The sequence below is a fragment of the Streptomyces sp. NPDC101227 genome, from assembly GCF_044767545.1.
GTDB lineage: Bacteria > Actinomycetota > Actinomycetes > Streptomycetales > Streptomycetaceae > Streptomyces.
Map to the genome: position 1 here is coordinate 1 of NZ_JBIWOD010000014.1, position 56,686 is coordinate 56,686.

General features: G+C 71.7%; 47 protein-coding genes and 1 tRNA gene (1 of these 48 cut by a window edge). 21 read left to right on the top strand and 27 right to left on the bottom strand.

The genetic code is table 11. The annotated features are described in order from the left end of the window. Window positions 1-160: 160 nt before the first annotated feature. The 4 genes from ACIRPT_RS28200 to metH all read right to left on the bottom strand — a co-directional run bounded on the left by ACIRPT_RS28200 (window position 161) and on the right by metH (window position 8,307). Entirely contained in the window at window positions 161-1,759 is a 1,599-nt protein-coding gene (locus ACIRPT_RS28200) for an ABC transporter substrate-binding protein (protein WP_403832035.1), read from the bottom strand. Between the two features lie 160 nt (window positions 1,760-1,919). Then, window positions 1,920-3,524, bottom strand: coding sequence for an ABC transporter substrate-binding protein (locus tag ACIRPT_RS28205; RefSeq protein WP_403504338.1), 1,605 nt, complete (start codon window positions 3,522-3,524; stop codon window positions 1,920-1,922). A gap of 397 nt (window positions 3,525-3,921) precedes the next feature. After that, complete coding sequence (locus ACIRPT_RS28210; protein ID WP_403504336.1) at window positions 3,922-4,623, bottom strand: HAD family hydrolase; 702 nt, start codon at window positions 4,621-4,623, stop codon at window positions 3,922-3,924. A gap of 174 nt (window positions 4,624-4,797) precedes the next feature. Then, window positions 4,798-8,307, bottom strand: coding sequence for a methionine synthase (gene metH / locus ACIRPT_RS28215; protein WP_403832038.1), 3,510 nt, complete (start codon window positions 8,305-8,307; stop codon window positions 4,798-4,800). A gap of 238 nt (window positions 8,308-8,545) precedes the next feature. Here metH and ACIRPT_RS28220 point away from each other — a divergent pair, with 238 nt between their 5' ends. The 6 genes from ACIRPT_RS28220 (at window position 8,546) to ACIRPT_RS28245 (ending at window position 15,666) form a co-directional block, all read left to right on the top strand. Continuing rightward, window positions 8,546-9,310 carry an IclR family transcriptional regulator gene (locus ACIRPT_RS28220; protein WP_403504331.1) on the top strand — a complete coding sequence of 255 codons (765 nt, stop codon included), beginning with the start codon at window positions 8,546-8,548 and terminating at the stop codon, window positions 9,308-9,310. Window positions 9,311-9,535: 225 nt separating this feature from the next. Next, window positions 9,536-10,324 (top strand): MIP/aquaporin family protein, encoded by a 789-nt coding sequence (locus tag ACIRPT_RS28225; RefSeq protein WP_403832041.1) that lies wholly within the window; start codon window positions 9,536-9,538, stop codon window positions 10,322-10,324. A gap of 49 nt (window positions 10,325-10,373) precedes the next feature. Further along, entirely contained in the window at window positions 10,374-11,936 is a 1,563-nt protein-coding gene (glpK, locus tag ACIRPT_RS28230; RefSeq protein ID WP_403832044.1) for a glycerol kinase GlpK, read from the top strand. A gap of 2 nt (window positions 11,937-11,938) precedes the next feature. Beyond that, the gene (locus ACIRPT_RS28235) at window positions 11,939-13,543 is read left to right on the top strand and encodes an FAD-dependent oxidoreductase (protein WP_403832046.1); all 1,605 of its coding nucleotides are present in this window, start codon (window positions 11,939-11,941) and stop codon (window positions 13,541-13,543) included. A 309-nt stretch (window positions 13,544-13,852) separates the two neighbouring features. Beyond that, window positions 13,853-14,893, top strand: a complete 1,041-nt coding sequence (locus ACIRPT_RS28240) for a hypothetical protein (RefSeq protein WP_403832048.1) — start codon at window positions 13,853-13,855, stop codon at window positions 14,891-14,893. A 101-nt stretch (window positions 14,894-14,994) separates the two neighbouring features. Next, window positions 14,995-15,666, top strand: coding sequence for a FadR/GntR family transcriptional regulator (locus tag ACIRPT_RS28245; protein WP_403832050.1), 672 nt, complete (start codon window positions 14,995-14,997; stop codon window positions 15,664-15,666). A 115-nt stretch (window positions 15,667-15,781) separates the two neighbouring features. Here ACIRPT_RS28245 and ACIRPT_RS28250 read toward each other — a convergent pair whose 3' ends face one another. The 8 genes from ACIRPT_RS28250 to ACIRPT_RS28285 form a co-directional block, all read right to left on the bottom strand. Beyond that, a complete protein-coding gene (locus ACIRPT_RS28250; protein ID WP_403832053.1) occupies window positions 15,782-16,570 on the bottom strand; it encodes a 3-oxoacyl-ACP reductase family protein in 789 nt (262 codons plus the stop codon). A gap of 401 nt (window positions 16,571-16,971) precedes the next feature. Then, window positions 16,972-17,853 (bottom strand): amidohydrolase family protein, encoded by an 882-nt coding sequence (locus ACIRPT_RS28255; protein WP_403832055.1) that lies wholly within the window; start codon window positions 17,851-17,853, stop codon window positions 16,972-16,974. 24 nt (window positions 17,854-17,877) lie between these two features. Continuing rightward, window positions 17,878-18,879: an aldo/keto reductase gene (locus ACIRPT_RS28260; protein ID WP_403832057.1), complete on the bottom strand. Its 1,002-nt coding sequence runs from the start codon at window positions 18,877-18,879 to the stop codon at window positions 17,878-17,880. A gap of 11 nt (window positions 18,880-18,890) precedes the next feature. Then, complete coding sequence (locus ACIRPT_RS28265; protein ID WP_403832060.1) at window positions 18,891-19,940, bottom strand: ABC transporter permease; 1,050 nt, start codon at window positions 19,938-19,940, stop codon at window positions 18,891-18,893. Next, window positions 19,937-21,574 carry a sugar ABC transporter ATP-binding protein gene (locus ACIRPT_RS28270; RefSeq protein WP_403832062.1) on the bottom strand — a complete coding sequence of 546 codons (1,638 nt, stop codon included), beginning with the start codon at window positions 21,572-21,574 and terminating at the stop codon, window positions 19,937-19,939. The genes ACIRPT_RS28265 and ACIRPT_RS28270 overlap by 4 nt, the downstream gene beginning before the upstream one ends. A 5-nt stretch (window positions 21,575-21,579) precedes the next feature. Next, window positions 21,580-22,608: a sugar ABC transporter substrate-binding protein gene (locus ACIRPT_RS28275; RefSeq protein WP_403832065.1), complete on the bottom strand. Its 1,029-nt coding sequence runs from the start codon at window positions 22,606-22,608 to the stop codon at window positions 21,580-21,582. Window positions 22,609-22,669: 61 nt separating this feature from the next. Then, window positions 22,670-23,458, bottom strand: coding sequence for an SDR family NAD(P)-dependent oxidoreductase (locus ACIRPT_RS28280; protein WP_403832068.1), 789 nt, complete (start codon window positions 23,456-23,458; stop codon window positions 22,670-22,672). Beyond that, window positions 23,455-24,786 carry an enolase C-terminal domain-like protein gene (locus ACIRPT_RS28285; RefSeq protein ID WP_403832070.1) on the bottom strand — a complete coding sequence of 444 codons (1,332 nt, stop codon included), beginning with the start codon at window positions 24,784-24,786 and terminating at the stop codon, window positions 23,455-23,457. Before ACIRPT_RS28285 ends, ACIRPT_RS28280 begins: the two co-directional genes overlap by 4 nt. Window positions 24,787-25,208: 422 nt before the next feature. Between ACIRPT_RS28285 and ACIRPT_RS28290 the strand changes: the two genes are divergently transcribed. Then, window positions 25,209-26,255: a PAC2 family protein gene (locus tag ACIRPT_RS28290; RefSeq protein WP_403832071.1), complete on the top strand. Its 1,047-nt coding sequence runs from the start codon at window positions 25,209-25,211 to the stop codon at window positions 26,253-26,255. A 98-nt stretch (window positions 26,256-26,353) separates the two neighbouring features. Here ACIRPT_RS28290 and ACIRPT_RS28295 read toward each other — a convergent pair whose 3' ends face one another. The 5 genes from ACIRPT_RS28295 to ACIRPT_RS28315 all read right to left on the bottom strand — a co-directional run bounded on the left by ACIRPT_RS28295 (window position 26,354) and on the right by ACIRPT_RS28315 (window position 31,053). Continuing rightward, on the bottom strand, window positions 26,354-27,121 hold the full coding sequence (locus ACIRPT_RS28295; RefSeq protein WP_403832074.1) for a gamma-glutamylcyclotransferase family protein: 768 nt from the start codon (window positions 27,119-27,121) through the stop codon (window positions 26,354-26,356). 234 nt (window positions 27,122-27,355) lie between these two features. Next, the gene (gene mshC / locus ACIRPT_RS28300) at window positions 27,356-28,585 is read right to left on the bottom strand and encodes a cysteine--1-D-myo-inosityl 2-amino-2-deoxy-alpha-D-glucopyranoside ligase (RefSeq protein ID WP_403832076.1); all 1,230 of its coding nucleotides are present in this window, start codon (window positions 28,583-28,585) and stop codon (window positions 27,356-27,358) included. Window positions 28,586-28,706: 121 nt separating this feature from the next. Further along, a complete protein-coding gene (locus tag ACIRPT_RS28305; RefSeq protein ID WP_403505083.1) occupies window positions 28,707-29,636 on the bottom strand; it encodes an SCO1664 family protein in 930 nt (309 codons plus the stop codon). A 5-nt stretch (window positions 29,637-29,641) separates the two neighbouring features. Then, window positions 29,642-30,232, bottom strand: a complete 591-nt coding sequence (locus tag ACIRPT_RS28310) for a DUF3090 domain-containing protein (protein ID WP_403504283.1) — start codon at window positions 30,230-30,232, stop codon at window positions 29,642-29,644. A 122-nt stretch (window positions 30,233-30,354) separates the two neighbouring features. Then, window positions 30,355-31,053 (bottom strand): histidine phosphatase family protein, encoded by a 699-nt coding sequence (locus tag ACIRPT_RS28315; RefSeq protein WP_403832078.1) that lies wholly within the window; start codon window positions 31,051-31,053, stop codon window positions 30,355-30,357. Window positions 31,054-31,112: 59 nt separating this feature from the next. Here ACIRPT_RS28315 and corA point away from each other — a divergent pair, with 59 nt between their 5' ends. Further along, window positions 31,113-32,105: a magnesium/cobalt transporter CorA gene (corA, locus tag ACIRPT_RS28320; RefSeq protein WP_403504277.1), complete on the top strand. Its 993-nt coding sequence runs from the start codon at window positions 31,113-31,115 to the stop codon at window positions 32,103-32,105. Between the two features lie 37 nt (window positions 32,106-32,142). Here the strand turns inward: corA and ACIRPT_RS28325 are convergent, their stop codons facing one another. After that, the gene (locus ACIRPT_RS28325) at window positions 32,143-32,931 is read right to left on the bottom strand and encodes a ferritin-like domain-containing protein (protein WP_403504274.1); all 789 of its coding nucleotides are present in this window, start codon (window positions 32,929-32,931) and stop codon (window positions 32,143-32,145) included. A gap of 272 nt (window positions 32,932-33,203) precedes the next feature. After that, window positions 33,204-34,259 carry an LLM class F420-dependent oxidoreductase gene (locus ACIRPT_RS28330; RefSeq protein ID WP_403504271.1) on the bottom strand — a complete coding sequence of 352 codons (1,056 nt, stop codon included), beginning with the start codon at window positions 34,257-34,259 and terminating at the stop codon, window positions 33,204-33,206. A 127-nt stretch (window positions 34,260-34,386) separates the two neighbouring features. Here ACIRPT_RS28330 and ACIRPT_RS28335 point away from each other — a divergent pair, with 127 nt between their 5' ends. After that, a complete protein-coding gene (locus ACIRPT_RS28335) occupies window positions 34,387-35,370 on the top strand; it encodes an aldo/keto reductase (protein WP_403832082.1) in 984 nt (327 codons plus the stop codon). Then, the gene (locus ACIRPT_RS28340; protein ID WP_403832085.1) at window positions 35,367-37,787 is read left to right on the top strand and encodes a helix-hairpin-helix domain-containing protein; all 2,421 of its coding nucleotides are present in this window, start codon (window positions 35,367-35,369) and stop codon (window positions 37,785-37,787) included. Before ACIRPT_RS28335 ends, ACIRPT_RS28340 begins: the two co-directional genes overlap by 4 nt. 318 nt (window positions 37,788-38,105) lie before the next feature. Here ACIRPT_RS28340 and ACIRPT_RS28345 read toward each other — a convergent pair whose 3' ends face one another. Then, window positions 38,106-38,786, bottom strand: coding sequence for a hypothetical protein (locus tag ACIRPT_RS28345; RefSeq protein ID WP_403832087.1), 681 nt, complete (start codon window positions 38,784-38,786; stop codon window positions 38,106-38,108). 47 nt (window positions 38,787-38,833) lie between these two features. On the opposite strand from ACIRPT_RS28345, the gene ACIRPT_RS28350 reads away from it, so the two are divergent. Next, window positions 38,834-39,022, top strand: a complete 189-nt coding sequence (locus ACIRPT_RS28350; protein WP_030066661.1) for a DUF5703 family protein — start codon at window positions 38,834-38,836, stop codon at window positions 39,020-39,022. A 99-nt stretch (window positions 39,023-39,121) separates the two neighbouring features. Here the strand turns inward: ACIRPT_RS28350 and ACIRPT_RS28355 are convergent, their stop codons facing one another. The 3 genes from ACIRPT_RS28355 to ACIRPT_RS28365 all read right to left on the bottom strand — a co-directional run bounded on the left by ACIRPT_RS28355 (window position 39,122) and on the right by ACIRPT_RS28365 (window position 41,857). Then, window positions 39,122-39,967: a chaplin gene (locus ACIRPT_RS28355; RefSeq protein ID WP_403832089.1), complete on the bottom strand. Its 846-nt coding sequence runs from the start codon at window positions 39,965-39,967 to the stop codon at window positions 39,122-39,124. A gap of 167 nt (window positions 39,968-40,134) precedes the next feature. Next, window positions 40,135-40,368, bottom strand: a complete 234-nt coding sequence (locus ACIRPT_RS28360; RefSeq protein WP_403504258.1) for a chaplin — start codon at window positions 40,366-40,368, stop codon at window positions 40,135-40,137. A 163-nt stretch (window positions 40,369-40,531) separates the two neighbouring features. Then, window positions 40,532-41,857: a M20/M25/M40 family metallo-hydrolase gene (locus tag ACIRPT_RS28365; RefSeq protein WP_403504256.1), complete on the bottom strand. Its 1,326-nt coding sequence runs from the start codon at window positions 41,855-41,857 to the stop codon at window positions 40,532-40,534. A gap of 307 nt (window positions 41,858-42,164) precedes the next feature. Here ACIRPT_RS28365 and ACIRPT_RS28370 point away from each other — a divergent pair. Next, window positions 42,165-42,249: transfer RNA gene (locus ACIRPT_RS28370), tRNA-Leu, on the top strand. Between the two features lie 318 nt (window positions 42,250-42,567). On the opposite strand, the gene ACIRPT_RS28375 is transcribed toward ACIRPT_RS28370, so the two are convergent. Both ACIRPT_RS28375 and ACIRPT_RS28380 read right to left on the bottom strand, forming a co-directional pair. Then, entirely contained in the window at window positions 42,568-42,834 is a 267-nt protein-coding gene (locus ACIRPT_RS28375; protein WP_403832092.1) for a hypothetical protein, read from the bottom strand. 151 nt (window positions 42,835-42,985) lie between these two features. After that, window positions 42,986-44,182 carry a PucR family transcriptional regulator gene (locus tag ACIRPT_RS28380; RefSeq protein WP_403832094.1) on the bottom strand — a complete coding sequence of 399 codons (1,197 nt, stop codon included), beginning with the start codon at window positions 44,180-44,182 and terminating at the stop codon, window positions 42,986-42,988. 217 nt (window positions 44,183-44,399) lie between these two features. Between ACIRPT_RS28380 and ACIRPT_RS28385 the strand changes: the two genes are divergently transcribed. The 6 genes from ACIRPT_RS28385 (at window position 44,400) to ACIRPT_RS28410 (ending at window position 50,941) form a co-directional block, all read left to right on the top strand. Next, a complete protein-coding gene (locus ACIRPT_RS28385; protein WP_403832096.1) occupies window positions 44,400-45,293 on the top strand; it encodes an SGNH/GDSL hydrolase family protein in 894 nt (297 codons plus the stop codon). Between the two features lie 283 nt (window positions 45,294-45,576). Next, window positions 45,577-47,010 carry an FAD-dependent oxidoreductase gene (locus ACIRPT_RS28390; protein WP_403832099.1) on the top strand — a complete coding sequence of 478 codons (1,434 nt, stop codon included), beginning with the start codon at window positions 45,577-45,579 and terminating at the stop codon, window positions 47,008-47,010. A gap of 224 nt (window positions 47,011-47,234) precedes the next feature. After that, window positions 47,235-48,239 (top strand): DUF1259 domain-containing protein, encoded by a 1,005-nt coding sequence (locus ACIRPT_RS28395; protein ID WP_403832102.1) that lies wholly within the window; start codon window positions 47,235-47,237, stop codon window positions 48,237-48,239. A gap of 71 nt (window positions 48,240-48,310) precedes the next feature. Beyond that, a complete protein-coding gene (locus tag ACIRPT_RS28400) occupies window positions 48,311-49,348 on the top strand; it encodes a pseudouridine synthase (RefSeq protein WP_403832104.1) in 1,038 nt (345 codons plus the stop codon). Between the two features lie 85 nt (window positions 49,349-49,433). Further along, a complete protein-coding gene (locus ACIRPT_RS28405; protein ID WP_403832106.1) occupies window positions 49,434-50,108 on the top strand; it encodes an HAD family hydrolase in 675 nt (224 codons plus the stop codon). Between the two features lie 14 nt (window positions 50,109-50,122). Then, window positions 50,123-50,941: a PIG-L deacetylase family protein gene (locus tag ACIRPT_RS28410; protein ID WP_403832109.1), complete on the top strand. Its 819-nt coding sequence runs from the start codon at window positions 50,123-50,125 to the stop codon at window positions 50,939-50,941. Here ACIRPT_RS28410 and ACIRPT_RS28415 read toward each other — a convergent pair. Then, window positions 50,886-52,514, bottom strand: coding sequence for an ABC-F family ATP-binding cassette domain-containing protein (locus ACIRPT_RS28415; protein WP_403832112.1), 1,629 nt, complete (start codon window positions 52,512-52,514; stop codon window positions 50,886-50,888). The genes ACIRPT_RS28410 and ACIRPT_RS28415 overlap by 56 nt on opposite strands. 302 nt (window positions 52,515-52,816) lie before the next feature. Further along, a complete protein-coding gene (locus ACIRPT_RS28420) occupies window positions 52,817-54,199 on the bottom strand; it encodes a cytochrome P450 (protein ID WP_403832114.1) in 1,383 nt (460 codons plus the stop codon). A 52-nt stretch (window positions 54,200-54,251) separates the two neighbouring features. Between ACIRPT_RS28420 and ACIRPT_RS28425 the strand changes: the two genes are divergently transcribed. The 3 genes from ACIRPT_RS28425 to ACIRPT_RS28435 form a co-directional block, all read left to right on the top strand. After that, window positions 54,252-54,653 (top strand): (2Fe-2S) ferredoxin domain-containing protein, encoded by a 402-nt coding sequence (locus ACIRPT_RS28425; protein WP_403504214.1) that lies wholly within the window; start codon window positions 54,252-54,254, stop codon window positions 54,651-54,653. Window positions 54,654-54,767: 114 nt separating this feature from the next. Next, window positions 54,768-55,532 (top strand): response regulator transcription factor, encoded by a 765-nt coding sequence (locus ACIRPT_RS28430; RefSeq protein WP_403832116.1) that lies wholly within the window; start codon window positions 54,768-54,770, stop codon window positions 55,530-55,532. Beyond that, window positions 55,529-56,686 carry the 5' portion of a sensor histidine kinase gene (locus ACIRPT_RS28435; RefSeq protein WP_403832118.1) on the top strand. The gene runs 18 nt beyond the window's last position, so only the first 1,158 of its 1,176 coding nucleotides appear in the window; its start codon is at window positions 55,529-55,531; its stop codon lies off the right edge, out of view. The genes ACIRPT_RS28430 and ACIRPT_RS28435 overlap by 4 nt, the downstream gene beginning before the upstream one ends.

Here is a 56,686-nt window from a genome sequence, read left to right on the forward strand (position 1 = left end):
CTGGGGGGGGGGGGGGGGGGGGCGGGTGTGGGGGTGGTGTCCCGGGGGGGCGGGCGGGGGGGGGGGGGGGGGGCGGGGGGGGGGGGGGGGGCGGTGGGGGGGGGGGGGGGGGGGGGGGGGGGGCCCCCGGCCCCCCCCCCACCGTCGTCATGGGTGCCGATCAGGCGTCGGCCGCCTTGCTGATCTCCCAGAACCGGAAGACGGTGGAGGAGTCCAGGGTCCATTCGAGGCCGGAGATGCCGTCGCGGGCGACGGCGTACTGCTTGCCCTGCCAGATCGGGATGACCGGCAGGTCGCGGGCGACGATGTCCTGGAGCTCGCGGAAGGTGTCCTTGGTGGCGCCGCGGTCGGGCTGGTCGGCGGTCTTGGGCAGCAGCCGGCCGGTGATCTGCGGCGAGTTGTAGTGGTTGGACAGCACGCTGTTCTTGCCGAAGAACGGCTGGGTGAAGTTGTCCGGGTCCGGGTAGTCGGGGATCCAGCCCTTGACGTAGACGCCGAAGCGGCCGTCGGCCACGCCCTGCTCGTACTCCTTGATGGGCACGCTGCGCACCTTGGCGTCGAACAGGCCGCTGGCGTTGAGCTGTTGGGCGATCTCCTTGAAGGCGGGGACGGTGCCGGGGCCGAAGCGGTCCGGGGTGGCCCACAGGGTGAGCTTGACCTTGCCGGTGATGCCCGCGCCGCGCAGGGCGGCGGTGGCCTTGTCGGGCTGCGGCCGGTCGCCGTAGGTGTTGAAGAAGGCCGTGTTGTGGCCGGTGATGCCCGCGGGAACGACGGAGTACAGCGGTTCGGCGGTGTGCTTGTAGACGTCGCGGACGAGGGTGGAGCGGTCCAGGAGGTAGGCGATCGCCTTGCGGACGCCGAGCTTGCCGGCGACCGGGTCCTTGAGGTTGAAGACCAGGTGCATGACCTCGGCGCTGCCGCCCTCGACCACCTGGGTGCCGTGCTGCTGGTTCAGCGAGGCATTGGAGAGCGCGGCGATGTCCTGCATGGCCAGTCCGCGGTAGGCGATGTCGACGCCGCCGCTGCGGACGGCCTTCTTCAGCGCCTCGCGGTCGTGGAAGAACTTCAGGGTCATCCCGGAGTTCTTGACCTTGGCGGGGCCCTTGTAGGAGGGGTTGACGCCGAAGACGGCCTGCTTGGCGCCGTACTCCTTGAGGGTGTAGACGCCGGAGCCGACGGCCTTGCCGTCGGTGCGCAGCCGGTCGGCCGGGTAGGCGGTGTGGTCGACGATGGAGCCGGCGCCCGAGGCGATCTTCATGGGGAAGGTGGCGTCGGGCGTCTTGAGGTGGAAGACCACGGTCTTGGCGTCCGGTGTCTCGACCTTGTCGAGGGCGGAGAACATCACGGCGGGGCCGTTCTCGTCCTTGATGCGCCGGGTGCGGTCGAAGGAGAACTTGACGTCCTTCGAGGTCAGCTTGTCACCGTTGCTGAAGGTGAGGCCGTCCTTGAGGGTGCAGCGGTAGACCTGGCTGCGGGTGTCGGTGAAGGTGCAGCTCTTGGCGGCCTCCGGCTCCGGCGTGGTGCCGCCCTTGGGGAAGCTCAGCAGGGACTGGTAGACGTTGTTGAACAGCAGCCAGGACCCCGGTTCGTAGCCGGCGGCCGGGTCGGTGGTGACGACCTTGTCCGTCATTCCCATGACGACGGGCTCGCCCTGTCCGGCGGCCCCTGAGTCGTCGGCGCTGCACCCTGCGAGCGCGAGTAGGGCTGTTGCCAGCCCCGCTCCGATCGGGGCGGCCAGCCATTGGTCACGCTGCCTCACTACGTGGTTCCTCACGTTCGGTGTCGCTGTGTTGCCTGGTGCGGTGTCGCGGTGGTGCACGGTGCCGTGTCGCGCTGCTGCATGGTGCGCAGGCGCACGGTGCGGCCGTGGCGGGAGCGCCGGGGCCGCGCGGGTGTGGAGGTGGGTACGGGTGCCGGGGTCAGTCGGCGACGCCGTGCCCCAGCTCCCAGATCTGCAGCGCCGAGGAGGAGTTGAGGGCCCACTCCACGCCGGTGACGTCGTCACGGGCGGCGACGTACTGCTTGCCCTGCCACAGCGGGAGGATCGGTACGTCGTCGGCGAGGATGTTCTGCGCCTGCTTGAAGCCGGCCGCCGCGGCGTTGCGGTCGGTCTGCTGGCGGGTGGTGGGGATTACCTGCGACTCGATGCCGGCGTTGCGGTAGGGGGTGTTGAGGAAGTTGCCCTTGCCGATGAACGGCGCGATGTAGTTGTCCGCGTCCGGGATGTCGGCGAACCAGCCCATCCCGTAGGCGGTGTACTTCCCGGCCCGGGAGTTGGTGCGGAACTGCTGCCAGCTGTCGACGCCCTTGATGCTGACGTCGAAGAGCTTGCTGGCGTTGAGCTGCGTCTGCAGCGTACGGAACTCCTTGGCGGTGCTGGAGCCGTAGTGGTTCGTGGTGTACGCGAGGGTGAATTTCACCGGGGTCGTGATGTTCGCCTGCTGCAGGGTCCTGCGGGCGGCGGCGACGCTGGGGTTCCCGTACTTGTTGAAGAACGAGTTGATGTGGCCCGTCAGACCGGTGGGGACCAGCGAGAAGAGCGGGTCGCCGGTGTAGGAGTAGACGTCGCGCACCAGCTGCGAGCGGTCGATGACCTGCGCGATCGCCTGCCGGACGGCCTTGTTGGAGACCTTGGGGTCCTTGGTGTCGAAGGCGAGGTAGCGGATCTCCTGGCCGGGCATCTCCTGGAGCGCGATGTGCTGGTCGCGGGAGTTCTGGAGACCCTTGATCTGGTCCGGGGTCATCCCGCGGTTCATCACATCGATATCGCCCTTGCGCAGCGCCTTCTCCATGGCGTCGGAGCCGCTGAAGAAGCGCATCTCGACCTTGTCGTTCTTGACCTCGATCCCGCCCTTGTACTGGGGGTTCTTGGTGAAGACGGCCTTGGTGATGTGGCCGGAGGCGTGCTCGGCCTTGACGGTGTACGGGCCGGAGCCGATCAGGTCGAAGCCGCTGTAGAGGCGGTCCTTCGGGTAGACCTCGGAGTCGACGATGGCGGCGGCCGGTGTGGCGAGCTTCTGCGGGAAGGTGGCGTCCGGCTTCTTGAGGTGGAAGACGACCTCGCCGTCGTTGGGCGTTTCGACCTTGTCGATGCCGTAGAGCAGCGACACCGGGCCGCTGGTGTTGTCGATCTTCAGCATCCGGTCGATGGAGAACTTGACGTCCTTCGCCGTCAGGGCGTGCCCGTTGGAGAAGCGCAGCCCCTTGCGCAGGGTGCAGCGGTACTGCTCGTTCTGCGTGTCCCGGAACCCGCAGGACTCGGCCGCCTCGGGCACCGGCGCGGTGCCCGTGCGGGGCAGCCGCATCAGCGTCTGGAGGGTGCCGCGCAGCATGTTCCAGGCGTCGACGTCGTAGGCCTGCGCCGGGTCGAGGGGCGCGGGTGCCGCCTCGGTGGCTTCGATCTGGGAGGCAACACCGACGACGATGGGGTCGCCGCCTTCGCCCGCGCCGTCCGTGCCGCAGGCAGCGAGTACGGGCGCGAGCAGACCGGCCAGGACCGGCAGCACCAAGGTCTTGCGGTTCATCGTCGGCAGGTTCCTTATCAGCGCAGAGGTGTTGCTCGCGTCGACATTAGTAGGAACGGTCAGCCGGTCCGGGACACAACGGAGTTGAATCAATATAGCCATGGGATAACGACGGCGGCATGACCGATATCCGGACGGTGGAACGATTCGCGCGTTGCCCCACCAATCCGGACACTTACCCCCGTAGAAGCCCCCAAGTGCACCCCTTGGAACATCTGTCGCCTCCGCTGTCGACGGCGCTACACGTGAGAAACGTCACGCATTCCGGAAGTCCCGGCGCCGGGGGAATTCCACCGGCGCCCGCGTTACGGAAAATGAGCGCACCGCTCCCCTGAGTTCGCCTCGCGTTAACGGCATTTTCCCGAGGAGCGCGACGAGAACACGCTCAGTGCACGATTCAGCGGCTTTCCGTGATGAGCGCGCGGAGAAAAGCGAGATCGACTTCCTCCAGCGAGCCCACGACCGTACGGCCGTCCGTGGGCGGGATCGGCACCACCGACGGCACGGCGACGACCCGGCAGCCCGCGGCCTCCCCCGCCGTCACTCCGGTCAGGGTGTCCTCGATGACGGCACAGCGCGCCGGGTCCACGCCCAGCCGGGCGGCGGCCGTCAGATACGGGTCCGGGTGCGGCTTGGTGCGCTCGAGTTCGTCGCCGGCGAGGGTCAGGTCGAAGTTCTCCCGGCCCAGCCAGTGCAGCATCAGATCGATGATGGCGCGGTGCGAGGCGGTGACCAGGGCGGTCGGCACCGCATGGGCCCTCAGCTCGGCCAGCAGCCGCCGCGCACCGGGCATCAGCGGCACCCCGCGGCCGATCCGGGCGGCGAAGCGGGCGTTGAGCAGCCCGCTGAGCTCGGCGAGGCCGATCTCGGCGCCGGTCGCCTGGATCAGATAGCCGGCGCTGCGGGTCATCGGGCCGCCGACGACGACCTCACGGTGGCCGTCGTCGAGGATGTGGCCCAGTTCCGCGAAGACCTCGGCCTCGGCCTCCCACCAGAACCCCTCGGTGTCGACGAGGGTGCCGTCCAGATCGAGGAAGACGGCTTGGAGGGTGGCGGGCTCGGCCGTACGGGTGCCGACTGCGGGGACGCTGCTGGTCATCCATCCACCTCCGTTGAGACGTCCCCGAAGGGACGAAAGGGCCGGTCGCCGCCCCCGGCGGGGGTTGCGACCGGCCTCTACCGGACCGACCATTGTACGACGGTGCCAGCCGATATGCGCGGTCAAGCGGACGGAAACCGTCCGGCGGGGCCCGGACCCGCCGCCGTCACCGCGCTACCGCGCGTTGAAGTACTTCGCCTCCGGGTGGTGGATGACGATGGCGTCCGTGGACTGCTCGGGGTGCAGCTGGAACTCCTCGGAGAGCTGGACGCCGATCCGCTCCGGCTGCAGCAGGTCCGCGATCTTGGCGCGGTCCTCCAGGTCGGGGCAGGCGCCGTAGCCCAGCGAGAAGCGCGCGCCGCGGTACTTGAGCGCGAACATGTCCTCGACGTCGGCCGGGTCCTCGCCCGCGAAGCCGAGCTCGGCGCGCACCCGGGCGTGCCAGTACTCGGCCAGCGCCTCGGCCAACTGGACGGACAGGCCGTGCAGTTCGAGGTAGTCGCGGTAGGAGTTGGACTCGAAGAGCTCGGCGGTGGCGCCGCCGATCTTCGAGCCGACCGTGACGACCTGGAGGCCGACGACGTCGCGCTCGCCGGACTCCTCCGGGCGGAAGAAGTCCGCCAGGCACAGGCGGCGGCCGCGGCGCTGGCGCGGGAAGGTGAAGCGGGTGCGCTCGGTGCCGTCCTCGTTCAGGAGGATCAGGTCGTCGCCCTTGGAGTGGCAGGGGAAGTAGCCGTGGACGACGGCGGCCTCGAGGAGGTTCTCGGTCTGCAGCTTGTCCAGCCAGCCGCGCAGCCGCGGGCGGCCCTCGGTCTCCACCAGCTCCTCGTAGCTGGGGCCCTCGCCCGTACGGGCCTGCTTGAGGCCCCACTGGCCCTTGAAGAGCGCGCCCTCGTCCAGCCAGGACGCGTAGTCGGCGAGCTGGATGCCCTTGACGACGCGGGTGCCCCAGAACGGCGGGGCGGGCACGGGGTTGTCGACGGCGACGTCGGAGCGCACCGAGCCCTCCGGCTCCTCGACCTCGAGGACGGCCGTGTCCTTCTTGGGCACGCGCCGCTGCTTGAGCTCGGGCAGGGAGGCGCCGGGCACGCCGCGCTTGACCGCGATCAGGGCGTCCATCAGGCGCAGGCCCTCGAACGCGTCGCGGGCGTAGCGGACCTCGCCCTCGTAGATCTCGTGCAGGTCCTGCTCGACGTAGGCGCGGGTGAGGGCGGCGCCGCCGAGGATGACGGGGAAGTCGGCGGCCAGCTTGCGCTGGTTGAGCTCTTCCAGGTTCTCCTTCATGATCACGGTGGACTTGACCAGGAGACCGGACATGCCGATGACGTCGGCGCGGTGTTCCTCGGCGGCTTCCAGGATCGCGGAGACCGGCTGCTTGATGCCGAGGTTGACGACGTTGTAGCCGTTGTTGGACAGGATGATGTCGACGAGGTTCTTGCCGATGTCGTGGACGTCGCCGCGGACGGTGGCGAGCACGATGGTGCCCTTGCCCTCCGCGTCCGACTTCTCCATGTGCGGCTCCAGGTAGGCCACCGCGGTCTTCATGACCTCGGCGGACTGGAGGACGAACGGCAGCTGCATCTGGCCGGAGCCGAAGAGCTCGCCGACGACCTTCATGCCCTCCAGGAGGATGTTGTTGACGATGTCGAGGGCGGGCGTGTCCTGGAGGGCCTCGTCGAGGTCGGCCTCCAGGCCGTTCTTCTCGCCGTCGATGATGCGGCGCTGGAGGCGCTCGTCGAGCGGCAGGGCGAGGAGTTCCTCGGCCTTGCCGGCCTTCATCGACTTGGTGGAGACGCCCTCGAAGAGCGCCATGAGCTTCTGCAGGGGGTCGTAGCCCTCGGCGCGGCGGTCGTAGATGAGGTCGCGGGCGACCGTGACCTGCTCGTCGTCGAAGCGCGCGATGGGCAGGATCTTGGAGGCGTGCACGATCGCCGAGTCCAGTCCTGCCTTGACGCACTCGTCCAGGAAGACGGAGTTGAGCAGGACCCGGGCGGCCGGGTTGAGACCGAAGGAGATGTTGGACAGGCCCAGCGTGGTCTGGACGTCCGGGCGGCGGCGCTTGAGCTCCCGGATGGCCTCGATGGTGCTGACGCCGTCCTTGCGGGACTCCTCCTGACCGGTGCAGATGGTGAAGGTCAGGGTGTCGATGAGGATGTCCGACTCGTGGATGCCCCAGTTGCCGGTGAGGTCGTCGATGATGCGCTCGGCGATGGCGACCTTGTTCTCGACGGTGCGGGCCTGGCCCTCCTCGTCGATGGTCAGGGCGATCAGCGCGGCACCGTGCTCCTTGGCGAGCGCGGTGACCTTCACGAAGCGCGACTCGGGGCCGTCGCCGTCCTCGTAGTTGACGGAGTTGATGACCGCGCGGCCGCCGAGCTTCTCCAGCCCGGCCCGGATCACGGGGAGCTCGGTGGAGTCCAGGACGATGGGCAGGGTGGAGGCGGTGGCGAAGCGTCCGGCCAGCTCCTCCATGTCCTTGACGCCGTCGCGGCCCACGTAGTCGACGCACAGGTCGAGCATGTGGGCGCCCTCGCGGATCTGGTCGCGGGCCATCTCCACGCAGTCGTCCCAGCGGCCCTCCAGCATCGCCTCACGGAACTTCTTGGAGCCGTTGGCGTTGGTGCGCTCGCCGATCGCCATGTACGAGGTGTCCTGGCGGAACGGCACGGTCTGGTACAGGGAGGCGGCGCCGGGCTCGGGGCGCGGCTCCCGGGCGGTGGGGGCCACGCCGCGGACCCGCTCGACGACCTGGCGCAGGTGCTCGGGGGTCGTACCGCAGCAGCCGCCGACCAGGGACAGGCCGTATTCGGCGACGAACGTCTCCTGGGCGTCGGCCAGCTCGCCGGCCGTCAGCGGGTAGTGCGCGCCGTTCTTGCCCAGGACCGGCAGACCGGCGTTCGGCATGCAGGCGAGCGGAACGCGGGAGTGCCGGGCGAGGTAGCGCAGGTGCTCGCTCATCTCGGCGGGGCCGGTGGCGCAGTTCAGGCCGATCATGTCGATGCCCAGCGGCTCCAGGGCCGTGAGCGCGGCGCCGATCTCGGAGCCCAGCAGCATGGTGCCGGTGGTCTCGACGGTGACGGAGCAGATGATCGGCAGGTTGGTGCCGGTGGCCTCCAGGGCGCGGCGGGCGCCCAGGACCGCGGCCTTGGTCTGCAGCAGGTCCTGGGTGGTCTCCACCAGGAGCGCGTCGGCGCCGCCGGCGATCATGCCCTCGGCGTTCTGCTGGTAGGCGTCGCGAAGGGTGACGTACGGGGCGTGGCCCAGGGTCGGCAGCTTGGTTCCGGGGCCCATGGAGCCGAGGACGTAGCGCTGCTGCCCGGTGGAGGCGGTGTACTCGTCGGCGACCTCGCGGGCGATGCGGGCGCCGGACTCGGACAGCTCGAAGACCCGCTCGGGGATGTCGTACTCGGCCAGCGCCGCGAAGTTCGCGCCGAAGGTGTTGGTCTCGACGCAGTCGACGCCGACCGCGAAGTACTCCTCGTGCACCGAGCGGACGATGTCCGGGCGGGTGAGGTTGAGGATCTCGTTGCAGCCCTCGAGCTGCTGGAAATCGTCCAGCGACGGGTCCTGCGCCTGCAGCATGGTGCCCATCGCCCCGTCGGCTACCACCACCCTGGAGGCCAGTGCCTCACGCAGTGATTCGACTCGGGATGTGCTGGTGGACGATGGCGTATACGAGGCCATGGAGGTACTCCCTGGTTGCGACGGCTGTCGGCTTTGCGTCCTCCGGAAGAGGGCGCACCCGGTCAGCGTAGCTGGCGGTCCCGTACAGGGGTTCCCCGTTCCACGCCGTGGACAGCGGGGCCGGGTGGGGGGTGCATGGACTATCCATGATCGTTGACAGACCCTGTTCGCTTACCAAGAGTCGGCATGGGCCGATATCGTTTGGCATTGTCGAACCGCATACTTCGGAGGTTGCCCGATGGCACGCACCATCCAGTCGCTGGAGCGAGCAGCCGCGATGCTGCGGCTGCTCGCAGGCGGGGAACGGCGACTGGGACTCTCCGACATCTCCTCCTCCCTGGGGCTGGCCAAGGGGACCGCTCACGGCATCCTGCGCACCCTGCAGCAGGAGGGCTTCGTCGAGCAGGACGCGGCGTCCGGCCGCTATCAGCTGGGCGCGGAACTGCTGCGCCTGGGCAACAGCTACCTGGACGTGCACGAGCTGCGCGCCCGCGCACTGGTGTGGACCGACGACCTGGCCCGCTCCAGCGGGGAGAGCGTCTATCTGGGGGTGCTGCACCAGCAGGGCGTCCTGATCGTGCACCACGTCTTCCGGCCCGACGACAGCCGGCAGGTCCTCGAGGTCGGGGCGATGCAGCCGCTGCACTGCACGGCGCTGGGCAAGGTGCTCTCGGCGTACGACCCGGTGGCGCACAGCGAGGTCACCGAGGCGGAGCGGGAGGCGTTCACGCCGCGCACGGTGACCGACCTGGGGGACTTCGAGAAGCTGCTGGACCTGACCCGCGCGCGCGGCTGGGCCGCGGACGTGGAAGAGACCTGGGACGGCGTCGCCTCGGTGGCCGCGCCGATCCATGACCGGCGGCGGATGCCGGTGGGCGCGGTGGGTGTCACGGGTGCCGTGGAAAGGGTCTGCCGGGAGGGTGAACTGCGGCCGGAAATCATCGCCGCCGTGAGGGATTGCGCACGCGCAGTGTCAAGGGATCTTGGCGCAGGACGGTTTTAACCGTTTTCCACCCCTTTGCTCACGTAAGTTTTTCGCCACGTAACCCTTGACGGGGTCCTTACGGTGAACAAAACTGCCGTTCGTCGGTCGGCATTGTCGAACACCTAACGACAATATTCGCTATGGTGGGCACTGCCGCGGGCCGACTACCGCCCTCTGAGGGCGCGGACCACCGGAGGGACCCGGGGTTCGCCTTCCCCTGGACGAAGGACAAAGGAGTCGCGGGTGTCCAGCTCCGACATCTTCATCAGCGAGACCATCGGTACCGCTGTTCTGCTTTTGATGGGTGGCGGCGTCTGCGCCGCCGTCACGTTCAAGCGCTCCAAGGCGTTCAACGCCGGATGGGTCGCCATCGCCTTCGGGTGGGGCTTCGCCGTCCTCACGGGTGCCTATATCGCCGCGAAGTCCGGCGCACATCTCAACCCTGCGGTCACCATCGGTCTCGCCATCAAGGGCGGCATCGAGTGGAGCCAGGTGCCGGTGTACCTCGCCGGTGAGATGCTCGGCGCCATGATCGGCGCGGTGCTGGTCTGGATCGTCTACTACGGACAGTTCCAGGCGCATCTGACCGACAAGGAAGTGCTGGCCAACCACACCAGTGAGGAGGGCCTGGTCGACCCGAAGGCCGCTCCCAAGGCCGGCCCGGTGCTCGGCATCTTCTCCACCGGCCCGGAGATCCGGCACACGGTGCAGAACCTGGCCACCGAGATCATCGCCACCACCGTGCTGGTGCTGTCGATCCTGACCCTCGGTCTGAGCGACAACGGCAAGGGCGTCGGCACCATCGGCACCCTGCTGGTCGCGCTGGTCGTCGTCGGCATCGGCCTCTCGCTCGGCGGCCCGACCGGATACGCCATCAACCCGGTCCGTGACCTCGGCCCGCGCATCGTGCACGCGCTGCTGCCGCTGCCCAACAAGGGCGGTTCAGACTGGGGCTACGCATGGATCCCGGTCGTCGGCCCGCTCATCGGCGGAGCCATCGCCGGTGGCATCTATCAGGTGGCGTTCGCCTGAGCCGCCTGACCGCCCCGACTGAGCCCGCACAGACTTCTTGGAGCACACCATGAGCGACACCCCCAGCACCTCCTCCCACGGGCACGGCACTGCCTCCCACGGGCACGGCCCGTTCATTGCCGCCATCGACCAGGGCACGACCTCCAGCCGCTGCATCGTCTTCGACAAGGACGGCCGGATCGTTTCGGTCGACCAGAAGGAGCACGAGCAGATCTTCCCGAAGCCGGGCTGGGTCGAGCACAACGCGACGGAGATCTGGACCAACGTCCAGCAGGTCGTGGACAGCGCCGTCGAGAAGGCCGGGATCACCGCCCGCGACGTCAAGGCCATCGGCATCACCAACCAGCGCGAGACCACCGTGCTCTGGGACAAGAACACCGGTGAGCCCGTCCACAACGCCATCGTCTGGCAGGACACCCGTACCGACGCGCTCTGCAAGGAACTGGGCCGCAACGTCGGCCAGGACCGCTTCCGCCGCGAGACCGGCCTGCCGCTGGCCTCCTACTTCGCGGGCCCGAAGATCCGCTGGCTGCTCGACAACGTCGAGGGGCTGCGCGAGCGCGCCGAGCGCGGCGAGATCCTCTTCGGCACCATGGACTCCTGGGTCATCTGGAACCTCACCGGCGGCGTCAACGGCGGCCACCACGTCACCGACGTCACCAACGCCTCGCGCACCCTCCTGATGAACCTCCACAACCTCGAGTGGGACGAGAAGATCCTCGCCTCGATGGACATCCCGGCCGCCGTGCTGCCGGAGATCAAGTCCTCCGCCGAGGTCTACGGCACCACCGCCACGGGCGTCCTCGCCGGCGTCCCGGTCGCCTCCGCGCTCGGCGACCAGCAGGCCGCGCTCTTCGGCCAGACCTGCTTCGCGCAGGGCGAGGCCAAGTCCACGTACGGCACCGGCACCTTCATGCTGATGAACACCGGCCACGAGCCGGTCAACTCCTACAACGGGCTGCTGACCACCGTCGGCTACCGCATCGGCGACCAGCAGCCGGTCTACGCCCTGGAAGGCTCCATCGCCGTCACCGGCTCGCTCGTCCAGTGGATGCGCGACCAGATGGGGCTGATCAACAGCGCGGCCGAGATCGAGACCCTGGCCAGCACGGTCGAGGACAACGGCGGCGCCTACTTCGTGCCGGCCTTCTCCGGCCTGTTCGCCCCCTACTGGCGCTCGGACGCGCGCGGCGTCATCGCGGGCCTGACCCGCTACGTCACCAAGGCGCACATCGCCCGCGCCGTGCTCGAGGCCACCGCCTGGCAGACCCGCGAGATCACCGACGCCATGACCAAGGACTCCGGCGTCGAACTGACCGCGCTCAAGGTCGACGGCGGAATGACCTCCAACAACCTGCTGATGCAGACCATCTCGGACTTCCTGGACGCGCCCGTGGTGCGCCCGATGGTCGCCGAGACGACCTGCCTCGGCGCTGCCTACGCGGCCGGACTGGCCGTCGGCTTCTGGTCCAGCACCGACGAACTGCGCGCCAACTGGCGCCGGGCCGCCGAATGGACCCCCCGGATGGATGCGGCCACCCGTGACCGCGAGTACAAGAGCTGGCTCAAGGCCGTCGAGCGGACCATGGGCTGGATCGAGGACGAGGAGTAAACATGAGCACCCTGCAGAGCGTCCCGGCACTCGGGACGCACCCGGCCAACGGTTCGCACGCGAGCCGCGCCGAGACTCGGGAGCAGCTTTCCAAGGCGACGTACGACCTCCTGGTGATCGGCGGCGGCATCCTGGGCATCTCCACCGCCTGGCACGCCGCGCAGGCCGGACTGCGGGTGGCCCTGGTGGACGCCGGTGACTTCGCCGGCGCCACCTCCTCCGCCTCCTCCAAGCTGCTGCACGGCGGTCTGCGCTACCTGCAGACCGGCGCGGTCAAGCTCGTCGCGGAGAACCACTTCGAGCGTCGTGCGGTGTCCCGCCAGGTGGCACCGCACCTCGCCAACCCCCTGACCTTCTACCTGCCCGTCTACAAGGGCGGCCCGCACGGCGCGGCCAAGCTCGGCGCGGGCGTCTTCGCCTACTCCGCGCTGTCCGCGTTCGGCGACGGCGTCGGCCACGTCATATCCGCGGCCAAGGCGCAGCGCGACGTGCCGGAGCTGCGCACCGAGAACCTCAAGGCCGTTGCCGTGTACGGCGACGACCAGATGAACGACTCCCGGATGGCCCTGATGACCGTCCGCGCGGCGGTCGCGGCCGGCGCCACGGTCCTCAACCACGCCGAGGTCACCGGGCTGCGCTTCACCCAGGGCCGGGTCACCGGTGCCGAGCTCAAGGACCGGATGGACGGTCAGGAGTTCGGCGTCAACGCCCGTCTGGTGCTCAACGCCACCGGCCCCTGGGTCGACCACCTGCGCAAGATGGAGGACCGGAACGCGGCGCCCTCCATCCGTCTGTCGAAGGGCGCGCACCTGGTCCTCAAGCGGACCGCCCCCTGGAAGGCCGCGCTGGCCACCCCGATCGACAAGTACCGCATCACCTTCGCCCTCCCCTGGGAGGACATGCTGCTGCTCGGCACCACCGACGAGGAGTACGAGGGCGACCCGGCGGACGTCGCCGTCAACGAGAAGGACACCGCCCAGATCCTGGACGAGGCCGCCTTCTCCATCCGTGACCAGCAGCTCTCCCGCGACCTGATCACGTACTCCTTCGCGGGTCTGCGGGTGCTCCCCGGCGGCCCCGGCGACACCTCCAAGGCCAAGCGCGAGACCGTCGTCACCGAGGGCAGCGGCGGCATGCTGTCGGTCGCCGGCGGCAAGTGGACGACCTTCCGCCACATCGGCCGCACGGTGATGAACAAGCTCGCGGCGCTGCCCGGCCACCCGCTGGCCGAGGACATGGAGCCGATCTCCCACCTGCCCAAGAAGCTCCCGCTGCCCGGTATCGCCAACCCCAACGCGGTCGCCCACCGGCTGCTGATCGACGGCGGCACGCCCGGCCCGCGGATGGCGCCGGAGACCGCCCGCCACCTGGCCACCCACTACGGTTCGCTGTCCTTCGACATCGCCCGGCTGGCCAACGACGACCCGGCGCTCGCCGAGCGCATCCACCCGGACGCGCCGGAGATCTGGGCGCAGGTCGCCTACGCCCGCGACCACGAGTGGGCCGAGACGGTCGACGATGTGCTGCGCCGCCGGACCACGCTGATGATCCGCGGGCTGGACACGGAGGACGTCCGGGCCAAGGTGAAGGACATGCTGGAGGGCTGAGGCCCGCAGGGCACAAGCCGCTGACGGTGAAGGGGCGGTGCCGGTGACGGCACGTCAAGTCACCGCGTGGTGAAGGACGATGGGGCGGGCCACGGGGCCGCCCCATCGTCGCGTTCGCCCGCCGTATCGACTCGCCGCAGCGGCGTGCCGCGTCCGGCCGCCGCACTCCCCCGCCGCCCCCGCCGCATTCCTCCGCCGTATTCGCCCGTCGTTGTCCACAGGCCCGTTGTCCACAGGCGGATGGCCGCGCTGGTGACTGTCAGTGACGACTGCGATGATGGTCACCGATACGGATCAACGGGGGGCGCGATGGCTCGGTGGACGCTGCGGCGTACGGGGAAATGGGTGGCCTGGCTGGTGGCGGTGGCGATCGTCCTGCCGGTGACGCTGGCGGCGACGGCACTGCGGGTCGGGTACGCGGGGGCGGCCGCGCCCGACGCCAGGACCCGCGGCCGCGATGCGCTCTGGCTCGGCCATGCCTGGGTGGACGGGCGGCGCGATGCCGACGACGTGACGGCGCTGCGGCGCCGCATCGAGGACACCGGCATCCGCGATCTGTACGTCCACGCCGGGCCGTTGGAGCACGACGGCACGCTGCCGCCGGCCCGCAAGGCCTACCCCCGGGCGCGATGGCTGATCGACGCGGTGCACCGCGAGCTGCCCCGGGTCAGGGTGCACGCCTGGCTGGGCGACCGGCTGGTTTACGAGCCGGGTGAGCGCGGCGGGCTGCGGCTGTCGGACGCCGCTGCCCGCCGGGCGATCGTGGCGAGCGCGCGGCAGGTCCTGGCGGACGGCTTCGCAGGGGTCCATCTGGACGTCGAGCCGCTGCACTCCGACAACCCCGACTATCTGCGGCTGCTGGACAGGCTCGCCCCGGCGGTCCGCGCACGGGGCGGCATCCTCTCCGTCGCCGTCCACCAGATAGATCCCCTGCCCCATCTCCACACGGTCAGCAACGCCGTGACGGGCCATCGCAAATGGATATCCCAGCGCTTCTTCGGGCAGGTGGCGCGCCGGGTCGATCAGATCGCGCTGATGTCGTACGACACCGCGCTGCCGGTCGAGAGCCTGTACGGCGGCTATGTGGCCCAGCAGACCCGGCTGGCGCTGGAGGCGACGCCGGAGCGCACCGATCTGCTGATGGGGCTGCCCTTCTTCCACACCGACGACATGGGCCACCACGCCTCGGCGGAGACCGTACGCGCCGCGGTGCGGGGTGTGCGGCTGGGGCTGACCCGCGAGGACCGGGGCCGGCGGCGGTTCGGCACGGCCCTGTATGTCGACTTCGCGGCGACGGAAGAGGACTGGTCGGCGTACGGGAGCGGCTGGGGAGCGCGCCAGGGGTCATAATGACCCAGACATCGGATGTCTGGTCGGCGCTGTCGGCTGCGGACCCTCGGACATCCGGGCGAGGCGACGATATCCGGCGGGTCCGAACGGGGAGGGCGGCCATGGCGGTCACCGACGAGGCCATCGAGAAGATCAAGGGGATGATCGTCTCCGGTGCCCTGCGGCCGGGCGACCGGCTGCCGAAGGAGAGCGAGCTGGCGGCCGGGCTCGGCCTGTCCCGCAACTCGCTGCGCGAGGCGGTGCGCGCGCTCTCCCTGATCCGGATCCTGGACGTCCGCCAGGGCGACGGCACCTACGTCACCAGCCTCGACCCCCAACTCCTGCTCGAGGCCATGAGTTTCGTGGTGGACTTCCACCGCGATGACACCGTGCTGGAGTTCCTCGCCGTACGCCGGATCCTGGAGCCGGCCGCCACGGCGATGGCGGCCGGCCGGATAGTCGGGGCGGAACTGGACGCCCTGGAGCGGCAGTTGGACGCACTGGGCCCGGAGCCCTCCGTCGAGGACCTGGTCGCCTGCGACCTGGAGTTCCACCGCGGGATCGTCGCCGCGTCCGGCAACTCCGTGCTCTGCTCCCTGCTGGACGGCCTGTCCGGCCCCACCACCCGGGCCCGGATCTGGCGCGGCCTGACGCAGAAGGACGCGGTGACCCGCACCCTCACCGAGCACCGAGCGATCCTCGGCGCGCTGCGCGACCGGGACGCGGAGGCGGCCCGGGCGTGGGCAACGGTGCACATCGCCAGCGTGGAGCAGTGGCTGCGCGCGTCGCTGTGACCGGCGCAGGCCGCCGCGGCGCCGCTGCGGCGAGCCCGCGCCGGTCCGGCGGCGCCGTGACGACGGCCCGCGGGCCGGTGTCGCCGCCCGCCCGGTCCGCGGGGCCGCCGCCGCGTCAGATCGCGAATCCGCCGTCCACCGCGATCGACGCACCCGTGATGTAGCGCCCGCCCTCACCCGCCAGATGGGCCACGGTCGCCGCCACATCCGCCGCCCGGCCGTAGGCGCCCAGCGCGGTCAGTCCGGCCTGCAGCTCCGCGCTGTCGCCGTCGGCCGGGTTCATCTCGGTGTCGATGGGGCCCGGGTGCACGAGGTTCGCGGTGATGCCGCGCGGCCCCAGCTCCTTGGCCAGGGTCTTGGTCAGGCCGGTGAGCGCGGCCTTGCTGGTGGCGTAGAGGGTGCCGCCGGGGAAGGCGACCCGCTCGGCCATGCAGCTGCCGATGGAGATGATCCGCCCGCCCTCGGTCAGATGCGCGGCCGCGGCCTGCGCCGCCAGGAACGGCCCCCGGACGTTGGTGCGCAGCACCCGGTCGACGTCCTCCAGGGAGAGCCCCTCGAACGGCCCGAGCACCCCGGCGCCCGCGTTGTTCACCAGGATGTCCAGCCGTCCGAACCGCTCGACGCTGCCGGCCACCGAGGCCCACACCTCTTCCGCGTCTGCGCTGTCGGCCCGTACCGCCCAGGCCTGCCCGCCGGACCGCTCGATCTCCTTGACGACCTGTTCGGCCTTGTCCGCCCGGCTCCGGTACGTCAGGGCCACCGCCGCTCCGTCGGCGGCCAGCCGCAGCGCGATCGCCTCGCCGATCCCCCGGCTGCCGCCGGTCACCAGCGCCACCTTGCCGGCGAGCGGCCGGCCGCCGCCCTCCGTCGCCGTCGCCGCCGCCGTCATCACATCGGCCGTCATCGTCCTCACCCTTCACCTTCGTATCGAGTCACCGGAGCGCTGAAGTCGCCGGCACGCGTGGACCCGGTGGTCCGCGCTGGGGAGCGCCCCTCTTTGGTACGACTCGATCCTCCGGCGCGGCCGGATCCGAAGCTGGCGGAATCCGGACGGCAACCCGACGGCCCCGAGCGCCGTGCGGCCCCGCTCCGCCCGCGCGGCCAGGGCCCGTCCGATGGGTGCGGGCCGGAAAGGCCGCGGCGTCCGGTGCACTGCACTCACTGGGCTCACCGCACTCGCCGCGCTCGCTCCGTCCCGGCTCTTCCTCAGCCCTCGGAGGCCGAGCTGCCTCGCAAGGCGCCGGAGCGTCTCGGCAACGGAGCCGTGGGGACGTTCCGGCAACGCCGCGTGGGGTGCCCCCGGCGTCAGCCGGGGGAGCGCCCCGGGCCCGGCCATGACCCGTCGGACAGCCCCTGGGCCGCCCCGATCCCGTACACCCGGCCCGCCGTCCCCCCGAAGACGGCCGACCGCTCCGCAGCGCCGAGACGGAGGGTGGCCGCCTCGGCAAGGGCGACGACGTCGTCGTAGCCGGCGGCCAGGGTGCAGACCGGCCAGTCGGAGCCGAACATCACCCGACCGGGACCGAAGGCCTCCAGGACATGGCGGGCGTACGGCAGGACCTGCTGCGGCCGCCAGGCCTCCCAGTCGGCCTCGGTGACCAGCCCCGACAGCTTGCAGCTGACGTTCGGCAGCTGGGCGAGCGCAGTGATCGCCTCCGCCCACGGCTGCCAGTCGCCGCGCCCCACCGCCGGTTTGGCGGCATGGTCCAGGACGAAGGCCAGCTGCGGCAGGGCGCGTACGGCGGTGTGCGCGGCCGCCAGTTCCCGCGGGGTGACGAGCAGGTCGTAGACCAGTCCGGCATCGGCCAGCACGCCCAGGCCGCGGAGCACGTCGGGGCGGGTGAGCCAGTCGGGGTCCGGTTCGTCCTGGACCTGGTGCCGGATGCCGACCAGGCCGTCGGGCAGCGCCGCGAGCGCCTCGCCGAGCGCCGGATCGGTCAGATCGGCCCAGCCGACGACTCCGGCGACGGGGCCCTCCCCCGCGCCGATGGCGAGCAGTTCGGCGGTCTCCGCGTACGAGGAGGACGACTGGACGAGGATGGTGGCGCCGACGCCGTGCTCGGTCAGGTGCGGGGTGAGGTCGCTCAGCGCGTAGCTGCGGCGGATCGGGTCGGCCCAGGGTCCGTTCATCCATGGCTGCTCGCGACGGGACAGGTCCCACAGGTGGTGATGGGCGTCGATACGCATCAGGGGCGCGCTCCCGGGTCGGACTCACTCGGTCAGGGGCAGCGGCAGATCGGGGTCGAGCAGGCCGCGGGCGACGAGGGTATGCCACAGCTCGTCGGGGATGTGCCGGGTGAACAGGGCGGCGTTCTCGGCCATCTCCTCGGGTGCGGCCGCGCCGACGACGGCCGAGGCCACGGCGCGGTGCCCGAAGGGGAAGCGGAGGGCGGCCGCCTTGAGCGGCACGTCGAACCGTGCGCAGACCGCGGCGAGTTGACGCGCCCGCTCCAGCAGAGCGCGGGGCGCGGGGGCGTAGTCGTACGGTGCGCCCGGCGACGGGTCGGCGAGCAGACCGGAGTTGTAGACACCGCCGACGACCACCGAGGTGCCGCGCCGCGCGCACACGGGCAGCAGATCGTCGAAGGCGGTGCGCTCCAGCAGGGTCCAGCGGCCGGCACAGAGCACGACGTCCACATCGAGGTCGGCGACCAGACGGGCCAGTACGCCGCTGTGGTTCATGCCGAACCCGATGGCGCGCACGACCCGTTGTGCGCGCAGCTCGGCGAGGGCCGGGAAGCCGGTCTCGTACACCTCGTGGAGGTGGTCCTCGACGTCGTGCAGATAGACGATGTCGACGGCGTCGACACCCAGGCGATCCAGGGACGCCTCCAGCGTCGCGCGGATCCCGGCGCGGGAGAAGTCCCGTACGCGGGCCCGGGCGGGGGTGTCCACGAAGCCCTCGCCGGCCGCCTTCTCCCCGGGCGCCAGCGGCCGCAGCCGGCGCCCGACCTTGGTGGAGAGGGTGTACGTGGCACGGTCGTGACCCCGTAGCGCCCGGCCGAGCCGTTCCTCGGACAGGCCCAGGCCGTAGTGCGGTGCGGTGTCGAAGTGGCCGGCGCCGACGGCGAGGGCGGTGCGTACCACGTCCTGCGCCCGCTCCTCCCCGACGGCGCGGTAGAGGTTGCCGAGCGGTGCGCACCCCAGGCCCAGGGGCGGGACGGTGACGCCCGAGCGCCCCAGCTCCCTGGGCCCGTACGGCGGATATCGCACGGCCAGGGCCCTCAGTCCTGCTTCTCGCCGCTGGTGAAGCGGGAGATGACCAGCGCGACGATGATGATCATGCCGTTGAGGAACTGCGTCCACAGCGGCGGCACACCGCCCAGCGTCATCACGTTGATGACCAGTTGCAGCGTGAGGACGCCGGTGAGCGCGCCGAAGAGGGTGCCGCGGCCGCCCTTGAGGCCGATGCCGCCGATCACCGCGGCCGCGAAGACCTGGAAGATCCAGCCGTTGCCCTGGGAGGCGGACACCGCGCCGTAGTGGCCGGTGTAGAGGATGCCGGCGAAGGCGGCGAGCAGCCCGCCGACGGTCAGCACGGTCCAGGTGATGCGGTCCACCCGGATGCCGGCCGCGCGGGCCGCCTCCGGGTTGCCGCCGATGGCGTACAGCGCCCGGCCGTGCCGGAAATAGCCCAGGACCGCGCCGCCGAGCGCGAAGAGGGCGAGGCAGATCCAGACGGCTGCCGGGACGCCGAACCAGTCGGCCTTGCCCAGATAGGCGAAGGACTCGGGGACATTGCCGATCGACTGGCCCTCGGAGATGCCCACTTGGAGGCCGCGCAGCATGGTGAGCATGCCCAGGGTGGCGATGAAGCCGTTGACCCGCAGGGTGAGGATGAGGAAGCCGTTGGCGGCGCCGACCGCGGCGCCGACGGCCAGGCAGAGCGGGATCGCCGTCCAGGCGGGGAAGAGCTCCAGGCCGGCGAAGCGGGCGCCGTGTGCGGGCATCACCAGCCACAGGGCGACCACCGGGGCCAGCCCGATGGTCGACTCCAGCGACAGATCCATCCGCCCGCTGATCAGGATGAGCGCCTCGCCGAGCACCAGCAGGCCCAGTTCCGTGGACTGCTGGATGACGCCGATGAGGTTGTCCTGGGTGAGGAAGGCGGGCGAGACGATGAAGCCGATGACGCCCAGGACGAAGATCACGGGTACCAGGGAGAAGTCCCGCCAGCGGGCCGGCCCGATCCGGGGCCGGCCGCGCACCGGCGGCGCGTCCACCGCCCCGGCGGGCGTGGGCGAGGCCTTCTCGGTCGCTGCGGTCCCGGTCATGGCGCGGTTCCCTCCGATCCTGCTGCTTCCTCCATGGCTTCCCGTCCTCCCGGTCCCGCCGGTCCCGCCGTGCCTCCCGTAGCCCCGTTTCCTCCCGTGTCCTCGGTGCCCGGGGAGGCCCCGCTCCCCACTCCCTCCATGGCGGCGACCAGTTCGCCATCGCGCCAGCCGCTGCCGAACTCGGCGACGACCCGGCCGTGGAACAGCGCCAGCACCCGGTCGCAGACCCGTAGATCGTCCAGCTCGTCGGAGACGATCACGGCGCCGCTGCCGCCGTCCGCGACCTCCCGTACGACACCCAGCAGCGCTTCCTTCGCCTTGACGTCCACCCCGTTGGTCGGACGTACGGCGACCAGCACGCTCGGCTCGCGGGCCAGCGCGCGGGCGATCACGACCTTCTGCTGATTGCCGCCGGAGAGCCCGGACACCGGCTGGCCGGGCCCGGTCGTCTTGATGTCCAGCGACGCGATCATCCGCCGGGCGAACTCCCGGGTCCTGGAGGGCAGTACGGTCCCCAGGGGCCCCAGCTGGTCGGCGACCGTCAGGGTGGCGTTCTCGGCGACGCTGCGGCCCGGGATGAGCCCCTCGCGGTGCCGGTCCTCGGGCACATAGCCGATGCCCGCATCGAGGGCGCGCGGCACGCTGCCCGTGGCGACCGGCCGCCCGCGCACCGTGATCCGCCCGCCGTCCGGGGCGCGCAGCCCCGCCAGCGTCTCGCCGATCACGGTGTTCCCGCTCGGGGTGGCGCCCGCGAGACCGACCACCTCACCGGCCCGCACGGTCAGATCGAGCGGCGCGAAGTGCCCCTTGAGCGCCAGCCCTTGTGTGCGCAGCACCGGCTCCCCCGCCGGATGCGCCGCGTCGCCCGCGGCCGTCCGCACCCGCCGCGCGGCGCCCGTCTTCTCCCCCGTCATCGCCGCCACCAGCTCGTCCTCGGCGAGCCCCCGTACGGGCGCGGACAGCACCTGCCGGGCGTCGCGCAGGACGGTGACGGTGTCGCACAGCTCGTAGACCTCCTGGAGGTGATGCGAGATGAACACGAAGGCCACCCCCTGGGCACGCAGGGCGCGCAGCTTGGTGAAGAGCCGGGCGATGCCGGCCGCGTCCAGCCGGGCGGTGGGCTCGTCGAGGATGATCAGGCGGGCGCCGAACGAGAGCGCACGGGCTATCTCCACGAACTGCCGTTGTTCGACGCCCAGTTCCCTGATGCGGGTGGCCGGATCGACCTCGACGCCATAGGCGGCCAGCAGCTCGCGGGCCCGCTCGCGCAGCGCCCGCCAGCGGATGGCGCGGCGGCCGGGGAGGCGGCCCAGGTAGAGGTTCTCCGCGACGGTCAGCTCCGGCACGGTCATCGACTTCTGGTAGACGCAGGCGACCTTGCGCTGCCAGGCGGCGGTGTCGCCCCAGCCCGGCGCCGGCTCGCCGCCGAAGCGGACCTCCCCGGCGTCCGGCCGCTGCATGCCGGTCAGCACGGACACCAGGGTCGACTTCCCCGCGCCGTTGCGGCCGACGAGCGCATGCGACTCCCCCGGCCGTACGGTCAGCCCGGCGCCGTCGAGGGCCAGCGTGGGCCCGTAGCGCTTGACGATGCCCGAGGCGTGGACCGCGGGCCGCTCTTCCCTGACGGAGGCCACGGCGGCTACTTCTTCTCGAGCTGGTTGGCCCACAGGTGTGGGTCGTCGACGTCGGCCTTGGTGACCAGCGGCGCCGGCAGCTGGTCCTCCAGGCCGTTGCTGATCTTCACGATGGTGGAGCCGTGGCGGGTCGGGCCGGGCCGGAAGGTCTTCTTCTCCAGCGCCGCCCTGGCGTAGTACAGCGCGTACTTGGCGTAGAGGTCCGCGGGCTGGGAGAGGGTGGCGTCGATCTTCCCGGCACGGATCGCGGCCAGCTCGTCCGGTATGCCGTCGTTGGAGATGATGGTGATGTGGCCCTTGGTCCCGGCGGGCCTGAGCAGCTTCCGCTGCTCCAGCAGGGCCAGCGTCGGCTGGAGGAAGGCGCCTCCGGCCTGCAGATAGATGCCGTCGAGGTCCTTGTGCTGGGCGAGCAGGCTCTGCAGCTTGGCGGAGGCGACCTCGCCCTTCCAGTCGGTGGCCAGCTCATGCACGGTGATCTTCGGGAACTTCTTCTTCATGCAGGACGCGAACGCCTGCGAGCGGTCCCGCCCGTTGATGGAGCTGAGGTCGCCCTGGAGCTCGGCGACCCGCCCCCGGCCGCCCAGCCGCCTGCCCAGGTACTCGCAGGACTTCTCGCCGTACGCGCGGTTGTCGGCGCGTACGACCATGTAGACCTTGCCCTCGTCGGGGCGGGTGTCCACGCTCACCACCGGGATGTTCTTGTCGGCCAGGCGCCGCAGTTCGGCGGTGATGGCGCCGGTGTCCTGCGGCGCCATCACGATGGCCTTGGCGCCCTGGTCGGTCAGCGCCTGCACATTGGAGACGACCTTGGCGATGTCGTTCTGCGAGTTGGACAGCGGCAGCGCGGAGACCTCGCCGCGGTCCAGGCCCTTTTCGATGTACTGCTGGTAGGAGTTCCAGAAGTCGGTGTCCGTACGGGGCATGTCGATGCCGACCTTGCCGCCCGCGGCGTCGCTGCCGCGGTTGCAGCCGGCGAGCGCGGCGGTGGCGAGCAGTGCGGCACAGGCCGCCGCGCCGGTCGTACGCAGTCTCATGGTGGTCCCTCGGTCGTGGCTCGGTCATGGAGTGCGGCTGGGTACGGGGCGGGGGCAGCGCTCAGGTGGCGGGGCGCAGGCGCAGGCCCTGCATGCCGCCGTCGACGGCGAGCGCGGTGCCGGTGACGGCGGAGGCGGCCGGGGACGCCAAGTGGGCGATGGCGGCGGCCACTTCACCGGCGGTGACCAGCCGGCCCATCGGCTGGCGGCCGCACAGTGCGGCGCGCTCGGCGGCCGGGTCCTCCGCCCGGTCCAGGAGGCGGCCGATCCAGGGGGTGTCGGCGGTGCCGGGGTTGACGCAGTTGACCCGGATGCCCTCGCGGACGTGGTCGGCGGCCATCGCCAGGGTCAGCGAGAGGACCGCGCCCTTGCTGGCGCTGTAGAGCGCGCGCTGCGGCAGGCCGGCGGTGGCGGCGATGGAGCAGGTGTGGGTGATGGAGGCGCGGCCCGGGGCCTCGGCGGCGCCCCGGCGCAGATACGGCAGCGCGGCACGGGCGGCGCGCACCAGCCCCAGGAGGTTCACGTCCAGGACCCGGCACCACTCCGCGTCGTCGTTGTCCTCGACGGTGCCGACGGCGCCGATTCCGGCGTTGCCGACGAGGGTGTGCAGGGCGCCGCCCAGCTCCCGTACGGCGTCGTCGACGGCGGTGCGTACGGCGGCGTCGGAGGTGACGTCGGCCGGGACCCGGAGGGCCCCGGCGGGCGCGCCGGAGGGATCGCGGTCCAGGACGGCGACCCTGGCGCCGCGCGCCAGCAGCAGGGCCGCGGTGGCCGCGCCGATGCCGGAGCCGCCGCCGGTGACGAGGGCGGCCATGCCCTGGAAATCGGCGGACTGCCGACCGTCGTTCATACGGAGACCTCCTGTTCATGCCGTTTCTGCCGGCCGCGCCACACCGGCCCCTCCGGGAAGCGGTGGGCGGCCAGCGACTCGGGCTTCATCCGCGCCGAGAATCCGGGCGCGGCCGGGGCGCGGTAGCGTCCCCGCTCGATGACCACGGGGTCGGTGAAGTGCTCGTGCAGATGGTCGACGTACTCGATGACCCGGTCCTCCCGACTCCCGGACACCGCCACGTAGTCGAACATCGCGAGGTGCTGCACCAGCTCGCACAGCCCCACCCCGCCGGCGTGCGGACAGACCGGCACGCCGTACTTGGCGGCCAGCAGCAGGATGGCGAGGTTCTCGTTGACCCCGGCCACCCGGGCCGCGTCGATCTGGACGAAGTCCACGGCGCCGGCCTGCAACAGCTGCTTGAAGACGACCCGGTTGGCGACATGCTCGCCGGTGGCGACCTTCACGGGCTGCCCGGAGCGCACCGCGGCATGCCCCAGGACGTCGTCCGGGCTGGTCGGCTCCTCGATCCAGTGCGGGGCGAACGGCGCCAGCGCGGTCATCCAGCGGACCGCCTCGGCCACGCCCCAGCGCTGGTTGGCGTCCACCGCGATCCGTACGCCGGGGCCGACGGCCTCTCTGGCCAGCCGCATCCGGCGGGTGTCGTCGGCGAGGTCGGCGCCCACCTTGAGCTTGATCTGCCCGAACCCGTCGGCCACCGCCTCCTTGGCGAGCCGCACCAGCTTGCCGTCGTCGTAGCCGAGCCAGCCCGGCGAGGTGGTGTACGCGGGGTAGCCCTCCGCCCGGAGGCGGGCGGCGCGTCGGGCGCGGCCGGGCTCGGCGGCGCGCAGGATGGCCAGCGCCTCGTCGGGCGTCAGCGCGTCGGTCAGATAGCGGAAGTCGACGAGCGAGACCAGGTCCTCGGGGGTCATCGCGGCGAGGAATTCCCAGACCGGCAGGCCCGCGCGGGCGGCCGCCAGATCCCATCCGGCGTTGATCACCGCACCCGCCGCCATCTGCATCACGCCCTTCTCCGGGCCGAGCCAGCGCAGCTGGGAGTCGTGGGTGAGATCGCGGTGCAGGGCGGCGAGGTCCCCGGCGGTGGCGGGTACCGGGCGACCGGTGACATACGGCGCCAGCGCCCGGATCGCGGCGGCCATGACATCGTTGCCGCGCCCGATGGTGAAGCAGAAGCCGTGCCCCGGCGGCCCGCCGTCGGTGCGCAGGACGACGTAGGCGGCGGAGTAGTCGGGGTCGGGGTTCATGGCGTCCGAGCCGTCGAGCTGCTCCGAGGTGGGAAAGCGGACGTCGTGGACCTCCAGCTCGGTGACGGTGTCGGTCACTGCCATGGGCGCGCCCCCCTGGGGTGTCGCGGAAGGCCGGGCCGAGGACCGCGGTGGTGCGGCGGAGCGGCGGGCCTGGTGGCTCGGGCTGGAACGTCGTGCCTGGAACGTCGTTTCTGGAACGCCGGAGCGGAACGTCGGAAGGGAACATCGGACCTTTCCGGGTCATCCGATGTATAGACCCGCGCCCGAGACCGCGTCCAGACCCCGTACGGAAACCTGGTACGGAAAACCCTTACGGAAACCGGCTACGGAAGCGGAACGGCCCATCGCGGACAACCCCGCAACAGGTCGGATGAATCAGCACCCATTCGTGCACAGGGGCTGCGAGCGGGCGCCCCGGACGCCGTAGGGTGGAGACCGCACGCAATGGAACGGCAACCGGTGGCCGCCGCGAGGTGGCCCAACCGGTCGGAAGGAGGCGCTGGGTGATCGAGCTCGAGGGGGTTCCCGAGCTGATCGACCCGGTCATGGTGGCCGCGTTCGAAGGCTGGAACGACGCCGGCGACGCCGCCTCCGCCGCGGTCGCACACCTGGACCGGGAATGGAAGGGCGAGGTCTTCGCCGCGCTGGACGCGGAGGACTACTACGACTTCCAGGTGAACCGCCCGACCGTCTTCCTGGACGGCGGCGTACGCAAGATCACGTGGCCGACGACCCGGCTCTCGGTCGTCCGTGTCGGCGAGGCGGGCGGCAAGGGGCGGCGACGCGACCTGGTGCTGGTCCGCGGCATCGAGCCCAGCATGCGCTGGCGCTCGTTCTGCAACGAAATCCTCGGCTTCGCCCATGAGTTGGGCGTGGAGATGTTGGTGGTGCTGGGCGCGCTGCTCGGCGACACCCCGCACACCCGGCCGGTGCCGGTCAGCGGCGTCACCTCCGACGCGGATCTGGCGACCCGGCTGGACCTGGAGGAGTCGCGCTACGAGGGCCCCACGGGCATCGTCGGCATCCTCCAGGAAGCCTGCACCCACGCGGGCGTCCCCGCGGTGAGCCTGTGGGCGGCGGTGCCGCACTACGTATCCCAGCCGCCCAACCCGAAAGCCAGCCTGGCGCTCCTCAACCGCCTGGAGGACCTGCTCGGCATCAGCATCCCGCTCGGCGAGCTGAGCGAGGACGCGCGCGCCTGGCAGCTGGGCGTGGACCAGCTCGCCGCCGAGGACAGCGAGGTCGCCGAGTACGTCCAGTCGCTGGAGGAGGCCCGGGACACCGCCGATCTGCCGGAGGCCTCCGGCGAGGCCATCGCCCGCGAATTCGAGCGCTATCTGCGCCGCCGCGACCCCCAGGCCGGACCGGGCGTGGCCGGCGAGGGCGGACTGGCCGACGGCTTCCTCCGCGACACCACCAGCGGCCGTACGCGGCCGCCGCGGCCGATGCCCAAGGAGCCGCGCGGGCCCAGGCCCGGGGAGGACAAGGGTGCCGCGGAGCCGTCCGACGGCGCGGAGCCGGACCCCGGCCCGGAGGACGGCGAGAGCTGACCGAGCCCGGCGGGCGGCCCCAAGTCCCGCCCGCCGGGCCGTGGTTGGGTCCCCCGGGCCGGAGCCCGGAGCCGCCGCCCCGTGCGTAAGCCGGTCACTCAGCTCCTGGCGCCGGCAAGGGAAATGGAGCGGAACATCTTTTCGCCGAGCTGATCCCGGATCAGAGTGTCGATCTCGTTGGCCCGCGGAACATGAACAAAGGGCCGCCATGGATAGATGCGGTCATTGATCCATGGCGTCTTCCAGTCGGTCGTAGCGGTGAAGAATTTCTGCGCAAACTTCGCTGTGCGGGATGCCGGAAATTCATCCTCAACCTCCAGGCATCCACTCACGCATACATCGACATAGGACTGGACGATGGGGAAGTCCCGACTGACGTATCTGCGCGACGTGCTTCCGAAGTACCAAAAACTTCCGGGTGGCGGAGCCGGTCTACCGTCCAGCATGGTGATGCCGGCGGGAGGGATGCGGATGAGCCGGTACCCCTTCTCCCTGTCGGCGAATGCCTTCAACTCACCCTGCGCCACCTGGAAGATCACGCCGTTGCAGGTCGACCTCCGGTCCGGAAGGGCTCCCAGGTAAGTGGGCCCCCAGCTGACAGTGTCAACCCGGTCGTACCAGCCACGCGTGATGCCCTGGACGGAGACCGGGAAGGACTTTCCCGCTTTCGGCCAGGTCGCCTCTCGGGATTCCCGCTGAATCAATGACCCATAACCGAAAATATATTGACTGCCGGCATCGGATTCCGTTACCCCGGCTTTTTCCGAGACCTGCCCGCCGGTACAACCCGTGGCAGCCACACCGAGACCCAGGACTGCCATACCCTTGAGTATTTTACGCCGCCCCACTTCGGCCTCGTATTTCATGGTCGTCATGGTTCCGCCCGGGCAGCGGGGTGTCGAGAACGACGCGCAGAGCCCTTCGGGTTGTTGTCCACACGGCTGAGCCGGCCGGGGATCGGAAACGCCTTCGCGCTCCAGCCGGGCGGCCCGGTGGGTCAGCCTCGGGTGCACCCGATCCAATGCCTGATGACGGAAAAAGGGGCGCCCCCGCCGACCGGCGGAAGCGCCCCTTGAGGGACGGGAGTCAGTGTGCGGCCGTCACAGGGCCACACCGAGGAGCGCGTCGACCGCGCGCGAAACGAGACCGGGCGCACCCTCGTCGGTGCCACCGGCGGACTCCTGGGCAGCGGCCCAGCGGTCCACGGCCGCGAGGGCGGCCGGGGAGTCCAGGTCGTCGGCGAGCGCCGTACGGATCTCTTCCAGGAGGGCGTCGGCGGACGGGCCGTCTGGGCGGGAGACCGCGGCGCGCCAGCGCCCCAGCCGCTCCAGGGCGTCGGTCAGCACCGCATCGGTCCACTCCCAGTCGGCCCGGTAGTGGTGCGCGAGCAGCGCCAGCCGGATGGCCGCCGGGTCGGTTCCGTCCCGCCGCACCTTGGAGACGAAGACGAGGTTGCCCTTGGACTTGGACATCTTCTCGCCGTGGAGGGCGACCATCCCGGCGTGGACATACGCCTTGGCGAACGGGAACTCGCCGGTGAGCGCCTGGGCGTGCGAGGCGCCCATCTCGTGGTGCGGGAAGGCGAGGTCGGAGCCGCCGCCCTGGACGTCGAAGCCCATGCCGAGGTGCTCCAGGGCGATGGCGACACACTCGATGTGCCAGCCGGGCCGGCCGTGGCCCAGCGAGCCGCCGTCCCAGCTCGGCTCGCCGTCGCGGGCGGCCATCCACAGCATCGGGTCGAGGGGGCTCTTCTTGCCCTCGCGCTCCGGGTCGCCGCCGCGCTCGGCGGACAGCAGCCGCATCGCCGCGGCGTCCAGCCCGGAGACCTCGCCGAAGTGCGCGTCGGAGGCGACGGAGAAGTAGATGTCACCGTCCAGCTCGTAGGCGGCGCCGGCTTCGCGCAGCCGCTCCACCAGCGGGATGATGCCCGGTATCGCCTCGACCGCGCCTATGTAGTGGCGGGGCGGCAGCATCCGCAGCGCCGTCATGTCCTCTCGGAAGAGGGCGGTCTCGCGCTCGGCGAGGGCCGTCCAGTCGTCACCCGTGGCAACGGCCCGCTCCAGCAGCGGATCGTCGACGTCGGTGACGTTCTGCACGTAGTGAACCTGGCGCTTCGTGTCGAGCCACACGCGTTGAACGAGGTCGAACGCGTTGTAGGTCGCCGCGTGCCCCATGTGGGTGGCGTCGTACGGCGTGATGCCGCAGACATAGATACGGGCGACGGGACCGGGGTCGAGGGTCACCCGTCCGCCGGTCGCGGTGTCGTGGATCCTCAGGTCGCGGCCCTGACCAGGCAGGGCGGGGACCTCAGAAGCGGGCCATGCATGCATGCCTTGAGCGTAACCGGATGCATGTTCCACATACGAACCGGACCGTGCTCTTGGCCGAATTCGCGGTCTTGTGATCCGCGGCGAAGCGTGCTTGCGGGTGTTCGACGGCAGCGGCGGCCGGTCAGACCGGCGGCCAGGGAATGGCGGGCCACTCCCCGCTCGGCCCGGGATGCCTGCCGGTGCGCAACAGCGCCGCCACCCGCTCCCGCAGCGCCTCGGTCTCGGCGTCCGTGATCAGTTCGGCCAGTCGGGCGGCGAGCGGAGCGCCGTCCGCCAGCGCCTCCTGAAGGCCGCGCAGGACCTCCAGCGCCTCCTCGGTCAGCGGCTCCCCCGCCCAGCCCCACAGCAGGGTGCGCAGCTTGTCCTCGGCGTTGAAGGTGACGCCGTGGTCGATGGCGAAGAGCCGGCCGCCGGCACCGGGCAGCAGATGCCCGCCCTTGCGGTCGCCGTTGTTGATCACCGCGTCCAGTACGGCCAGCCGCCGCAGCCACGGGTGGTCGGCGTGCACCAGCAGCGCCGTGCGGCCCTCGCCGATGTCCGCGTGGCCGACCGCCTTCCAGCCCGGCCCCGGCTCCTCGTCCTCCACCAGGGCCAGCAGCTCGGGCACCTCGTCGCCCTCGTCGCCGTCGCCGTCCGGCGGCTCGATCCACTCCTGGACCATGCCCGTGCCGTACGGGCCGTCCCGCAGCACCGTCGCGGGGATCAGGTCCCAGCCGGTGGCCCGGGAGATCTCGTAGGCGGCGACCTCACGCTGGGCGAGCGTGCCGTCGGGGAAGTCCCACAGCGGACGCTCCCCGGCCACCGGCTTGTACACGGCGGGGGCGCTGCGGCCGTCGCGTTCGATGGTGCAGTAGAGCACGGCGTTGGACGCCTCCCGGATCCGGCCGCGGACGGTCAGCTCGCCGTCTGCGAGAAAGGCGTCCGTGCCGTCCGTGGCGCCCGGACCGCCCGCAGGACCCGCTGCGGGCTCCTGAGGACCGTGTGCGGCCTCCTGCGCGCTCCGCTGCCCATCCGCGGGCGCGGGCACGGCCGGTTCGACGGCGGGCTCCATGGCGCTCAGGCGTCCCGTCGGTAGCCGTTCTGGCGCGGACATACGTGTCCCTCCGGGTCGAGCGGCAGACTGCACAGCGGGCACGGCGGGCGCCCCGCGTTGACGACTTCCAGCGCCCGCTTGGCGAAGGCGCGGGCCATCATGCCGGTCAGGCGCACCCGCAGCATCGGCGGGCCGTTCTCGTCGTCCTGGAGGAGCCGCTCCTCGGCATCGGCGAGGTCCTCGTCGCTGTCGGCCTCCAGCTCGACCAGCGCCTGCGCCTCGACGATCATCCGCTGGTCCTCGCCGTCCCAGGCGAGCGCCATCGTGCCGACCCGGAACTCCTCCTCGACCGGCGATTCCAGCGGCGCGGTGTCGGTCAGCTCGGCGGGCGAGACGGCGGGCACCGGGGCATTGCCGCCGCTGCGCCGTACCACCTCGTCCAGCAGCTCATCGATCCGCTCGGCGAGGGCGGCTACCTGGGTCTTCTCCAGGGCGACGCTGGTGGTGCGGCCGGCCGCGGTCGCCTGGAGGAAGAAGCTCCGGCGTCCGGGCAGCCCGACCGTGCCGGCCACGAAGCGGTCCGGCGCGTCGTAGAAGAACACCTGACGGGACAACGTCCTGCTCCGATTTGCTCGACTTCGGGGGCACTGCGGTCGCTGCGCGGTCCTGCGGCACTGCGCGGTTCACAGGGGCACGGCAGAGCAGCGCCGTCGCACCACCCTACTGCGCCGACTGATCACGGTGCTCCCGCACCGCCTCCCAGGGCGGCGTCCCGGCCCTCGGCTGCCGCCGGGCCGTCCTCGGGCGGTACCAGGGAGGCGAAGTCCCCGGTGTCGCCGAGCCGTACGAGGAAGGGCCGCAGCCGCGTGTAGCGGATGACCGTGACCGAGCAGGGCTCGACGGAGATCCGCTGGAAGAGGTCGAGATGCATGCCCAGGGCGTCCGCGACGAGCGATTTGATGATGTCGCCGTGCGAGCACATCAGATAGGCGGCCTCGGCGCCGTGCCGCTCCTCGATGCGGGCGTTCCAGTCCCGTACGGCATCGACCGCGCGGGCCTGCATGGCGCGCATCGACTCGCCACCGGGGAAGGCGGCCGACGACGGGTGCCGCTGGACGGCCTCCATCAGGGGCTCGTCGGTCAGCTCGGCGAGCTTGCGGCCCGCCCAGTCCCCGTAGTCGCATTCGCTGATCCGGTCCTCGGTGTGCAGCGGCAGACCGGGGCGGGCGGCCAGCAGCGGCCGCAGCGTCTCCTGGCAGCGCTGCAGCGGGCTGGAGACGGCGGCGGCCAGCGGGATCCGCTCCAGCCGGGCGGGCAGCGCCGCGGCCTGGGCGACGCCCCGCTCGTCGAGGGCGACGCCGGGCAGCCGTCCGGCGAGCACCCCGGAGGTGTTGGCGGTGGAGCGGCCGTGCCGCACCAGGATCAGCGTGGGCATGACCGCCACCCTACGTTCCCGGCGGCCATTCCTGGCAGGCCGCCGGGTGACGGGTGAGAATGCCAGTTGTGATCGTGGATTGCGCCATCTACCGGGAGGGCCGCCGGATCGACTGCGCGGCCGACTTCTCGCACGCCCTCGACGAGGCGCGGGCGGAAGGCCACTCCTTCCTCTGGCTGGGCATGTACGAGCCGACGCAGGAAGAGTTCGACATGGTCACGTCCGAGTTCGCGCTGCATCCACTGGCCATCGAGGACGCCCTCAAGGCCCACCAGCGGCCCAAGCTGGAGGTGTACGACGACTCGCTCTTCCTGGTGCTGAAGCCGATCACCTACGACGTGACCGCGGATACCGTGACGGCGTCGGAGCTGATGCTGTTCGTCGGCGACTCCTTCGTGGTGACCGTCCGGCACGGCGAGGCCAGCCCGCTGGGCGCGGTGCGCAAGCGGCTGGAGCACCATCCGGACATCCTGCGGCACGGCCCCACGGCGGTGCTCTACGCGGTCAGCGACGCCGTGGTCGACCACTACATCGAGGTCGCCGCCGAACTCCAGCTGGATCTGGAGGGGTTGGAGGCCGAGGTGTTCGCCCCGGTGCGCGGCGACACCAAGAACACCGCGGCCGAGATCTACTCGTTCAAGCGCGAGATCATGGAATTCCGGCGCGCCACGGGCCCGTTGCTGGAGCCGATGGCCCGCCTGCAGAACCCCGGAGTGCCGTTCGTGCACGAACACGCCCGGCCGTTCTTCCGCGATGTGGACGACCACCTCACCCGCGCCAACGAGTCGGTGGAGGGCCTGGACCGGCTGCTCTCGGACATTCTCGCGGCCCATCTGGCGCAGATGGGCGTCCGCCAGAACGACGACATGCGCAAGATCTCGTCGTGGGCGGCGCTGGCGGCCGTCCCTACCCTGATCGCCGGCATCTACGGCATGAACTTCGCATGGATCCCCGAGCTGAGGTGGCACTACGGCTATCCGGCGATCCTGTTGCTGATGGTGGTGATCGAGGTGTCCCTGTTCCGGCTGTTCAAGCGGCGCGGGTGGCTGTGAACGCAGGTGGCGGTGAAGGCGCCGTTCCGGGGGCGGCTCAGGCGAATTCCGGCGCCGAGGCGGCCGGCCCGCCGAGGGCGTTGCGCCGCTCCGGCATCTCCAGGCGCACCATCCGCCGCCAGCCGAAGGCCCGCTCATAGCCGTACAACCCCCAGATCGCGGCCTTGAGCAGCGCGGACTTGGCCGGGGGCCAGCGCAGGATACGGCCCATGTGGTCCATCACCGCCAGGCTGACGTCCCGGTAGACGCCGACCTCCGCGAACGCGCAGTCGTGCAGGATCCGCTGGATGGTCCGGCCGTGCCCGGCCCGGGCCAGCCGCAGCAGCTCCTCATGGCAGTAGGCGAGGTGGTTGTCCTCGTCGTGGGAGATCATCCGGATCGCCTTGCCGACCTCGGGGTGGTCGCCGAAGCAGGTCCTGAGCATGTCCATCTGGTCGGAGGCGCGCTGCTCGGTGACCCGGCTGTGCGCGAGGTAGGTGATGATGTCCAGCTCGGTGAGCGGCTCGTCGCGGCGGAGCTTGTCGTGGGCCAGGCCGATGCCCCGCCGTTCCAGCAGCATGGTGTAGTCGGTCGCCTCGGGGACCTCGGCGGGCGTCAGGCCGCGCTTGCGCAGCAGGGCGTGGAAGATCCGGCCGTGCTTGTCCTCGTCGGCGCCGTGCCGGGTGACCTTGGGTGCCAGCTCCCGCTGCGAGGCGGGGATCAGCGCGGCGATCCGGCCGTTCTCCCATCCGCCCTGGGACTCCCCGCTGGCCGCGATGGAGCAGAACAGACGGTAGGCGTCGTCGTTGTCGACGATCTCCTGGAACAGACTCCGGGCCGAGAGCATCCGCGCCACCTTCCACAGGACCACACCGCAGTCCAGTCAAGTGCGGCCCTGTGGGGACGGCAACCGCAGCACCCGGCCCCTGCGCCCGTTCGAACGACTCCCTGGTGGTGGCGGGGCGTAACCACGTCGCCATCGGGGCGTTGTGCTGCGTGACGGCCGTGGCGGGGAAGACCCCCGAGCCCCCACCACGGCCGCAGAGCCGGAGCGGCCCGGCGCCCCTGGGCGCCGGGCCTTCGCGTTGCCGGGGCGCGGCCGCCGCGCAGCCCGGGGCGTTACGCCAGCCCGGCGCGCTCCAGGGCCTCGGTCCCGGCCCGCAGCGACGCCAGCCGGTCCTCCAGCGCGAAGCCCGCCGGAGCCAGCGTCAGCGTGGTGACCCCGGCCGCCGCGTACGCCTGCATCCGCTCCGCGATCCGGTCGACGGAACCGAGCAGCGTGGTCTGGTCGATCAGCCGCTCCGGGATCGCGGCGGCGGCGCCGTCCTTGTCGCCGGAGAGGTACTTGTCCTGGATCTCCGCGGCTTCCTTCTCGTAGCCCATGCGCTGGGCCAGCTGGTTGTAGAAGTTCTGCTTACGGCTGCCCATTCCGCCGACGTACAGGGCGGTGTACGGGCGGAACATGTCGGCCAGCGCGCTGACGTCCTTGTCCTGGCCGACCGCGAGCGGCAGCGTGGGACAGACATCGAATCCGTCCAGCGTCTTGCCGGCCTTCTCGCGGCCCGCGCGGATGTGGGCGACCGCGGTCTCCTCCAGGTGCTCGGCGGACGGGAAGATCAGCAGCGCGCCGTCGGCGATCTCGCCGGTCTGCCGGAGGTTCTTGGGACCGATCGCCGCGATGTAGAGCGGGATGTGCTCGCGCTGCGGGTGCACGGTCAGCTTCAGCGGCTTGCCGGGACCGCCGGGCAGCGGCAGCGTCCAGTGCTCGCCCTCGTACGACAACCGCTCGCGGGTCATCGCCCGCCGCACGATGTCGACGTACTCACGGGTGCGGGCCAGCGGCTTGTCGAACTTGACGCCGTACCAGCCCTCGGAGACCTGCGGGCCGGAGACGCCCAGGCCCAGCCGGAAGCGGCCACCGGAGAGCGAGTCGAGGGTCGCGGCCGTCATGGCGGTCATCGCGGGCGTACGGGCCGGGATCTGGAAGATCGCCGAGCCGATGTCGATGCGTTCGGTCTGGGCGGCGACCCAGGACAGCACGGTGGCGGCGTCGGACCCGTAGGCCTCGGCGGCCCAGCACACGGAATAGCCCAGGCGATCGGCCTCCTGGGCCACCGCGAGATTGTCAGAGTCCATCCCGGCACCCCAGTAGCCGAGGTTGATGCCAAGCCTCATGCCGCTCCCCTTACTGATCAGTAACGTCGCTGTTGCGGGGACTCTAGCGCGCGACGCCGCCGGCCGTCATCGGTCGGTTGTCCACAGGTCCCCTGATCGGGACCCGCGGCGCGTAATCTCAAGCCCCATGGAGCAAAGGCACCTCGGCCGTACGGGCCTTCGCGTGTCCCGCCTCGGGCTCGGCACCCTCAACTGGGCGCGCGGCACCGACGAGCAGGAAGCAGCCGACCAGCTCAAGACGTTCTGGGAGGCCGGCGGCACCCTCGTCGACACCGCCGACATCTACGCCGACGGCGGCGCCGAATACCTCCTGGGCCGACTGACGGAAGGTCTCGTTCCGCGCGACGACCTGGTGATCGCCACCAAGGCGGGCAGCGTCCTGGAGGCGGACCGCCGCGTCGACTGCTCCAGACGCCACCTCCTCGCCGCCCTCGATGCCTCCCTCCAACGCCTGGGCACCGACCACGTCGACCTGTGGCAGCTGCACGCCTTCGATCCGCACACCCCTCTGGAGGAGACCCTCCACGCCCTCGACCTGGCCATCACCAGCGGCCGGGCCCGCTATGCGGGGCTGGCGAACTTCTCCGGCTGGCAGCTCGCCAAGGCCGCCACCTGGCAGCTGGCCGCACCCGGCGTACGCAACCCGCTGGCCGGCGCACAGCTGGAGTACTCCCTCCTCCAGCGCGGCGTCGAACGCGAGGTCCTGCCCGCCGCCCTCGACCTCGGCATCGGCCTGCTCCCCTCCTCGCCCCTGGGCCGCGGCGTCCTCACCGGCAAGTACCGCAACGCCACACCCGCCGACTCGCGCGCCGCCTCCGAGCACCTGGCGCCGTTCGTCGCGCCCTATCTGGACGAGACGGCGGGCCGGGTCGTCGAAGCGGTCAGCACCGCCGCCGACGGACTGGCCGTCACCCCGCTCCAGGTCGCGCTCTCGTGGGTCCGCGACCGGCCCGGCGTCACCGCCCCGATCCTGGGTGCCCGCACGGCGCCGCAGCTCAGAGCGGCATTGTCAGTGGAGACCCTTAGTCTTCCTGACGAGATCCGCCGGGCGCTGGACGATGTATCGGCTCCGGTGCACCACTATCCCGATCACGACTGGAGCACGCTGTGAGTACCGACCGCCTCGCCGGCGAAACCCCGCCCGAGCAGGAGGCCGCGCCCGGCGCCACGGATGCCCAGCCGGCCGAGGACGCCGGGACAGCGGCGGGCGAGGCGGCGCGGGCGGACGCGGCTACCGACGCGGGCGCCGCGGCACCGTCACCGTCCCCGGGCGGCGAGCCCGCGAAGACGGACGAGACGGGCACCAAGCCCTCCGGCCCGGCCGCGGCGACGACGGCGGCGCAGCTCGCCGCGGCGGTACGGGCCGTGGAGAGCGGCGAGCGCTCGGCCGCTTCCTTCTTCGCCGAGGCACCGCGCGCGCCCCGACCGGCCGCCGCCAAGCCGCCGGCCGGAAAGCCGGCGGACGCCCCGGCGGAACGCACCCGACCGGCACCGGAGGTGGCGGCGCAGCGCGGCCCCACCCGGCCCGCCGCCTCGGCCGCTCCCACCACACCCCAGCAGCCCGCCGCCCCGGCTCCCCGTCCCGCCGCGCCGGCGGCCCCCGGCATCGAAGGCGTACGGCAGATCCTGACGGCCGGCGGTGCCCCGCCGGCACTGGCCGAGAAGACCGCCGCGGCGCTGGGCGAGCGGGCCGCGCAGGCACTGAGCGCCGACCCCTGGCAGCTGCTCGGCGTGCCCGGGGTGCGCCCCGACCAGGCCGACGGCTTTGCGCGGGCGCTGCTCGGCGACGCCTGCGGCCCCGACGACGAGCGGCGCGCGCAGGCCCTCGTCCGATGGCTGCTGGAACAGGCCGCCGTGGCGGGCCACTCCGCCCTGGAGGCGTCCGCGCTGCGCGCCGCGCTCGCCCAGCGGTCCGTACCGGATCCCGATGACGCCCTGCAGACGGCCATCGCCGAGGGCACGGTGCTGGTCTTCCAGGACGCGCTCGAAACCCCGGGCCGGGCCCGTCCCGCGACGAGCGACGAGGACGAGGAGGAACGGCCGGTCCGGATCCTGCTCGGCCTGGACCGCTGCGCCATGGCCGAGGAGAGCGTGGCCGACGGCCTGGCGCGCCTGCTCAACACCTTCGAGGCGCCCGAGGAGCCGGAGAAACCGGCGTCGTCGGAGGAGCACGCCTCGGGGCCGGAGACCTCCGACGCGAACGGCACGACGGACGACACCACGGACGGCAGCACGGACGACGCCGGGACCGGCACCGAAGCACAGAGCGCCGCCCCCGCCGCCCCCTCGTCCGCCGCCTGGGAGGCCGCGGCGGCCGCCGCCCCCTCGCCGTCCGCGGCGGAACTGATCCGGGCCGCCGCGGGCAGCGGCCTGGTGGCCCACACCGGCGCCGAGGCGGCCCGCGCCGAACCCGCCGCGCTGATCGCCGCCGCCCGCTCCCTGGGACTACGGGCCTACGGCGCCACCCACACCGAGAACGGCCGCCGACGCCTGGCCGCCCACCTCACCGAAGCCGCCCCCCACGAGCCCGCCGACGACCAGGACGCGGCGGCGGTGACCGTATCCGGCCTGCTCTCCGGCCGGGAAGGCCCGGGCCGGGACGCCGACGGCGCACTCGCCCTCGACCTCCTGGTGGTGCTGGACGCCCCCCAGTTGGACCTCGACACCGCCGCGACGCTCGTCGAATCGCTGACCGACGGCACCCGGCTCGTCCTCAGCGGCGACCCCGGCGTCCTCTGGTCCGCCGGCCCCGGCCGCCTCTTCGCCGACCTCCTCGCGGCCCGCTTCTGCCCCCAGGTCGCCTCCCGCACCCCGGACTTCGGCCCGATCGGCGAGCTGGTGTCGGGCATCGGCATCGGCGAGCTGAGCCAGGTCGAGGCGCCCGGCAAGGAGGTGGTGATCGTCCCGGTGCGCGACGCCGGGGAGGCGGTGCACCGCACGGTCCAGCTGGTCGCCGACTCCGTGCCCCGGGCGCTCGGCGTCCCCGCCGACCAGACCCAGGTCATCACGGTCGGCCATGGCGGCGCGGCCGGCACCCGCGCGCTGAACACCGCACTGAAGGAGCGCCTCAACCCCGGCCCCGGCCGGTTCGCCGGCTTCGACCCCGGCGACCGCATCGCCTACGCCCCCGCCCCTGGCCGTACGCTGCCCGGCACCGTGACGGGCGCCGACGCCGCGGGCCTCCACCTCGACTGCGAGGGCACCCCCCTCGCCGTACCGCGCGAGGAGATCGAGGCCGGCGCGCTACGCCACGGCTGGGCCCTCACCGCCCATCAGGCGGTCGGCCGGCGCTGGCCCGCCGCGGTGGTCGTGCTGCCCGGCGACGCCGCCGCCGGCCTGACCCGCGCCTGGGCCTACACCGCCTTCAGCCGCGGCGAACGCCATCTCTCGGTCGTCCAGGGCGTCGACCAGGCCCTGCCGCGCGCGGTGGCCGAGGTCCCCGTGAAGGAACGCACCACCCGGCTGCGCACCCTCCTCCAACTCCAAATCGCCCAGTCCGAACCGGACGCCACCGCCACACCCCAATAGCAACGCGCACAGAAAGTAACAATCCCGAGGAACTAATAACTCTCCGTAATCGTTGCCGTAAGAGGAAGGCAGGCGGCGGCGCACAAGGCTCGTCACAGCGGCCCCAGTACGAGGGCGCATCGACGCAAGCAAGCAGTCAGCACTCCGCGCCGTAGCAAGCAGCGCCGACACAAGCGGTCGGCGCTCGCTGCGGTGGCGTGTCCCTCCACGTCACCGCAGCGGCCCCCAGACATCCGCGCGCGGCCCCGGGGGCCCATCGCGCGGGCCCCCGGGGCCGCGGCGGATCAGCGCTCCCGAGCAATCAGCGTTCCCGGTCGATCAGCGTTCCCGGTCGAGGGGCTCCAGAAAGTCATCGTCATCGCCCAGCTCTTCATCGAAGACCGAGCTGACGTCGAAGCGGCACACCACCCGCTGGGGATCGGCCTGATCGAACGGCGCGGACAGCCACTCCCCCGGTTCGGTCGGCTCGTCGGCGGCGGCCACCCACAGCGTGGAGTCGCCCTCCTCCAGGCCGAACTCCTTGTGCCGGGAGGCGATCTCGTCCGGCTCGAACTCCCCGAAGAGCACCCCCAGCGCCGCATGCACGCTGCTGCCGACCACGCCGGCGGCCTCGCCCGAGCCGTTCGCCGCCCCCTCGTCGACCGCGTCCGGGTCGAGATCGGCGATGCGCTGCGCCTGATGCAGCAGCCGCTGCGGTTCGGCGACGATGTAGTCGCGCCGGATCAGCAGGCTGAGCGCGCTTGGTTCCTCGGGGCCCGCATAGACGGGCAGCGCTTCGTTCCCGGGGATCTCGAAGGGGGTGACCTCGTCGTGGGTGTCGTACAGCAGCTCGTCATAGACCTCGGCGGCCGCGGCGAGTTCGTCGAACGCGGCGTAGACAGCCGGATCGTCCGGCCCCGAGCGGCGTTCGACCGCGTCGAGGTGACGGTCCAGCGCGGCTTTGACCGCCTCGGCGGCGGCACGTACCTCGGCAGCGGAAGGCTGCGCAGCATCAGACATAGTGCAGACGCTATCCGTACCGGGGCCGGTCCCGCACAATAGATGCGATGCCGGAATACGAATTCTGCGATGTGTATGTGCCCCGGGGGGTCTCCCGGTCGGCCGCCACACGCCTGCTGACCGACCATGCCGAGTACGGACACTGGGAGTTGGACCGACTTCGCCTCAACCCCGACGGGAGCCGCAAGGTGCGGCTGCGCCGGCGGATCATTCGCCAGCTCCGCGCCACATGGTGAGCGCCGCCGGGGCATGACCTCGACAGAACGGGCCCCGTACCGACAGGGCCCGCTCCGTTGTGTGCGCTCCGTTGTGTGTGCTGCGCTACGTGGCGCGGATCACCTGCGCGCGGTGCGCGCCCGGCGGTAGAGCACGGCCCCGCCGAGCAGCAGGCCGGCGCTCGCCGGTACGGCGTAGCCGATCATGTCGGTGCCGGTGTGGGCGAGACGCCCGGGGGCCTTCGGCGTCGCGACAATGGCCGATTTTCCCTGCGTCTCGGCCTGCGGCCGCACGCCCGGGCCTTCCGGGGTACCCAGGTCGCCCGGCCCGTGCGGGTGCCCGGGGGGCGTCTCCGAGCCTCCCTGGGTCCCGGGACCGTGCGGGCTGCCCTGGGTGGGCGGCTGCCCGGGCCCCGGGTGGGTGGGGTGGCCCGGGTGGTGCGGGTGCCCGGGGTGGCTCGGGTGTCCCGGGTGTCCGGGGTGTCCCGGGTGATGCGGATGGTGCGGCGACTGCGGGCGGGCTTCATTGCCGCAGTTGTTGCCGGCCGCGGGATTGAGCACCCCGACGACGTCCACGGTGTTACCGCACACGTTCACCGGCACATCGACCGGCACCTGGACGGTGTTGCCCGAGGCGACACCGGGCGAATGCGACGCACCTCCCTCGGCGGTGGCGCCGCCGTGCCTGCCCGAGCCGCCGTGACCGCCGTGGTGCTTGCCGCCGGAGCCATTGGCGCATTTGTTGCCGAACGCGGGATTGAGCAGCCCGACGACGTCGACGGTGTTACCGCACACGTTCACCGGTACCTCGACCGGGACCTGGACGGTGTTGCCCGACGCAACGCCGGGCGAATGCGACGCGCTTCCGGTGGCGCCCGAGTCCGCGTGTGCGGTTCCGCTGACGGCGGCGAGTACGCCACCGGCGGCCGCCATCGTGATCAGGCCCCTTCGTGCGACCTGTCTCATAGGTTGTTCCCCTGCCTTGTGCCTTACAGGAATGCGCGCGGCGAACCTCTTACGTGATCACCACGGCGCAGAAATACCCAGAGGCTCCGGAATGCATGGGATGCATTCCGGAGCCGAACCGGATCAGGCCCTCATGGGCTAGTGCAACGCCTAAGAACGTCAGAACGTCACTTGTTGATGCAGGTGTTGCCGAAGGCCGGGTTCAGCAGCCCGATCACGGAGACGGTGTTGCCGCAGGCGTTGACCGGCACGTGGATCGGAATCTGGACGGTGTTGCCCGACGCCACACCGGGGGAGTTCAGCGACGCGCCCTGGGCACCCGAGTCGGCAACGGCCAGACCCGCGCCGGCGAGCACGAGACCGCCGGTGATTGCCGCAGCTGCGACGACCTTCTTGATCATTGTTCCTCCTTGTAGGCAATGCGATCCCAGCCGCGGACCGCACAGACTGCAACGAGGACCGAGCCGTTGAAGCTACGAACACATCGCCACATTCACTCTTTTCAGCTAATTCGACACGAATGACAGGGGCTTCGCACCGAACTTGGCTGCGCCGAACCCGCGTTCAGCTCTGGTCGATGAACCGGTCGAGCACCCGCACCCCGAACTTCAGCCCGTCCACCGGCACTCGCTCGTCCACGCCGTGGAACATCCCGGCGAAGTCCAGCTCCGGCGGCAGCTTCAGCGGCGCGAACCCGAATCCCCGGATCCCGAGGTCGTCGAAGGACTTGGCGTCCGTACCGGCGGAAAGCATGTACGGCACCGCGCGCGCGATCGGGTCCTCGGCCTGCAGCGCCGACTGCATCGCGTCCACCAACGCCCCGTCGAAGGTCGTCTCCAGTGCCTTGTCCGCATGGACGTCCTCGCGCTTGACGCGCGGACCGAGGATCCGGTCGAGGTCGGCCAGGAACTCTTCCTCGTAGCCCGGCAGGAATCGCCCGTCGACATGCGCGGTGGCCTGCCCGGGAATCACATTGACCTTGTAGCCGGCACCCAGCTGCGTCGGATTGGCGGTGTTGCGCAGGGACGCGCCGATCAGCTTGGCGATGCCGCCGAGCTTGGCGAGCGTGGCGTCCATGTTCTCCGGGTCGAGCTCGGTACCCAGCGCGTCACCGAGCTGGTCCAGGAACGACCGCAGCGTCTTGGTCACCCGCACCGGGAACTCGTGCCGCCCCAGCCGCCCGACGGCCTCGGACAGTTCGGTGATCGCGTTGTCCTTGTGGATCATCGAGCCGTGCCCGGCATTGCCGTCCACCGTCAGCTTCATCCAGTGCATGCCCTTCTGGGCAGTCTCGATGAGATAGAGCCGGACCTGATCGTTGACGGTGAAGGAGAAGCCGCCGACCTCGCTGATCGCCTCCGTCACGCCCTCGAACAGCTCGGGATGCTTGTCGACGAGGAAACGCGCACCGTACGTACCTCCCGCCTCCTCGTCGGCGAGGAACGCCAGCACGATGTCCCGCGGCGGCTTGCGGCCCGTACGCAGCCGGTCGCGGACGACGGCGAGCGTCATCGCGTCCATGTCCTTCATGTCGACCGCGCCGCGGCCCCAGACGCACCCGTCGGCGATCTCGCCGGAGAAGGGGTGGTGGGTCCAGTCGTCGGCGTTGGCCGGGACGACGTCGGTGTGCCCGTGGATGAGCAGTGCGGGCCGCGAGCGGTCCTCGCCCTCGATCCGGGCCACGGTGGAGGCCCGGCCCTTGTGCGACTCGAAGATCCGCGGCTCCAGCCCGACCTCGGCGAGCTTCTCCGCGACGTACTCGGCGGCGGCCCGCTCACCCGGCCCGGAGTGGTCGCCGTAGTTGCTGGTGTCGATCCTGATCAGATCCCGGCACAGGTCGACGACCTCGTCCTCACCGGTGACCGTACGTGCCGGCTGCGACTCGCTCATGCCGGAACCTCGCTTCGCTCGGCCCCGCATTCGCGGGACTCGCACCTCTCCACGGTTCGCTCGCAGAGCTCGCTCACGCTGCCTCCTCTTGGTTCACGGCCGCGTCACGCTTCCGGGGAACGCGCTCCACGGCGGGGGTCCACGGCCATCCTCCCCCTCCCACCCGCCACACCCAAGGCCGCAATGCTCCCGACATGCGCTGGTCACAGCCCCGTCCCCGGCCAGATGCACGGGTGATCGACCACCCCGGAAGGTTTGCTATTGTTTTCCACGTCGGAACGGCCCAGGCCGGAACGGCAGACACCTTGTCCGGGTGGCGGAATGGCAGACGCGCTAGCTTGAGGTGCTAGTGCCCTTTATCGGGCGTGGGGGTTCAAGTCCCCCCTCGGACACTGACCATAGATACATGGTTGAGAGGGTTGTGACTCCACAGTCACAACCCTCTTTTGCATCTCGGGGCGTATCGGGATCAGCGCGAGTCCGAAGCCTTGAGTGAGAGGCGCGGGCTCGGGATCGACTGCCGTCGCAGCGAGAAGATCTTGCCGAGGGCCCCGGCGTCCCCGCTCCGGGCTCTGGGCTCCGGACTCTGGGCTCCGATCGCGATGGGGTATCCGCTGTCGACCTGACGGATGCAGGAGACGACAGAGGCACCTGAGGTTCATGAGGCGCAGGTCCGGCACCCCGCACAACGAGGCGGCGGACCGCATGCCCTAAGGGCTGTCCGGCGGATCGTTGTCGACGGTCTCTGCCAGGCCGGCCATCCGGGCCTTGTATTCGGCCTGGGGGATCTGTCCGAGGACCGCTAGGCGTTCCAGTTCGGCGGCTTCGTTCTCATGGGTGATCTTGCGGCTCTGTTCCGCTTGTTCCCTGCTGTACTTGACGGCCTTGGCGCGCTCCCTGGCGCGGCGTCGCAGCAGTTCCTCGGCGATCGCCTGTCCGGTCTGTTCGAAGTAGTTGATGTCTCTGCCCGATGACATCCAGCCCCCTTGAATCCGGCTTGCGGTGTGTGTCGTTTCTGCCGGGTCCGGCGTAACTCGCGGTCGGTGGCGCTTTTATGGTGCAGGACGCAGGTGACCGGCCGCCGGTTGAGCGCAGGGGCGGTCCGGCTCTGACGGGCCGTGGCGCGCCTCAGCGCTGTTCCAGGGACAGCAGCGGGAGCGCATGCAGTGCCACTGCCAGGTCGGCGACCGCGCGCGGGTCCCGCAGGGAGCGCCCGGTCAGCTCCTCCAGCCTGTGCAGCCGGTAGCGCACCGTGTTGCGGTGGCAGTACAGCCGCTCCGCCGCTCCGGCCGTCGAGCCCGCGGCCGTGAACCAGCATTCCAGGGTCTCCAGCAGGCGGTCCCGCTCGGTGGCCGGCAGTTCCAGTACGTCCTCGAAGACCGCCCGGGCGATCCGCGCGGCTTCGTCCGGGGCGGAGGCGACCAGCAGGGCGGCCGGGCTGTCGTCGAACCGCGCGAGCCCGGCCGGCCGGCCGCGCACTCCGGCCAGCGCCACGCGTGCGAGGCGCAGCGCCCTGGGGGTGTCCTGCAGCGCGCGGTACGGAGGGCTGACGCCGACCCGGGAGTCGGGGGACCGTCCCAGGACGCGCAGGGCCGCCTCCTCGGCGCCCGGCTGCTGGACGGCGACCACGCCGATCTGGAGGTCCGGCAACAGGCGCCAGGCGGAGCGCAGTTGCTCGGCCAGGAGCCGGGCCTCGATGCCGGGCAGCGCCTCCCGGCCCGGGGCCGGCACCTCGGCCGCCACGACGAGGTACGGCCCGCCGGTCGGCAGGCCGAGCATGTCCGCGGCTCCCCAGAGGGTGGTGCGATCGGTGAGCATCCCGGTGAACAGCGCCTCGACCATGGCGGACCGTTCGCGCTCCCGCTGGAGCACCAGCTCGGAGGTCTCCTCGCGGTAGGCGTCGCTGGCCGCCGCGGCGAGTCCTTCGCACACCCACCAGGCGGCCAGGGCTACGAACGTGTCGGTGGTGATGCCCTCCGCGACACGGGCCTCGGCGGCGAGTTCGGTCCACAGGAACTCGGATCCGACGCGGTAGGCATGCAGCAGGTCGGCCAAGGGGTCGCCCCGGCGGGCCCGTTCGCGGCCGGTGTCGAGGGCCGGTGTCATGTCGGAGCCACGGTCGCCGGCGAGATGCCGGAAGACCAGGTCGGCGTTGCGTTGGCACGAGGCGCTCAACTCGTCGAAGGCCACGCCGCCTTCGCTGCCGTAGTACGTCACCTCGGCGCGGATGCGGCGGGCCATCCGTATGCCCAGTTCCGGCGCGCGGCTGCGCAACGAGGCGGCGATGGGCGCGACCTCGGCAGGTGGGTCGGGGATGCGGTGCATGAACCGCAGGTTACAAAGACCGGCGCGCGGAGGCGGGGAGTTGTGCCGGGGGACAACGGGGGCGGTGGTGCTGCTGTGTGCCGGCACATGGCCCCGGGGGCACGGGGCCGCGACGATGGCGGACACGTTACCGGCCGGTATCGGGCCTTCCTTCCGTCTTGCTGCCTCCTCAGGGGGAACTGTGTCCAGAGCCGCAACAACCAGCACCACGAGCACCATGAGCGCCGGGAACAGCGGGCGTGCCACGAAGTGGGCGTCCGCGGTGACCGCCGCGCTCGTCGCCACCGCCCTCACCGCCACCGTCTCCCCCGCCGAGGCCGCTGCCCCGGCCGGGACCGGGAAGTATGTGGCGCTCGGGGACTCGTACGCCGCCGGTGCCGGGATTCCCGCCTCCTCCGCGGGCCTGTGCCTGCGCTCCGACCACGACTACGGCCATCTCGTCGCCGCGGCCCTCGCCCCGTCGTCGTATGTGGACAGGTCGTGCGCCGGGGCCAAGGTGGGCGCGCTCACCACGCCCCAGAAGGACGTCGGGATCGTCGTCAACGACCCCCAGCTCGACGCCGTCACACCGGACACCTCCCTGGTCACGCTCACGATCGGGGGCGACGACCTCGGTACCTCCGACCTCGGCTTCGGTGATCTCGCGGTCACCTGCATCGCCCTGTCCCTGACCGACCCCTTCGGCGCTCCCTGCCGCGCCTTCTACGGCAACACGCTCAACGACCGGCTGGACTCCGCGTCCGCGCAGCTGGCGGAGGCGCTCCGCAAGCTCCGCGCCAAGGCGCCGAAGGCCAGGGTGGTGATCGTCGGCTATCCGTCGGTGCTGCCCGACGACCCGAAGAAGTGCCTGGGCAAGATGCCCGTCACCACCGGGGATCTCGCGTTTCTGCGCTCGGTCCTCGGCCGGCTCAACGACAAGGTGAGCGAGACCGCCACTGCGGCCGGTGCCACGTACGTCGACACGCTCGGCCCGACGAAGGGTCACGACAGCTGCTCGTCGGATCCGTGGATCGAGGGTCTGCTTCCGGCCTCGCCGACCTTGCCGCTGCATCCGAACGCGACCGGCGAACGGGTCATGGCCGATGCGGTGCTGAACGCGCTCGGCCACTGACCGGTCCGGTACATGGGGCGCGCGTGATATGTCATCGTCCGGCCCGTCCGATCGGGCCGGGCGGTGGCTTCGGCTGTCCGCCGGCCGGTGAGCGGCCCGGACCGTTCTGCCACCTGGGCCGCGGCCGCTCGGCCGCTCGCGCCGTGCTTCGTGTGATCCCCCCGGTACGCCCCCGTGCGCTCCCTCCTCGGCCTTGAGCGCCGTCGTCCTGAACGGTGAAGTAGGCGGTGCGGGGGCCGAGCCGTCACCGGGGCACCAGGGGCCCCGAAGGAACAGGGAGAGCATGACCTCAGAGATGAACGCCCGCCTGTCGAGCCCTCGTTGGGGGAAGGCCGTCGTCATCGGCGGCGGGTACGCCGGCCTCGTGACCGCCCGCGTGCTGGCCGACCACTTCGCCGAAGTGCTCGTCCTCGAATGGGATCCGGTGGAGCGGGACACCGGTGTCCACCCCCATGCGCCGCAGGGCTACCACGCCCACGCGATGCTGGCCAAGGGCGGGGAAACCCTGGAGAAGCTCTTCCCCGGCCTGCGGGCGGAGCTGGCGGGCCTCGGGGCTCCCGTCTTCGACTACGGGGAGCGGATCAGCTTCCTGCTGCCCACGGGACTCGCCCCGCGCGTCACCACCGGCGTCCGCGTCCAGACGTTCACCCGGGACGAGCTCGAGCGGCGGCTGCGGCAGAAGGTGCTCGACCTGCCCGCCGTGACGCTGCTGGCCGCCACCCGCTGTGAAGGCGTGACGATGAGCCGTCCCAGCCACATGGACCGGGTGCGCTACCGCACCGAGGGCGATGAGCGGCCCACCGAGGTCACGGCGGACCTGGTCGTCGATGCCTCGGGACGGTCCACCGCCATCGACAAGTGGCTCACCGCGGCCCGGCTGCCCGTGCCCGCCAAGGCCGCCGTGAAGGCGAAGCTCACCTACACGTCCATGCTCTTCGACCGGTCCGAGAAGGACGAGCGGGACTTCGACATCGCCTATCAGATGACGTTCGCCCCGGTCATCGACCGCGGGGGCGTCCTGCTCGCCGTGGAGAACAAGCGCTGGATGTGCTCGCTGCTCGGCTTCGAGCACCTGCCGCCCACCGACGACGAGGGGTTCCTGGACTACGCGCGCGGGCTGGACAACCCTCACCTGGCCGAGCAGATCTCCGGGCAGAGCCGGCAGGGGGAGGTCCATCACTACACCAACCCCGGCAGCCAGTGGCGCCTGCACCACAAGAGCAAGCGGTGGCCCGAGCGTCTGCTCTCCGTCGGCGATTCGCTCTGTGTGTTCAACCCCGTCTACGGGCAGGGGCTCACCGTCGCCGCTCTCGAAGCCGACGTCCTCGCCGGACTGCTGCGGCGCCGCCGGGCCGGCGGAGCGGGCCTCGACGGGCTGAGCCGGGCCTACCATCGTGCCGCGGCCCGCGTCATCAAGGTCCCGTGGACCCTGTCGACCACCTCGGACCTGATGTGGGACCCCGCCCACCGGTCCGTCTCGGCGCGCGCCGCCCACTGGTACAACCAGCAGGTCTTCGCCCTCGCCATCCACGACCCGTCGGTCTGGACCCGTTTCGCGCGCGTGGCCAATATGACGGCGCCGCCCTCCCTTCTCTTCCGCCCCTCCGTCCTCGCCAAGGTCCTGCGACGGGCCCTCACCCGCCGTACCGCCCGGCCGGTGCCGCCCGGCCACGCCCCGCAACCGGACGCCGAGCTCTCCGCCCAGGAGGCCACGTGAGCCCCTGGCGGGTCCGGGTGGGGTGACCGCTCGTTCCCCGGTGGGGCGCCCCGGGGGGTCTCGGCGTCTTCGGACGGGCGGTGCGCGCGGGCCGATGACCGCCTCGCGCCCGGTCGGCTCACCCGTGGCGACGAGTACTTAGGCCACCTGGCCGCAAGCGGTGGCGAGGTTGACGGTTGTGCCGGTCCGCCATGCTTCCATCTCGTCATGGAGGTGCTCACGTGATGGCTGGAGACCGACAGCAGGAGATCCCTTCGGAAGCGGGTACGCCGCGGCGGCGCGTGCTGGCCGCGGCGGCCCTGGCTCCGATGCTGCTTGGAGCGGCGGCCCCCGCGCGCGCCCTGCCCTTCGGGGCGGCCGGGGCGGACAGCAGCGGGCTGGTCAAGCCGGTGCACACCGCCCTTTCGGACTGGCGGGGCGTGGCCAGGGCGCTGGGCCGCACCGGCGATATGAAGCGAAAGGTCATGTACCACACGGGGCTCCCGCGCCGGGACCTCCTGGTGGTCTCCCGCGGCGTCGTCGTCAAACCGGCGCTCGCCCTGGGTTCGCATGTGTCCTTCGTCCGCTACGCCGACGGCAGCACGCTGCTGATGGGCGACGTGGTGGTCACCGAGGAGGAACTGCAGGACTTCATCGACGTCCTGCACGAGCACCGGATCGAGCAGACCGCGATCCACAAGCACCTGCTGTCCCAGACCCCGGACATCTGGTGGGTCCACGTCCATGCGCACAGCCACCACCCGGTGGCCCTCGCCCGTGGGCTGCGCGCGGCGTTCGACCGCACCGGCACCCCGCCCGCCCTGCCGTCCATGCCGGAGCAGCCCGTCGATCTGGACACCCGCGGCATCGATGCCGCGCTGGGAGTCAAGGGTTCCGTCGACGACGACGGGATCTACAAGTGCATCTTCGTGCGGCGCGAGACCATCACCGACGGCCATCTGGTGCTCCCGCCGGGGCTCGGGTCGACCAGCGCGTTCAATTTCCAGGCGCTGGGTGGCGGGCGGGCCGCGGTCAGCGGCGACTGCGCCATGATCGCCAAGGAGGTCAAGGACGTGCTGGTGGCCCTGCGGGGGGCCGGGGCCGCGCTCGTCGAGCTGCACAACCACGGGCTGACGGACAAGCCGCACCTGTTCTTCACCCACTTCTGGGCCGTCGGTGACGGCGTCCGGCTCGCCCGCGCCCTGCGGCCCGCGGTGGATGCCACCAACGTCGTGCCGGCCGCCGGCTGACCCGCCGCGCGGGCGCTCCGCCCGCGGGTGCGATTTGAGAACGGCGGGCGGGCTGGGGTTCCCTTGGCTCCGTGAGACGCAGATCGCCCGTTCCGCCCGCCCCGCTCCCCCAGCGTCACGGCATCGACCCCGTGCGGGTCCGGTTGCCGGCCGACCCCGAGGGGGCGTGGGGCACGGTGCGCGATCATCTCGTCGGCCGGTTCGCGGGCGCCATCGGGGCCGCGCGGGTGGAGGAGATGCTGGGCGAGGGGCGCTTCGTCGGCGTGGAGGGCGTGCTGAGCGGCGGTGAGCCGTACCGGGCCGGGCGGTATGTGTGGTTTCACCGGGATTTCGCGGCGGAGCTCGCGGTGCCGTTCGAGGTGGCGGTGGTCCATCGCGACGAGCGGATCGTCGTCGTCGACAAGCCGCACTTTCTCGCCACGATGCCGCGGGGGCGGCATATCACCGAGACCGCGCAGGCCCGGCTGCGGCGTGAGCTGGGGCTGCCCGCGCTGCAGCCCGCGCACCGGCTCGACCGGCTGACGGCGGGGCTGGCGCTGTTCGTCGTACGGCCCGAGGACCGGGGCGCGTATCAGGGGCTGTTCGCCGGGCGGCGGGTGCGCAAGGAGTACGAGGCGGTGGCGGCGTACGACGCGGGGGTGGCGCTGCCGGTGACGGTGCGCAGCCGGATCGTGAAGGAGCGCGGGGTGCTGGCCGCCCGGGAGGTGCCGGGCGAGGCCAATGCGGAGAGCCGGATCGAGCTGGTCGGGCGGCGTGGGGGGCTCGGGCGGTACCGGCTGCTGCCCGCCACGGGGCGTACCCATCAGCTGCGGGTGCATATGAACGGCCTCGGGCTGCCGATCCTCAACGATCCGGTCTATCCCGGGTGTTCGGTCCATTCGGCCGGCGCGGAAGGTTCGGAGGGCGGCTCGGAGGAAGGTTCGGAGGGCGGCTCGGAGTGTTCGGCCGGCCGGGGCGGGTGCCGCGAGCCGGATCCGGGGGATTTCGGTGCGCCGTTGCAACTCCTGGCGAGGCGGCTGGAGTTCACGGATCCGGTGGACGGGCGGGTGCGCCGGTTCGAGAGCGGGCTGCGGCTGGCGTCGTGGGAGGGCACCGCTGTCCGGCGCTGAATTTCCGGTGCGGGCCGGGGCCGGGCGTGTCTAGGCTGCCCGGGTCGCCGAGGCGCAAGGGCCGAGGTGGGAGAGGGGACCGCGGGTGCTGATCTTTGATGCGGATGACACGTTGTGGGAGAACAACGTGATCTTTGAGCGGGTCATCGACGAGTTCTTGGGGTGGATGGCGCGTCCCGAGCTCGACCGGGACGGGGTGCGGGCCGTGCTCGACGAGATCGAGGCGGCGAACGCGCTGACGCACGGCTACGGCAGCAAGGTGTTTCTGCACAGCCTCGGGGAGTGCCTGGCGCGGCTGCGGGGGCGGGCGGCGACGGCCGAGGAGTCGACGCGGATTTCGGGGTGGGCGGCGGCCTTTGCCGGGGACCGGGTGGAGCTGATTCCGGGGGTGGCCGAGACGCTGGCGCAGTTGGCGGGGCGGCACGAGCTGCTGCTGCTGACCAAGGGGGAGCGGGCGGAGCAGGAGCGGAAGGTGCTGGCGTCGGGGCTGACGCAGCACTTCAAGGGCGTGCACATCGTGGCGGAGAAGGATGTCGCCACGTACGAGGAGCTGGTGCGCGCGTATGCGCTGGTGCCGGACGCGACATGGATGATCGGGAATTCCCCGAAGTCGGACATCCTGCCCGCGCGGTCGGCCGGGCTGAATGCCGTGTTCATTCCGAACGACAACACCTGGGTGCTGGAGCACGGCGAGCTGGATCCGGCCGATGACAAGGTGCTGCGGCTGGCGGCGTTCGACGAGTTGCTGCGGCACTTCTGAACTACCTTGCCCGCATGGCGACCCTGTTGGCGTTTCATGCGCATCCCGATGACGAAGTGCTCCTGACCGGTGGCACGCTGGCCCGCGCCGCCGCCGAAGGCCACCGGGTGGTGATCGTGGTCGCCACCGACGGCCTGATGGGCCCCGTCCCGGAGGGCGCCGCGGAGGCACCGCGCATGGGCGAACTGCGGGCGAGCGCACGGCTGCTGGGCGTGGCCCGGGTCGTCCACCTCGGGTACGCGGACAGCGGGCACGGCCCGGTGCTCTATCCGGACCCGCCGGACCGGGCGCGGTTCGTGCGGGCCGGCACGGAGGAGGCCGCCGGGCGGCTGGCGGCCGTTCTCCGCGCGGAGGACGTGGACGTGCTGGTGAGTTACGACGCCAGTGGCGGGTACGGCCACCGGGATCACCTCCAGGTGCACCGGGTCGGCCGGCGGGCCGCCGAACTGGCCGGGGTGCCCCGGCTGCTGGAGACCACGGTGCCGCGGGATGTCGTCACCCGGCTGATGCGGCTGGTGCGGCTGCTGCGGATTCCGGTGCGGCACGACGAGGATGTGGTTCGTGCCGCCTTCAGTCCCCGGGCGGCGATCACGCATACGGTCGACGTCCGGCGCTTCGCCCGGCACAAGCGGGCGGCGCTCGCCGCCCACCGGTCGCAGGTGGCGGGGACCGGCCGGCTCGCCCCGGTCATGCGGGGGCTGCTTCGCCTGCCGGTCCCCGTTTTCGGGGTGCTGCTCGGGCGGGAGTGGTTCGCCGAGGTGCGCCGGGCGGCGCCCGTTACAGCGGGCCGGAGTCGGTCAGTTCGCCGTCCTCCAGGGCCAGCCAGCGGGTGATCCCCAGTTCGCGCAGGAACCTCAGGTCATGGCTGACGACCACGAGGGCGCCCTCGTAGGAGTCCAGGGCCGTGACGAGGCGGCGTACCGAGGCCATGTCGAGGTTGTTCGTCGGCTCGTCGAGCAGCAGGAGTTGCGGGGCCGGTTCGGCGAGCATCAGGGCGGCGAGGGAGGCGCGGAAGCGTTCGCCGCCGGAGAGGGTGCCGGCCTGCTGGTCGGCGCGGGCGCCCTTGAACAGGAAGCGGGCGAGCCGGGCGCGGATGCGGTTGTTGCCGGCGTCCGGGGCGAAGCGGGCGACGTTCTCGACGATGGTCAGGTCGTTGTCGAGGACCTCCAGGCGTTGGGGGAGGAAGCGGTAGGGGACGTGGACGTGCGCGGTGCCGGACTCGGGCGGGAGCTCGCCCGCGAGGGTGCGGAGCAGGGTGGTTTTCCCGGATCCGTTGCGGCCGGTGAGGGCGATGCGTTCGGGGCCGCGGACGTCGAGGTGGGCGTGGGCGCCATGGCGTGCGGTGAGGTCGTTCAGGGTCAGGACCTCGCGGCCGGGCGGTACCGCGGTGTGCGGCAGGTCGATGCGGATTTCGTCATCGTCCCGGACGGCTTCGGCGGCTTCGTCCAGGCGTTCCCTGGCTTCCTTGAGGCGTTCGGTGTGCATGATGCGGTGTTTGCCGGCGGATACCTGGGCCTCCCTTTTCCGCTCGTTCATGATGATCTTGGGCTCACGCTTGTTGGCGCTCATTTTGTTGCCGTAGCGGACCCGGCGGGCCAGCTTGACGTGGGCGTCGGACAGTTCGCGTTTTTGCCGCTGGACGTCGGCCTCGGCGACCCGCACCATCCGCTCGGCCGCCTCCTGCTCGACGGCCAGTGCCTGTTCGTATGCGGTGAAGTTGCCGCCGTACCAGTGGACTTCTCCGTCGCGGAGGTCGGCGATGCGGTCGACGTGTTCGAGGAGTTCGCGGTCGTGGCTGACGACGAGGAGGACGCCGGACCAGCCGGCGACCGCGTCGTGGAGCCGCCTGCGGGCGGCGCGGTCGAGGTTGTTGGTGGGCTCGTCCAGGAGCAGGACGTCGGGCCGGCGCAGGAGGAGCGCGGCCAGCCGGAGCAGGACGGCTTCGCCGCCGGAGACCTCGCCGATGGTGCGGTCGAGGTCGAGGGCTGCGAGGCCGAGCTGGTCGAGGGTGGCGCGGGCGCGCTCCTCGACGTCCCAGTCGTCGCCGATGGCGGTGAAGTGTTCCTCGCTCGCGTCGCCGTTCTCGATGGCGTGCAGGGCGGCGCGGGTGGCGGCGATGCCGAGCGCCTGGTCGACCCGGAGGTGGGTGTCGAGCGGGGCGTGCTGCGGGAGGTGGCCGACGTCGCCGGCGACCCTGACGCGGCCGGCGGTCGGGGTCAGTTCGCCCGCGATCAGCTTCAACAGGGTTGATTTTCCCGATCCGTTGAGGCCGATGAGGCCCGTGCGGCCGGGGCCTACGGCGAGCTGGAAGCCGTCGAGGACGGAGGTGCCGTCGGGCCAGGTGAAGCCGAGGCCGGTACAGGCGACGGAGGCCGCGGAGGCGGGTGATGCGGGGGACTTTGACATAAAGGTCTCCTGGTGCGCTCAGGGAAGGGAGGACTGCGCAGGGAGACACCGCGGGAAATCGTCGAGGTGCGCCGGGGTACGCCGAGCGGTACGCCGAGGTCACGGACGGGCCGCGCGAGGCGCTCCCTCATGGCCCTGAACGGGCTCGGGGTGCACGCATCATGCGCGGGCGCGGTGTCGTGGGACCTCAGACGAGCAACGGCCTACTCCTGTCGGGCGGGGGGCGCCTTGGCGGCGCGCGCTGGACCGGTATTGACCGTACGCGCACCGCCTTCGAAATGCAAACGCTATTTTCGTTGCGTTTAGCTGGTGCGGGGGTGCAGCCGTACCCGGGCCGGCCCGGTCGCCTGGAGGGTGATGCCGGCGGCGACCGGCACCTCCTGGTCCACCGCCTCCAGTTCGTACGAGCGCAGCAGCGTCGCCAGCGCCAGTACCGACTCCAGCATCGAGAAGTGCTGACCGATGCAGGCGCGCGGGCCGCCGCCGAACGGGAACCATGCGTAGCGGTGGCGGGCCGCCTCGCGCTCGGGGGTGAATCGGCGCGGATCGAAGCGCTCGGGGTCCTCCCAAAGCCCGGGGTCGCGGTGCGTGACCCAGGGCGCAACGACCACATCGGCGCCCGCCGGGATCGCGAACCCGCCGATCTCGGTGGCCTCGACGGCGCGGCGGCTGATGACCGGCGCCGCCGGATACAGCCGCATGGACTCCTTGAGGGCCTGCGTCAGATGCGGTAGCCGGTCCAGGTCGGCGGCGGTGGCGGCCCGGTCTCCCAGCACACGGTCGGCCTCCTCCCGGACCCTGCGCTGCTCCTCCGGGTGGCGGGCGAGGAGATGCAGGGTGAAGGCCAGCGAGGTCGCCGTGGTCTCGTGCCCGGCCAGCAGGAAGATCAGGACCTGTTCGCGGATCTCGGTCGCGTCGAGGGAACCGTCCGCGTCGTTGGCGGCCTGAGTGAGCAGGGAGAGCAGGTCGTCACCCGCTTCCGCCGGCGCCCCGGCCGCCGCGCGCCGCTCGGCGATGATGCGGTCGCACAGCGCGTTCAGCTCATCGGTGGCCGCCCGGGCCCGCCGGTTCCCGGGGGTGGGCCACTCGCGGGGAAGCTTCACGGGGACGTAGGCGCGGCCGACGACATAGGCGTTGATGACCGGTGCGCAGCGGTCGATGGCGTCCACCGCCGCCTCCGCGTCCGTGCCGAACAGGATCCGGGAAACCGTGCACAGGGCCAGCCGGTTCATCTCCCGCACCAGGTCGACGACGCCGCCGTCCGCGGTGCGCCAGCGTGCGGCGACGGCGTCGGCCTCGGAGGTCACGGCCGTGGCATAGCCGTCGACCCGGCGCTTGGTGAACAGCGGCTGCACCAGCCGCCGCTGACGGAGGTAGTCGGAGTCCTGGCTGGTGAGCAGGCCGTTGCCGAAGGACTGGCGGACCTCCTCGTAGAGCGGGTGGTCCTTGCGGAAATTGGCGGCCTCGGAGGCGAGGACCTGCTGGACGCCCTGCGGCGCGAAGACCGCGTGGAACACGCTGCGCAGGCCGGGCGGGCCGGCCTGGAGGCGGACCACTTCGCCGTGTTCGCGCCGGGCCTGGAGGAAGGTCCCCAGGGAGTCGCGGCGCAGGTCGAGCATCGAGCCGAGGAGGGGCCGGCCGGCCGGGCCGGGTGCGTGGGGGCGCACGGAAGCGATATTCGTCATGGCGCCATCCTGTCCAGCGGGCGTGCGGGGTATGGCACGTAGCATGGGCCGGATGATCACCAAGCGTTCCGGCCGGGCGGCCGGCGAGGCTCCCTGTCGTGTCACCGTCTGCCGCGGCTGCTGCTGCGGCGATCCGGCCAAGATTCCGGGGGTCGACCACGGCGGGCAGATACCGCGGCTGCGCGCGGCGCTCGCGGGAGCGGCGCCGGTGCGCGCCTCGGAGTGTCTGGACGTGTGTGACCAGGCGAACGTGGTCGTGGTCCAGCCGTCGGCGGCGGGCCGGGCCGCGGGCGGGCGGCCCGTGTGGCTGGGGCTGGTCAACGACGACGACGCGCTGGCGGACATCGCCGCCTGGATACGGGCCGGGGGCCCCGGGATCGCCGAACCGCCGGGGATTCTCGACCTGTACGCGATCACGGTGTCGCGGCGGGTACGGGAGGGGCTGGAGGGCTAGGGGGCCCGGGGCCGGGGGCCTAGGGGCATGCGCGGGGGTGCGGGCCGGTTACCGGAGTCTTACGGGGCCGCGGGCGTCCGCGCGTCATGGCGTCCGGTGGTGTTGGCTGGTCCCATGATGCCCCCCGCGACTCCGCCGCCCGCGCAGGTCCCGCCGCACGGGCCGCCGCGGCGCGTCCTGATCGTCGAGGACGATCCGACGGTCGCCGAGGTCGTCACCGGCTATCTCTCGCGCGCGGGGTACGCCACCGAGCACGCCGCCGACGGGTTCGCCGCCCTCGACCGGGCCGCGGCCTTCCGCCCGCACCTGGTCGTCCTCGATCTGATGCTGCCGGGCATCGACGGCCTGGAGGTGTGCCGGCGGCTGCGCCGGACGGCCGACGGGCCGGCCGTCCCGGTGGTGATGCTGACGGCGCGGGGCGAGGAGGCGGACCGTATCCTCGGGCTCGAACTGGGCGCTGACGACTACGTCACCAAGCCGTTCAGCCCGCGTGAACTGGTGCTGCGGATCGGCTCCGTGCTGCGGCGGGCGGAGTCCGCTCCGCCGGCCGGCGGCCACTCCCCCGCCCTGCGGGCCGGGGACCTCACCGCCGACCCCGGTGCCCGCCGCGCCGACCGCGCGGGGCGCGAACTCTCCCTCACCGCCCGCGAGTTCGACCTGCTGGTCTTCCTGCTGCGGAACCCGGGACAGGTCTTCTCCCGGGAGGAGCTGCTGCACCGGGTGTGGGGCTGGGAGTTCGGCGACCTGTCGACGGTGACCGTGCATGTGCGCCGGCTGCGCGAGAAGATCGAGGACGATCCGGCGGCGCCGCGGCTGGTGACGACGGTGTGGGGTGCGGGCTACCGCTTCGACCCGGCGGGGGGCGAGCTTCGGCCATGACGGACTTTCTGGTCATCGTCGCGCTGGCGGCACTCGGTGCGGCGCTCGTCGGGCTGCTGGCCGCGCCCGCCGTACGGGCCCTGCGGCGGCGCTCCGTGGCGCTGTCGCTGTTCGCCGTGGCGGCGCTGGCGGTCGCCGCGATGGCGGCGGGCACGGTGGCCGTCGCGCAGGCGATGTTCCTGTCGGGGCACGACCTGGGCGTGGTGATGGCCGTGGTCGGCGTCTCCGGGGTGGTGTCGCTGGCCGCCGCGCTGCTGTTCGGGCGGCGGATCGCGGCGGGCAGCCGGGAGCTGGCACGGTCCGCCCGTACGGTGGGCAGCGAGGGCGGCTTCGTGGCGCCCGCCGAACCGCCCACCGCCGAACTCGCCGCGCTGTCGAGGGCGTTGGAGGAGACCAGCGGGCGGCTGGCGGCGGCCCGGGAGCGGGAGCGGGCGATGGATGCCGCGCGCCGGGAGCTGATCGCCGGGATCTCGCACGATCTGCGGACGCCGCTCGCCGGGCTGCGGGCGATGGCCGAGGCGCTGGAGGACGGCGTCGCCGAGGACGCCGGGCGCTATCACTCCCGGATGCGGGTCGAGGCGGACCGGCTGACGGCGATGGTCGACGATCTCTTCGAACTCTCCCGTATCCAGGCCGGGGCGCTGACGCTGACGCTGTCGCGGGTGTCGGTGTACGACCTGGTGGACGACGCGCTGGCGGGGGCGCGGCCGCTGGCACGGGCGAGCGGGGTGCGGCTGGTGGACGGCGGGGTGGTGTCGCTGCCGGTCCGGGTGGACGCCCAGCAGATCACCCGCGTACTGGGGAATCTGCTGGTCAACGCGATCCGGGCGACGCCGACGGACGGCACGGTCGCGGTCAGCGCGCGGCAGGAGGAGGGGCGGGTGGTGCTGGCGGTCGAGGACGGCTGCGGGGGCATTCCGCCGGAGGACCTGGCGCGCGTCTTCGACACGGGCTGGCGGGGCGCCCCGGCCCGTACGCCCCGCTCCTGCGCGGGAGGTTCCCCCATCGGCGGGAGCGGGGCCGGGCTGGGGCTGGCGATCGTACGGGGCATCGTGGAGGCGCACGAGGGGCGGGCGACGGTGCGTAACGCGGGGGCGGGGTGCCGGTTCGAGGTGACGCTGCCGGCCGCGGAGCCGCAGGCGGGGCGGCCGACA

Excerpts from the sequence above, each read along its gene's own strand:
- ACIRPT_RS28360 (WP_403504258.1), bottom strand. The coding sequence starts at position 40,368 with ATGATCAAGAAGGTCGTCGCAGCTGCGGCAATCACCGGCGGTCTCGTG.
- ACIRPT_RS28385 (WP_403832096.1), top strand. The coding sequence starts at position 44,400 with ATGAGCGCCGGGAACAGCGGGCGTGCCACGAAGTGGGCGTCCGCGGTG.
- ACIRPT_RS28425 (WP_403504214.1), top strand. The coding sequence starts at position 54,252 with ATGATCACCAAGCGTTCCGGCCGGGCGGCCGGCGAGGCTCCCTGTCGT.
- ACIRPT_RS28420 (WP_403832114.1), bottom strand. The coding sequence starts at position 54,199 with ATGACGAATATCGCTTCCGTGCGCCCCCACGCACCCGGCCCGGCCGGC.
- glpK (WP_403832044.1), top strand. The coding sequence starts at position 10,374 with ATGAGCGACACCCCCAGCACCTCCTCCCACGGGCACGGCACTGCCTCC.
- ACIRPT_RS28210 (WP_403504336.1), bottom strand. The coding sequence starts at position 4,623 with ATGACCAGCAGCGTCCCCGCAGTCGGCACCCGTACGGCCGAGCCCGCC.
- ACIRPT_RS28295 (WP_403832074.1), bottom strand. The coding sequence starts at position 27,121 with ATGAAATACGAGGCCGAAGTGGGGCGGCGTAAAATACTCAAGGGTATG.
- ACIRPT_RS28355 (WP_403832089.1), bottom strand. The coding sequence starts at position 39,967 with ATGAGACAGGTCGCACGAAGGGGCCTGATCACGATGGCGGCCGCCGGT.
- ACIRPT_RS28430 (WP_403832116.1), top strand. The coding sequence starts at position 54,768 with ATGATGCCCCCCGCGACTCCGCCGCCCGCGCAGGTCCCGCCGCACGGG.
- ACIRPT_RS28415 (WP_403832112.1), bottom strand. The coding sequence starts at position 52,514 with ATGTCAAAGTCCCCCGCATCACCCGCCTCCGCGGCCTCCGTCGCCTGT.
- mshC (WP_403832076.1), bottom strand. The coding sequence starts at position 28,585 with ATGCATGCATGGCCCGCTTCTGAGGTCCCCGCCCTGCCTGGTCAGGGC.
- ACIRPT_RS28375 (WP_403832092.1), bottom strand. The coding sequence starts at position 42,834 with ATGTCATCGGGCAGAGACATCAACTACTTCGAACAGACCGGACAGGCG.
- ACIRPT_RS28235 (WP_403832046.1), top strand. The coding sequence starts at position 11,939 with ATGAGCACCCTGCAGAGCGTCCCGGCACTCGGGACGCACCCGGCCAAC.
- ACIRPT_RS28365 (WP_403504256.1), bottom strand. The coding sequence starts at position 41,857 with ATGAGCGAGTCGCAGCCGGCACGTACGGTCACCGGTGAGGACGAGGTC.
- ACIRPT_RS28250 (WP_403832053.1), bottom strand. The coding sequence starts at position 16,570 with ATGACGGCCGATGTGATGACGGCGGCGGCGACGGCGACGGAGGGCGGC.
- ACIRPT_RS28220 (WP_403504331.1), top strand. The coding sequence starts at position 8,546 with ATGGCACGCACCATCCAGTCGCTGGAGCGAGCAGCCGCGATGCTGCGG.
- ACIRPT_RS28395 (WP_403832102.1), top strand. The coding sequence starts at position 47,235 with ATGGCTGGAGACCGACAGCAGGAGATCCCTTCGGAAGCGGGTACGCCG.
- ACIRPT_RS28345 (WP_403832087.1), bottom strand. The coding sequence starts at position 38,786 with ATGTCTGATGCTGCGCAGCCTTCCGCTGCCGAGGTACGTGCCGCCGCC.
- ACIRPT_RS28390 (WP_403832099.1), top strand. The coding sequence starts at position 45,577 with ATGACCTCAGAGATGAACGCCCGCCTGTCGAGCCCTCGTTGGGGGAAG.
- corA (WP_403504277.1), top strand. The coding sequence starts at position 31,113 with ATGCCAGTTGTGATCGTGGATTGCGCCATCTACCGGGAGGGCCGCCGG.
- ACIRPT_RS28315 (WP_403832078.1), bottom strand. The coding sequence starts at position 31,053 with ATGCCCACGCTGATCCTGGTGCGGCACGGCCGCTCCACCGCCAACACC.
- ACIRPT_RS28265 (WP_403832060.1), bottom strand. The coding sequence starts at position 19,940 with ATGACCGGGACCGCAGCGACCGAGAAGGCCTCGCCCACGCCCGCCGGG.
- ACIRPT_RS28255 (WP_403832055.1), bottom strand. The coding sequence starts at position 17,853 with ATGCGTATCGACGCCCATCACCACCTGTGGGACCTGTCCCGTCGCGAG.
- ACIRPT_RS28325 (WP_403504274.1), bottom strand. The coding sequence starts at position 32,931 with ATGCTCTCGGCCCGGAGTCTGTTCCAGGAGATCGTCGACAACGACGAC.
- ACIRPT_RS28330 (WP_403504271.1), bottom strand. The coding sequence starts at position 34,259 with ATGAGGCTTGGCATCAACCTCGGCTACTGGGGTGCCGGGATGGACTCT.
- ACIRPT_RS28275 (WP_403832065.1), bottom strand. The coding sequence starts at position 22,608 with ATGAGACTGCGTACGACCGGCGCGGCGGCCTGTGCCGCACTGCTCGCC.
- ACIRPT_RS28410 (WP_403832109.1), top strand. The coding sequence starts at position 50,123 with ATGGCGACCCTGTTGGCGTTTCATGCGCATCCCGATGACGAAGTGCTC.
- ACIRPT_RS28335 (WP_403832082.1), top strand. The coding sequence starts at position 34,387 with ATGGAGCAAAGGCACCTCGGCCGTACGGGCCTTCGCGTGTCCCGCCTC.
- ACIRPT_RS28205 (WP_403504338.1), bottom strand. The coding sequence starts at position 3,524 with ATGAACCGCAAGACCTTGGTGCTGCCGGTCCTGGCCGGTCTGCTCGCG.
- metH (WP_403832038.1), bottom strand. The coding sequence starts at position 8,307 with ATGGCCTCGTATACGCCATCGTCCACCAGCACATCCCGAGTCGAATCA.
- ACIRPT_RS28245 (WP_403832050.1), top strand. The coding sequence starts at position 14,995 with ATGGCGGTCACCGACGAGGCCATCGAGAAGATCAAGGGGATGATCGTC.
- ACIRPT_RS28380 (WP_403832094.1), bottom strand. The coding sequence starts at position 44,182 with ATGCACCGCATCCCCGACCCACCTGCCGAGGTCGCGCCCATCGCCGCC.
- ACIRPT_RS28350 (WP_030066661.1), top strand. The coding sequence starts at position 38,834 with ATGCCGGAATACGAATTCTGCGATGTGTATGTGCCCCGGGGGGTCTCC.
- ACIRPT_RS28280 (WP_403832068.1), bottom strand. The coding sequence starts at position 23,458 with ATGAACGACGGTCGGCAGTCCGCCGATTTCCAGGGCATGGCCGCCCTC.
- ACIRPT_RS28240 (WP_403832048.1), top strand. The coding sequence starts at position 13,853 with ATGGCTCGGTGGACGCTGCGGCGTACGGGGAAATGGGTGGCCTGGCTG.
- ACIRPT_RS28285 (WP_403832070.1), bottom strand. The coding sequence starts at position 24,786 with ATGGCAGTGACCGACACCGTCACCGAGCTGGAGGTCCACGACGTCCGC.
- ACIRPT_RS28305 (WP_403505083.1), bottom strand. The coding sequence starts at position 29,636 with ATGGAGCCCGCCGTCGAACCGGCCGTGCCCGCGCCCGCGGATGGGCAG.